This window comes from uncultured Lutibacter sp. (assembly GCF_947495725.1).
In the GTDB taxonomy this organism is placed as follows: domain Bacteria; phylum Bacteroidota; class Bacteroidia; order Flavobacteriales; family Flavobacteriaceae; genus Lutibacter.
Genome location: NZ_CANLZZ010000001.1, coordinates 807,403 through 865,073 on the forward strand (window position 1 = coordinate 807,403; position 57,671 = coordinate 865,073).

Consider the following 57,671-nt stretch of genomic DNA (forward strand, 5'->3'; position numbering starts at 1 on the left):
ACCTTCAAAATTTAGGTTATCGGATACCGAATTTTCCGATTTGTTAAATTATTTAAGTAATAATCATAAAGATTTTCAAACGGTTACCGAAGCAAAATTTGAGCAAGCTTTGAAGCAAGCAAGTTCTGAAGGCTTGGATAAAAATGTAGAAAAAAAATATGCCGATTTACTAAAAGCTGTTCAACTCGAAAAAATAAATGAACTAACTAAAAATAAAGAGGAAATTTTAGAAAAATTAACTGAAGAAATTGTAAAACGATATTATTATACTGAAGGAGTTTTTATACAAAAAACGGTTTTTGATAAAACTATTATAAAAGCGACTTCAATTTTAAATAACAACAAAGAGTATACAAAATTATTGGAATAGTAAAAGAAGTAGATATCTAAAATTCGTTTTAAATAACTTATCCAATAATTGTATATTTGTAACTCAAAAAATTTTATGGGACTATCAAAAAATCATGAAAGAACCAGAGCTCAAGAATCGTCCAATGCAATAGAGCGACTGTACATTACAATGCGCCACTTATTTAGTAGAGGTTTTTACAAACCAATGGGGATCTCGGGTGATGCTTTGCGCGATTCCTTATTACTTTTAAGACCCGAAATTTATGGTTCAATTGCAGAAGAAAAAGTTGAACTAAACGGACTAATTTACGTAATTGAACGTCTTCCAATGGGAATTGAAGAATGTAGGTTTGTTAATTTAACATCAGATGAAGGTTATTCTAAATCGCATTTTAAAACTATAGTTCCACCAAAAAGAAGAAGAAATTGCTATAGAATAGATAAGGATCAAATGAATATTGAGGTTACTAGAGGAAGATCTGAAATTTATGATATTTTAACCCATTTAACATTTTTATTTGTTGAATCTCATAAAATAGCATCAAAGGTTTTAATTGATGATGAAACCGATACTATTAGAGAATGGAAAAAATTGGAGGAAGTTGTATTACATAACAAAAAAATCTCTAGAGACGAAAGAGACATTATGTTGGCACATGTTGCTAGTATTTTAGGTAGAACTTTTGAAGAAACGCTGCATGTGCACGAAATTTTATCCGAAAAAAGCAATTCCGATAGATTTTTCCAAATTATTTATTGGTTAGGGTTATTAGCTATTAATGAAAAAGTTCATAATTTAAAAAGAGAAATAAGTTTTAGTCCTGTACTTAGAGAGCGCATTGGACATCATATTTACGGAGAAATTTGGGCAACAAATATTAAAGAGATTTTAAAAGAAAATGACTTATTAAATCGTCCAATTCATATAATAAGTGCAAATATGCACAGTGTTATGAACTCAATTTACGCTCCAGTAGTTTTACCTAGACAATATGACGAAAATAATACCATTTCTTTATTTGAACTCTTAAGCAAAGATGAAAATGAAGATTTACGAGCTCAGGTAAAAGAATTTGCCGCCGAAAATGGATTAATTTATGTTAAAGATACATCGGGAACCAATATTAATGTTCAAATAATTGACACAGAAAAAATAGATCTCACCAAAACAAAATATACTTTAAATAATAGTATAAATGATGAAGAAAAGCCAGTATTAGTTGTTATGGACTACGCTTTTGGTGAACAGGCTTATGAAACTATGGATGAGTTATTAAAACCTTACGTAGATTCAGAAAAAAAGAAGCATCATTTAAATGTTGAATCTGTTTCCATAATGGGAAAAGCTGGAATTTTAGAAGGAGGAAAGGGCGATATTATGATTCCATCTTCTCATATTTTTGAAGGAACTGCAGATAATTATCCTTTTAAAAACGAACTTAAGAAAAAAATGTTTGAAGGGTGTGGACTTAATGTTTATTCAGGTTCAATGGTTACTGTTTTAGGAACATCTCTTCAAAATAAAGATATTTTAAAATTCTTTTATAATTCAACCTGGAAAGTAACTGGTTTGGAAATGGAAGGAGCGCATTATCAAAAGGCAATTCAGGCTGCTTCAAAAATTAGAGGAAATATTTCAAGAAAAGTAGAAGTTAGGTATGCATATTACGCATCGGATAATCCTTTAGAAACAGGAAGCACATTGGCCTCTGGAGGGTTGGGTACAACTGGTGTTTTGCCAACCTATTTAATTACTCAAAAAATATTAGAACAAATTTTTTAATTAAAACATAAATAGATAAAAATAAGTTTACAAAATGAATGTATTAATACTAGGATCAGGAGGAAGAGAACATGCAATGGCTTGGAAAATTGCACAAAGTAAATTATTAGATAAACTATTTATTGCACCTGGAAACGCAGGAACAAAGGAAGTAGGAACAAATTTAGATATCAATCAAACCGATTTTGAAGCAGTAAAAAAAGCTGTTTTAGAAAATGACATTAAATTGGTAATTGTAGGCCCCGAAGATCCTTTGGTAAAAGGTGTTCATGATTTCTTTTTAAATGATAATGAATTAAAAGAAATTCCTGTAATTGGACCTCAAAAATATGCAGCCCAATTAGAAGGAAGTAAGGAGTTTGCGAAAGAATTTATGTTTCGCCATAATATTCCTACAGCAGCATATGAAAGTTTTTCTGAAGAGAATTTAGAAGCAGGTTTAAAATTTTTAGAAACAGTTTCACCTCCATATGTTTTAAAAGCCGATGGTTTAGCGGCTGGGAAAGGAGTTGTAATTTTAGAAGATTTACAAGAAGCAAAAGAAGAACTTACCGAAATGTTAGCCAACAAAAAATTTGGTGAAGCAAGTAATAAAGTTGTAATAGAAGAATTTTTGACGGGTATTGAGCTAAGTTGTTTTGTTTTAACCGACGGAAAGAGCTACGTTACATTACCAAGCGCAAAAGATTATAAGAGAATAGGAGAAGGAGATAAAGGTTTAAATACAGGGGGAATGGGTGCTGTTTCGCCAGTTCCTTTTTTAACTGACGAACTAATGGAAAAAATAGAAACTCAGGTTATAAAGCCAACTATTAATGGGTTTCAAAAAGACAACATTCCATATGTTGGATTTGTATTTATTGGATTGATTTATGATAAAGGAGAAATTAAAGTTATTGAATACAACTGTCGTATGGGTGATCCCGAAACAGAAGTTGTAATTCCAAGAATTGAAAGTGATTTTTTAGAGCTTTTAATTGCTGCAGGAAATAAAGAATTACATACCAAAACTATTGAATTAAAAAAAGATAGTGCTTGTACTGTTATGTTAGTTTCTGGAGGTTACCCTGAAGCTTATGAAAAAGGAAAAGAAATTCTAGGTGTTGATAGTGTTGAAAAATCAATTCCTTTTCACGCAGGAACTAAAATAGAAGATGGAAAACTGGTAACTAATGGAGGTAGAGTAATTGCTATCACTTCTTATGGAAGTGACTTTAAAGATGCTTTAAAAACATCGTACAAAAGCATTGAAAAAATATGTTTTAACGGAATGAATTTTAGAACAGATATTGGTTTTGATCTCTAAAAAAAAATTCTTGTTGCGCCATTAAATTGGGGATTGGGACACGCTACACGTTGTGTCCCAATTATTAATGAATTAATTAAGGCTAATTTTGAGCCTATTATTGCTAGTGATGGAAACGCTTTATTACTACTTCAAAAAGAATTTCCAAACTTAAAAAGCTTTGAATTACCTTCTTATAATATTAGGTATTCAAAAAAAGGGAAGTACCTAAAAATAAAGTTGTTTTTTCAAATTCCTACTATAATTTCGGCTGTAAAAAGTGAGCGTAAATTAATTGCGCAACTTATTGAAAAAGAACAGGTAGAAGGTGTTATTTCGGATAATAGATTTGGAGTATACAGTTCTAAAATACCATCGGTTTATGTAACACACCAGCTAAATGTAATGTCGGGTAATACTACATTTTTAACCAGTTATTTTCATCAAAAAATTATAGAAAAATTTGATGAATGCTGGATTCCAGATTTTGATTTTGGTTGCAATATTTCAGGTGAGTTAGGGCATATAAAAAATGCGAAGTTAAAATTAAAATATATAGGTTTACTTAGTAGATTTAAATTTTCTAAAAGAGAAATTAAACGGGATATACTGGTATTATTATCGGGCTCCGAGCCACAGAGAACTCTTTTAGAAAAAAAACTGTTAAAAACGTTTAAAAATTACAAAGGAACCGTACTTTTTGTACGAGGAGTATTATCTAAGGAAGATAAAGTTGAGGTTTCAAATAATATTAAAGTCGAAAATTACTTGTTAACTAAGGATCTTGAAAAAGCAATTGTTGAAAGTGAAATTGTGATATCACGTTCGGGCTATTCTACTATAATGGATTTGGCAGTTTTACAAAAAAAAGCATATTTTATTCCAACTCCTGGTCAGTTTGAACAAGAATATTTGGCAAAATTAATGAGCCGTAATAAAATTGCTCCATTTTCTTCACAAAATGAGTTTAGCCTGGATAAGCTAAAAGAAGTGGACAATTTTAATGGATTTGAAAAGATTAGTTCAAATAAAATTTTAGAAATGTTCAGCCTTTTCAATGGTAAATGAAAATTCAGAACCTTTACCAAGCTCACTTTTTACATAAATTTTCTCATCGTGTGCTTCAATAATATGTTTCACTATTGATAATCCTAATCCCGATCCTCCTTGATCTCTAGACCTGCTTTGGTCTACTCTATAAAAACGTTCAAAAAGTCTGGAATGGTATTTTTTATCAATTCCTTCACCATTATCAACTACCTTAATAAGCATTTTATCATTATTCTTTTTTTCTATGCTAACAACGGTTGTACCATCTTTTTTACCGTATTTAATAGAATTTACAATTAAGTTGGTAAGTACTTGTTCAATTTTTTCAACATCACCAATTACCATAATTGGATATGTATAATGCTTATTAAAATAAAGTGAAATACCTCTTCTTTTAGCTTTCATTTCTAAAAGATCAAAAACATCCTGAATTAATTCTAAAATATTAAAAGGCTGTTTATTTAGTTTTAAATCGGTAGCTTCTAATTTAGAAATTAAATCTAGGTCCTTTACAATAGAAATTAATCGTTCAACCCCTTTTTCGGCTCTTTTTAAGTATTTTTTTCCAATATTTTTATCGTCAATTGCACCATCTAATAATGTAAGCAAATATCCTTGTACTGTAAATAAAGGTGTTTTTAATTCGTGAGAAACATTTCCTAAAAACTCTCGTCTATAGGTTTCTCTCATATTTAGATTTGAAATTTGCTGTTGTTTTACTCTTGCAAATTTCTGCACTTCTCTTGAAAGATTATCAATATCAGGTGAAATATCGGTTTTATTAAAGTCAGAATTATCTAAAATTGAAACGCTATCGTAAATTTTCTTTATTTGTTTGTAAATAAATTTTTCTAAATAATATTGAATTAGAAAAAAACTAAAAGCAAATAGAACAACCCCAGTTAAAAAAATAAATTTGATGTTAATTGCTTCATTTAAATAGAAGTATGAAAAAACTGATAATGTTAAATGTGTAAATAAAGTAATTGCAATTGAAGTCCAAAAAGCAAAGGAATATGTTTTTTTAATCTTCATCAATTACAAATTTATACCCAACACCTTTTACCGTCTTAAAGTATTGATCACCAATTTTTTCTCTTAATTTACGGATATGAACATCTATAGTTCTGCCACCAACAACAACTTCATTTCCCCAAACTTTATCTAAAATAGCATCACGTTTAAAAACTTTATCGGGTTTTGAAGCTAACAACGAAAATAATTCAAATTCTTTACGAGGTAAAGATAGTTTATTACCATCTTTAATTATTACGTACTCTTCTCTATCAATAATAATTTCTCCAACCTGCACAACTCCTTCAGAATCAGAAGAAGAGCTTGATTTTACATCTTTTATACGTCGTAATAACCCTTTTATTTTACTAACAAGTACCTTTGGTTTAATAGGTTTTGTAATGTAATCATCTGCTCCAACATCAAAACCAGCCATTTGAGAATAATCTTCCCCACGTGCGGTAAAAAATGTAATAAGTACATTTTCTAAGCCTGCTGTAGCTCTTATTTTTTCACAAGCTTCAATACCATCCATATGAGGCATCATTATATCTAAAATAATTAAATGCGGACTGTGTTTTTTTGCAGATTCTACAGCTTGAAGACCATTTTTTGCGGTAAAAACTTTATAACCTTCATTTTTTAAATTATAGCTAACAATTTCTAAAATATCTGGTTCATCATCAACTAAAAGAATTTTTACATCTGCATTTTTCATAATAATAACAGTTTTTAAAACTTAAAACGTTCAAAAGTAAGCATTATTTACATTTTTGAAACAGCCTTTTACAAGTTGTTTAAATTATAACATTATAGTAACATAAACCTTACATAGGGTTAATTTTAAGGGAAAAATTTATCAAAACATTAATTTAATTGCAAAAAATGGATTTTTTTAGATTTTTTTATAATTTTGATAGAAAAAATTGAGCGATGAAAAAATTATATTTTTTATTTTTAATGGTATTTATGACAATTGTTTCTTTTGGGCAAACAATTATTATTAATGAGATTTTTGCTGATCCGGCCGGTGATCTTTCTGGTGATGCAAATGGTGATGGTATAAGAAATGCTAGTGAAGACGAATTTATTGAAATTTATAACTCAGGCATTACGAGTATTGATTTGGAGAATTATACTCTCTCTGATTTGGTTGGTTTAAAACATGTTTTTCCTTCGGGAACAATACTACCTGCTAATAGTTTTATTACAGTTTTTGGAGGAGGTACACCAACAGGGATTAACGGTTTATTTCAAATAGCAAGTACTGGAACTTTGGGTTTAAATAATGGAGGTGACGCTGTAACTTTAAAAGATGCTTCAGATACAACAATTTCATCTATAGCTTTTGGTACTGAAGTAGGTGATGACCAATCAATTGGCCGTAGCCCTGATTTCACGGGTAGTTTTGTTAAGCATAGTACAATTCCAGGAAACGGAGGAGTATTATTCTCACCTGGAGACAAAAATGATGGTTCTACGCTCTCAGTAGTTAAAAACGAAATAGAAAACTTTGTTATGTATCCAAATCCGGTTTCTAAGGGTAGTTTGTTTTTCTCTTCGGATAGCAGAGAACAAAAACAAGTAGAGATTTATGCCCAAACCGGACAACGTGTTTATAGTACAATAGTAAAAACGGAACAAGTTGTGGATATCTCTAATTTAAATAATGGACTTTATTTTGTTAAAATTATAGAAGAAGGAAAAATTGCTACACGTAAATTGGTTGTAAATTAGGTGAAATTTTTGCCCTAAAAGTATTAAAATCCATTACAATTAAGTTACAAAAACTTACTTAAGTAAGGGAAAACCATATCCGTTTATTAGCATAAACGTACCGTTTGCAAAGTTTTTTTCACATAACTTGTTTGTTAATAGGGAATTATTCATTTTCGCACTCGAATTTTGAATTTCCCCACAAATGCAAAAGATTTTTACACTAATAGTTATGTTGTCCATTACGGTTTTAAGTTTTGGACAGAATGTTTTTATATCTGAAATTAATTATACTGGTTCTGATAAAGGTATAGAATTATCAGTAGATGGTACAATGGATTTATCTGGTTGGAGCCTAGTTTTTTACAAAGGAACAAATAGAAAAGTTTACCATACCATAGATTTATCGCAAAATTTAAGTGATGGAGCATTATGGATTGAGTACTCTAATATTTCTGATGGTCATCCAAAAGGAGCGGGAGTTGCTTTAATTAGTGATGATGGTGATGTGCAAGAGTTTTTAAGTTATAATGGTTCTTTTGCAGCAAAAGATGGTCCTGCTGCTAATTATAAAAAAGAATCTATAAATATAGGTACAATAACTGATAATAGTGGTTCTGAAGGTAAATCATTACAAAAAGTAGGTGATGCTTGGGTTTCTTTAAATAAAACACCTGGAACATTGAATAGTAATAGAACAGCTTCTGTAACCAAAAATCAGATTGATGGATTTAACGTATATCCAAATCCGGTAAGAGAAGGTTTATTTTCAATTTCAACAAAAAATTCATTTGAAAAACACGTAATAATTTATTCTATTTTAGGAAGTGTTGTTTACGAAAAAACGGTTGGAGCAAATGAATTGGTAAATGTGAAAAATTTAAGTGTTGGAATGTATTTGGTTCAAGTTGAAGAAGATGAAAAGGTTTCCATTAAAAAGTTGTTAATTAATTAAACAGTCATACATTAAAATATATTTAAAAAGCATTCTCCAAAACGAGAATGCTTTTTTTATTATATTTATCCTAAAAAAAGCTAATGAATGTTAAAATTAATTTCGAAAATATACTGTTTTTAGATATTGAAACTGTTCCTGAAGAAGCGTCTTTTGATAATTTGTCTAAAGAAAAACAAGAATTATATAGCCAAAAAACGCAATACCAACGAAAAGATGAAATTTCTGCTGAAGCATTTTATGACCGAGCTGGAATTTGGGCCGAATTTGGAAAAATAGTCTGTATTTCGGTTGGTTATTTTATAAACTTTAATTCTAATGAACGAAAATTTAGAGTCACTTCTTTATATGGAGAAGAGGTTAAAATATTGAATGATTTTAAAGAGTTATTAGATAATCATTTTAATCGACCACATCATGTATTATGTGCGCACAATGGTAAGGAATTTGATTTTCCATATATAGCTAGACGGATGATTGTTCATCAGATTTCATTACCAGAAAAATTGAATTTATTTGGTAAAAAACCTTGGGAAATTCCTCATTTGGATACTATGGAATTATGGAAATTTGGAGATTATAAACATTATACATCATTAAAGCTGCTTACTTCAATACTTGGAATTCCATCTCCAAAAGACGATATTTCTGGAAGTGAAGTAGGAGATGTTTATTACAAAGAAAATAATATTGAACGAATTGTAACCTATTGCGAGAAAGATACCGTTGCCATTGCTCAATTATTATTAAGATTTAATAACGAGCCTTTAATTGAAGAATTAAATATTGTACATGTTTAAAAAATTTTGTTATTCTGAATATAGCGAGAGCGTAATATAGAATCTATTATTTTTGAGATTTTTCACATAGATTAAGAATTACAATAGTTCTCAATATTTACTCCTCCAGCTTAGAGGAAAGTTCAAACCAACGTTCTTCTTTTGCGTCAATTAAATTAGAAATTTCTTGAAGTTTAATAGATAGTTCATTAATTTCTTCACCAGAAAGTGAGCCATCTAAAAATTTTGTTTCAATACTGCTTTTTTCGGTATTTAATTTTTCAATTTCATCTTCAATACCATCAAATTCTTTTTTTTCTTTATAAGAAAGTTTTGCCTTTGTAGGGGTTTCTATTACCTTGGTTTCAGCCTTTTTTAAAGTGGTAGTTTCTTCCTTTGGTTTAGAATCTTCATAGGCTCTAAAATCTGAATAATTGCCCGGAAAATCTTCAACAACACCATCGCCTCTAAATACAAATAGATGATCCACAATTTTATCCATAAAATACCTGTCGTGAGAAACTACTAGCAAACATCCAGGAAAATCTAGTAAAAAGTTTTCGAGTACATTTAATGTAATAATATCTAAATCGTTTGTGGGTTCATCTAAAATTAAAAAGTTAGGATTTTGGATTAAAACCGTACATAAAAATAAACGTTTACGTTCTCCACCACTTAATTTCTCAACAAAATCATATTGACGTTTTCTACTGAATAAAAAACGCTCTAATAACTGTCCTGCTGAAATTTTTCGACCTTTAGTTAATGGAATATATTCACCAAATTCTTTAATAACTTCAATAACTTTTTGGCCGGGTTTTATTTCAATTCCATCCTGTGTGTAATAACCAAATTTTATGGTTTCTCCAACAACAACTTTACCAGAATCAATAGGAATATTTTGAGTAATAATTTTTAAAAAACTTGATTTTCCAGTTCCATTTTTACCAATAATTCCAATGCGTTCACCCCTTAAAAAATTATAATTAAATTTTTCTAAGATTTTTAAATCGCCAAATGATTTTGATATATTATGAAGTTCCAAAATTTTCGTTCCCAAGCGTTCCATATCAATCTCAAGCTGCACTTTATGGTCGTTTCTTCGCTGAGAAGCAAGCTCTTTAATTTCATAAAAATCATCTATTCTACTTTTGCTTTTAGTTGTTCTGGCTTTTGGTTGCCTGCGCATCCAATCTAATTCTTTTTTAAATAAATTTTTAGCCTTTGCTATTGTAACTTTTTCAATTTCAATACGTTCTTGTTTTTTTTGTAAGTAGTTAGAATAATTTCCTTTGTAGGTGTAAAATCCGCCGTTATCTAATTCTACTATTTCGTTACAAACACGCTCTAAGAAAAAGCGGTCGTGGGTTACCATAAACAAGGTAATTTTTTCTTTTTCAAAATAACTCTCAAGCCATTCTATCATTTCTAAATCTAAATGGTTTGTTGGCTCATCAAGAATTAACAAATCGGGCTTGTGAATTAAAATTAAGGCCAATGATAAACGTTTACGCTGTCCGCCAGATAAATCGCCCACGCTTTGAGATAAATCGTCTAATTTAAGCTTAAAAAGAATTTGTTTGTATTGCGTTTCAAAATCCCAAGCATTTAAACGCTCCATTTTTTCAAATGCTTTTTGATATGCTTTTTCATCTTCAGGATTTTTTAATGCATGTTCATATTCTTCAATTACTTTTAAGGTTTCGTTGTCCGAATCAAAAATAGTTTGCTCTACTGTTAACGCATCATTTAAGTTATCTTCTTGCGATAAATATTCAATTTTTAAACCTTTTCGACTCACAATTTGACCAGTATCCGAACTATCAAGTCCCGCAATAATATTCAACATTGATGTTTTACCAGTACCATTTTTGGCTATAAAGGCAATTTTTTGATATTGATTTATTCCAAAGGAAATATTGCTAAAAAGCTCTAATTCACCAAAAGCTTTTGATATGTTCTCAACTGATAAATAATTCATTAAAGTTATATTTTACCGCAAAACTACATAAAATAAATGCTTTAATTACAATTTAAATTTTTAGCAAGTTTTCTGTACGTTCGGGCTATTATTATTCAGTTTTTCTAAAGTTTATAAAATGCTAAAAAACTACTTTATTAGTAAGTTTGTGCTTAGCGGAGCGAAAGTATTTATTCCCTAATGCAATCAAAAGCAAAAAATGTATATTTAAAAACGTATTTTTATCCAACAAAATTTATAAATGTTAAGCGTTCAAAATTTATCCATTTCTTTTCAATCAAACAATGAAATAAATACCGTTGTTCATAATATTTCGTTCAATTTATTACCACAGCAAATTTTGGGTATTGTTGGTGAATCAGGAAGTGGGAAATCTGTTACTTCATTAGCAATTTTAGGTTTACTTTCTAATAATGCAAAGGTTGATGGGGCTGTACTTTTTAATGATATTGATTTAACAAAAATTTCTGAAAAAGATTTTCAAAAAATACGAGGAAATCAAATTTCAATGATTTTTCAAGAACCAATGAGTTCATTAAACCCAACTTTAACATGTGGTTTTCAAGTATTGGAAATTTTAAAGCAACACAAAAAAATAAGTAATTCTGATGCTAAAAAAGAGGTTATTGAGCTTTTTAACAAGGTAAAATTACCCAGAGCAGCAGAAATTTATAATCAATATCCACATCAAATTTCAGGAGGACAAAAACAACGTGTCATGATTGCGATGGCAATTGCATGTAAACCACAAATTTTAATTGCAGATGAACCAACTACGGCTTTGGATGTAACGGTTCAAAAAGAAATTATTGAACTTTTAAAGGAATTACAACAAGAAACAGGAATGAGTATTATTTTTATTACGCACGATTTGTCGTTGGTTTCTGAAATTGCAAATACTGTTTTAGTTATGTATCAAGGAAATGTTGTAGAACAAGGAGAGGTAAAGCAGGTTTTTAAAAGTCCCAAACACAATTATACAAAGGCGTTAATTAATTCTAAACCAAATTTAAATGAACGATTGAAAAAGCTTCCAACAGTTCAAAATTTTATGGAAGAAGAAATTAACAATGAAGTATACACAACAAAGCAACGAGCTGAATTTCATAAGAAAATATATGACAAATTACCGTTGTTGGAAGTGCGAAATTTGGCAACTTATTTTAATTCAGAAGGTAGTTTTTTCTTTGGAAAAAAAAGTACGGTTAAAGCGGTGGATAATGTTTCGTTTAAATTATTTGAAGGTGAAACTTTAGGATTGGTTGGAGAATCGGGTTGTGGTAAAACAACTTTGGGAAGAACAATTTTACATTTAGAAAAAGCAACCAAAGGTGAGATTTTTTACAATCAAAAGGATGTAACCATACTTTCTAAAAAAGAATTAAAAAAGTTTAGAAAAGAAGTTCAAATTATATTTCAAGATCCATTTTCTTCTTTAAATCCAAGAATTCCTGTTGGAAAAGCAATTATGGAACCCATGAAAATTCATGGAATATTAAATTCTTCAAAAGAGCGGAAACAATATGTATTTGATTTGTTAGAAAAAGTTAGTTTAGAACCAGAACATTTTTACCGGTATCCACATGAATTTTCAGGAGGACAAAGACAACGCATTGGTATTGCACGAACGATAGCTTTAAAACCTAAATTAATTATTTGCGATGAATCGGTTTCGGCATTGGATGTTTCAGTACAAGCACAGGTATTGAATTTATTAAATGAGTTAAAGCAAGATTTTGGATTTACCTATATTTTTATTTCGCACGATTTGGCTGTTGTAAAATATATGTCGGATCAATTAGTAGTTATGAATAAAGGAAAAATTGAAGAAATTGGTGATGCGGATTTAATTTATAAAACGCCAAAAACTAACTATACCCAAAAATTAATTGATGCCATTCCAAAAGGCATTTAATTTCAATAAGTTGTATATTGCAACCGATTTATGAAAAATGTAATTTTATCTGTTTTTAGTGTATTAGGAATGCTCCTAATTTCCAATATTTCGGTAGCTCAAAATAAGGAGTTACAGGGTATACTTACTAGGGAAAATGGGCAAAAAGAGGAGATGAATAATTTAAAGTTTCAAGAGTATTTTTTTGAAGCTTTGAAAGATTATGCAACAAATAATTATAAAAAAGCAATTGAAAATTTAGAAGTATGTTACCAAATTGATTCGGTAAATATGGCTGTTGAGTTTGAATTCTCTAAAAATTACTATTTATTAAAAGAGTATTACCTGGCAGAATTATTTGTAGAAAAGGCGCTTAAAAGAGAATTGAATAATAGTCATTTGTTAAAACACAAAATATTAGTTTTAAAAGCCCAGCAAAAATATAAAGATGCTATTGAAACTCAAAAACAATTAATTACAATAAAGCCTAGCGCTTCCGAAGGATTGGTTTTGTTGTACATTCAAAATAAAGAATTTAATAAAGCAGAAGACTTAATTTCTGAAATTGAAGAAAAAGCACTTGGAACTTTAAGGTTAAAAAGATTTAAATTATATATCGAAAACAGAAAAAAAACATCAGAAAAAGTTGCTAACTCAACAAGTAAGTTAACAGAGAATTCGAGTATAGATGTTTTAACAAAAAAGTTTAACGAAACTAAAGATTATAAAATATTATTAGAAATTTTAAGTTATGATGTTAAAAATAGTCTTTTTGATAAATTATATACTCATAGTAAAGAAGGTTTAGAGTTGTATCCGGCGCAACCTATATTGTATCAATTAAATGGATTTGCATTAAATAGACTAAAAAAATACAACGAGGCAATTGATGTTTTAACAACTGGCATTGATTTTGTGATTGATAATAATAAAATGGAGCTAAGTTATTATAACGAACTAATTATTAGCTACCAAGGAATAAATAATAAACAGCTTGCTTTAAAATATAAACTAAAAGCTGATAAGTTAAAAGAAGCTAATTAAATGAAATTTTTTACAAAAATATTAATTATTACTTTGTTGGTTTTTACTTCGTGTAAATCCAATAAAAATGTTGTTGGAGCCACCAATATTAACTCAATTTCAACAAAAAAAATTATAAATAATCACTATGGTACGTCATTTAACCAAAAAACAATAAATGCAACACTTAATGCTCGTTATAAATCTAGTAAATCTTCGGTGTCATTCAATATAAAATTGCGTTTAGAAAAAGATAAAACCATTTGGATGAGTGCTACAAAATTGGGTTTTCCTGTAGCTAAAGTAAAAATAACTCCAGATAGGGTTACATATTACGAAAAGTTACAAAGAACGTATTTTGATGGTGATTTTTCTTTGTTGAGCAAGTTTTTAGGAACAGAATTAGATTATGAAAAAGTTCAAAATATTTTGTTAGGCCAAGCAGTTTTAAATTTAAGAAAAGGCAATTATTACTCTAAAATTGATAATAATTTATATCAAATAAGTCCTAAGAAAGACAATGATTTGTTTGGGATTTTATTTTTTATGAATCCAGAAAATTTTAAGTTAAACAAACAAGAAATTAGCAATCAAGAGAAAGAACAATTATTAACTGTTTCTTATCCAAATTATAAAAATATAAAAGGAGAACAATTTCCTGAAAATATTAATATTAGAGCAATTGATCATAAAAAATTAACAACCATAAATATTGAATACCGTTCTGTTGAATTTAATCAGGATTTAACATTCCCGTTTTCTATTCCAAATGGTTATAAAGAAATTAGTTTAAAATAATGCAGTTTAAATTAAAGTTTGTTTTTCTATTTTTTGCCATCTTAATAGGGGTTAACGTTACGGCTCAAAATTCTTCAAAACGTAAAGTATTAGAGGCTCGTAGGGTGCAGCTTCAAAAAGATCAGGTTTATATAAATGCCTTACTATCAAATACAATTCGAAAAGAAAAGAATGTTTTAAGTGAATTAAAAGATTTAGATGCTAAAATTACTTCAAGAGAAAAATTAATTGATGCAATTGAAAGTGAGTCGAAAGAATTAGGAAACGAGATTTATTTAAACCAGCTAGAAATTAATCAGAATAAAAGAGATTTAGAAGCATTAAAAAAAGATTATGCAGATATGATTTACAAATCATACAAAAGCAAATCTCAAAATAGTAGAATTATGTTTTTGCTATCTTCAGAGAATTTTTTTCAAGGTTATAAGCGTTTTCAGTATATGAAACAATATACTGCTTTTAGGAAAAAGCAAGGAGAAGATATTCAGTTAAAAACAAATGAGTTACAAGCATTAACAGATTCATTACAAGTTAAGAAAAATCAAAAAAATGAATTGTTATCAATAAAGAAAAACGAACAATCTGTAATTGAAAAAGAGAAAAAAGATCAAGAAAACTTATTAAGTCAGGTTAAACAAAAAGAAACTAAGTACAAGAAACAAATAAAACAATTTCAAAGAGAAGAAAGTAGAATAGAAGCTCAAATAGATAAACTAATTAGTGAAGCTATTGCTGCATCTAATAAAAAAGCAGGGACTAAAAAGTCTTCAACAGCATCTTCAACATTTGCTTTAACGGCCGAAGCAAAAATTTTAGCTTCTAATTTTGCCGCAAATAGAGGTAAATTACCTTGGCCAGTAGAGCGTGGTTATGTTTCAACGTATTACGGAAAACAGCCACATCCGGTAGTAAAATCGTTAACAATACAAAGTAATGGTGTTCGAATTACGACTAATAAAGGCAGTAAAGCTCGAGCAGTTTTTGAAGGTACTGTTATTGCCATTCAAATGATGCCTGGAAATAAAAAGGCAGTTTTAGTACAGCACGGAAATTATATATCAGTATATAATAATTTAGAACATGTAATAGTTTCAAATGGAGATAAAGTAAAAGAGAAACAAGAAATTGGAACTATTTTTACCGATAAAATTACGGGTAAAACTATTTTGAACTTTATGCTGAAAAATAACTCAAAAACTGAAAATCCAGCTAGTTGGATTTATAAAATGTAAAACGATTAAACAAATAATGCTTTTAATTCAGTTGCTTCAGAAGCTTTCATTTTACCAGATAAAATTAGACTAAGTTGTTTTCTTCTTAAGGCGCCATCAAAACGTTCCTTTTCCAAAGCAGTTTCGGGTTTAATGGCGGGTACTTTTATAGGCATTCCGGTATGATCTACTGCTACAAAAGTATAAATACCTTCATTAACTTTAGTTCGCTCTTGAGATTCTCTATCTTCTATCCAAACATCTACGTAAACTTCCATAGATGAGTTGAAAGCACGAGAAACCTTAGCTTCAATAGATACAACACTTCCTACTGGTACGGCTTTGTTAAATGCAACGTGGTTAACAGATGCTGTAACTACAATCCTGTGAGAGTGACGTTGAGCCGCTATGCTACAAGCTCTATCCATTCTTGCCAATAATTCTCCGCCAAATAAATTCCCTAAAGGATTGGTTTCTCCAGGTAATACTATATCAGTTAAAACGGTTAAAGATTCTTTTGGCGTTTTTATCATATCTTTTTATTTTAAGCAAAGATATGGCTATTTTAATAAATTGAAATAATGGTATTTAAGTAGAAATTAGTATTCTTTTACCAATAACCAAGCGTCCTTAGATTCGGTTTTTTTAATAAGATTTAAAGTGTTTATAGCTTCATTTCTCGAGTTAAAACTTCCATAAGAAACCTGAGTTAAATTCCATTTGTTAAGTCCTAAAATTTTGGCCTTGTATCCTTTATTTTTTAACTCTAACAATTTTTTATGAGCATTTTCAGGTTCTCTAAAAGCACCGGCAATAACATGGTAATTAAATGTTTCTTTTGTAATATTTAATGTAATAGTAGGCAATGGATTGTTAATAACAAATGTAGCTTCCTGAATTGATTTTTCAACTTTTTGTTGTTGATTTTCAGCCTGAAGGACTAAATTGTTATACTGCGTTTTTTGATATTCTTTCCATCCAAACGCTCCAATAGCAAAAATTATGGCAACAGAAGCAGCATATTTAATAAACCTAGGTGTTTTGCTTTTATTTTCTTCGGTAGGTAAAACTGGGGCAATTGTTTCTAATTGTTTTACTTTTTCTTTGTAAGTAATACGTTTAATTCCAGGTGAAACATAAGTATTTAGTCCAAAAGACGATGTTAAATAATTAATAGAATTTGCAGGTTCAAAAATATAGTTTCCTTCGTTGTTTTTATTTAAAGTACCAATATTTTCAATTTCTAATTCTTCATTATTAAGCAACGACTTCCATTTTTCAACTTCTACTAAAATATATTCAACAGCTTTGTTGTATGAAATATTTTCTGCGGATGCAATATAGTTAGCCAACAACCCATCATTATTTTGCAAATGCGCATTAAAAGTTAGTTGTTTTGATGGTGCATAAAAGGTATGTGTATAACGGTTTACTTTTGCCGAAATTTCGTTGGTAACAAAACCTCCAAAGTTAGGAACAATTACACATTCATATCTGTAAAGTAAGTCACTTATGTATTTTGCTATAGTCATTAAAACAAATATAGTTTAAAACCAACCTAAATTTAAAGAGTTGTTGTATTTTTTATTAACAATAATTTTATATATTGAATTTCAAATTGTTATTGTATGAAAGAAGAGGAATTGCACTATATTTTGGCCTTGCAACGCGCAAAAGGTATAGGAGATATTAATGCAAAAAAGTTAATTGCCCACTGCGGAAGCGCAAAAAATGTACTAAACGAGAAACGTTTTATTCTAGAAAAAATTAATGGAATTGGAACTTTTACTATAAAACATTTATTTGATAAAGAAAATTTAATTGACGCAGAAAAGGAGCTTGAATATCTTAAAAAAAACAATATAGAATCTTATTATTTTAAAAGTGATAATTATCCAGAGAAACTAAAACATTGTATTGATGCTCCAATTTTATTGTTTAAAGACGGGGATTTTGATTTTTTAAACAAACCAATAATAAGTGTTGTTGGTACACGAAAAATTACTAGTTATGGCCGCGATTTTTGTGAAAAATTAATTGAAGATTTAAAAGTTTACAACCCTATTATTGTTAGCGGTTTTGCTTATGGAGTTGATATTTGTGCACATAAAGCGGCTTTAAAAAATAATTTACAAACTATTGGAGTATTGGCTCATGGTTTTGAAGAAATTTACCCCAAATCACATAAAAAATATGTGTCAGAAATAAATAAAAACGGTGGTTTTTTAACCGACTTTTGGCACAATGATAAATTGGTAAGAGAGAATTTTTTAAAACGAAATAGAATAGTTGCAGGTATTTCCGAAGCAACTGTAATTATAGAATCTGCCGAAAAAGGTGGTTCTTTAGTTACGGCAGATATAGCAAATTCATATAACAGAGATGTGTTTGCTGTACCTGGAAGAAGTACCGACAATATGAGTAAAGGATGCAATGCTTTGATTAAAAGAAATCAGGCAGCTATTTTAACTTCGGCAAACGATTTAATTGAAATGTTAAATTGGAATTTAGAAATAAAACAAGAAAAAGTAATTCAAAAACAACTGTTTATAGAGTTAGATACTACAGAACAATTGGTGTATGATTTTCTTTTAGAAAGTGGAAAAGAGATATTAGATACCATTGCCATAAATTGTAAGTTACCAATTCATAAAATTTCTACGGTATTGTTTAATTTAGAGATGAAAGGAGTTGTAAAACCTTTACCAGGTAAACTTTTTGAGATTATTTAAAATAAAAAGAGGCTGTCTAAAAAGTATACGTTTTAGACAGCCTCTTTTTATTATATAGAATGAAGTTTTATTTCAATTCAACTTCTTTAATTTCTCCTTCTTGTTTACCTCTAATTGCAGTATATCCAGCAATCATTTCAGCTAATTTTTCAGGATTAGATTGTGCTAGGTTATTTTGTTGAGATCTGTCTTCTTTAATATTGTATAATTGGTAGTCGCTAGAATTTCCAATTTCAATATTAACCTCTTTTAAAACAGCACTTCCTTTATATGGAGGGATTAAAGCCCAATCTCCATTACGATAAGCCGTTTTTCTGTTAGCTTCTAGTACTAAATCTTTTCTGGCGGTAGTACTTTTACCCATAAATGCATCTAGTACTTCTTGGCTATCTTCTGTAGTAATATCACTATCAACTAATTTAGAAAGAGAAGACAATAAATCTAACTGACAAATTAAAGCATCAGAAACTGTTGGTTGAATTTTTCCTTTCCAGTAAGTAAAAAATGGAACTTTAGTCCCAGCCTCAAATAAGCTGTATTTTCCACCTCTTAGACCTCCTCCAGGAGTGTGTTTTCCTAATTTTTCAACAGCATCATCATAATAGCCATCATTTAAAACAGGTCCATTATCGCTAGAGAAAACAATTAAAGTATTTTCTAATAAACCTTCTTCTTCTAAAGTTTTAACAAACTCACCAATACACCAGTCAGCTTCAACAATTACATCTCCACGAGGTCCCATTCCAGATTTCCCAACAAATCTTGGATGTGGTGTACGTGGTACGTGTGGTTGTTGCATTGCGTAGTATAAAAAGAAAGGCTCGTTTTTATGTTGTTTTACATAGTTTTGAGCACCTTTTAAGAAATGGTCTGCCATATCTTCATCTACCCATTTTGCAGATTCTCCACCTTTCATATAACCAATTCTTGGAATTCCGTTTACAATAGAACTATTGTGACCATGGTGCCATTTCATTTTTAAAAGTTCAGGATTGTCTTTACCGGTTGGTTGACCTTCAAAGTTATCTTTATAATTAATTTCAATTGGGTCGTTTTTATCTAAATTAACAACATCCCCATTTTCAATGTATACAGTTGGTACACGATCTTGTGTTGCAGCCATAATGTACGCGTAGTCAAAACCAACTTCATTTGGACCAGGAGAAACTCTCTCGTTCCAATTAACCATCCCGCTTCCTAAACCTAAGTGCCATTTTCCAACAATACCTGTGTGGTAACCTTTAGTTTTTAACATTTTTGGAATAGTAGTTTGCTCTGTAGTTATAATTAATGGTGCAGTTCCTGGTAAAATTTTAGCTTGTTTATTTCTCCAAGGGTAAACACCAGTTAATAATCCATATCTACTTGGAGTACATGTTGCAGATGTTGCATAACCATTTGTAAAACGAACACCTCCATTGGCTAATTTATCAATGTTTGGCGTGTTTATTTCAGTAGCACCATTAGCGCTAATATCACCATAACCTAAATCATCGGTATAAATTACTACAATGTTAGGAAGTTTTTTTACCTCAGCTGGTTCAGCTTCTTTGGCGACTTTTTTGTCTTTACAGCCAATTGTAAAAACTAAAGTTAAAAATAATAATGTTTTTAAAAATTTCATAAGATGAAAATATTAAGTGTAAATAATACGTTTATTTTGGTTTTGTAAATGTAATAATTTTAATTCAAAATAAAGACTTGTGATTTTATCCAAAAATAACCTTTAATTATCAAAATCAAAAACCAATAAATAAATGTATAAACAGATTTAATACTTATTTTAGCAACTTAAATTTTTTATATGATTGAAATTCCTTCAAACGCTAAAGCTTTAATTTTTGATTTAGATGGAACATTAGCCAATACAATGCAAAACCATTTTCAAGCTTGGAGGAAATCGGTATCACCTTACGGAATTGATTTTACAGTTGAATTGTTTTTAAGTTTAACAGGAATGTCGCGATGGGCCACTATTGAAAAGTTGAATGAATTATTTAATACTAATATGGATGTGCAAGAAGTTGGAAAATTAAAAGGTGAGTATTTTCATAAAGTTTCTCATTTAACCAAAGAAATTGAAGTTGTTGGTAATGTTGTTAGAAAGTATCACGGAATTTTACCCATGGCAATTGGAACGGGAAGTACAAAAGGTGGCGCTAAACAATCTCTTGAAATTACCAATTTACAGCAATATTTTGAAATTGTCATTACTTCTGATGATATTACTAGACCTAAACCCGATCCTGAAACATTTTTAAAATGCGCTCAATTAATGAATGTTGCGCCAAAAGATTGTGTAGTTTTTGAAGATGGCATATTAGGAATACAAGCAGCTGAAAAAGTTGGAATGACAGTTATTGATGTAAACGATTATTATAAAATTAAGTTTACCATATAATAATAACTTTTTATAGCTATTTTTCTTCTCAAAACCAAAGTATTTAAAACTTCTTTTAGAAACATTTTACCTTTAAAATGCACCTAATTATAGAATAACTTCAAATATTTATAAAATATTAGTGACTTTATAACTTAGTAGGTGTCTTATAGATGAAAATCTAAATAAAATGTATACTGATTATTGTATTTTATTAACCGTTTGATATTTGAAATAAGCAATCTGTTAACAAGTTGTTAATAAATTTAAAAAAAATCAAAAAATCAACGTTCTTTGTAAGAAGCTTTACTAACCCATAGGAAGCAAGATGTCGTCCTGAAAATCAAAAAAAATATTGAAGAAGATATATTAGTAATTTAAAAAACAAGGTATTAAATAAATTATTAGTTATATAAAGGAAGCGTTCTAAGTTAATTGTAACATTAGGAGGCTTGTTATTTATAAGTAGTATCAAACAAATAGGTTTTAAAATTAATAGTTCACATATTTTAAATGGCCTTTAATAAAGAATAAATAAGTTTTATATGGAAAAAAATTACATTCTAAAGAAAAATTCCGGTTTAAATTTTAAAAAATTACTTCTAACATTTGCACTGTTTTTAGGTGTAATTGTTGCAAATAATAGTTTATATGCTCAAACTTGTACTGTAAACGCCAACGATTTAAATTTACAATATTGTACAAATCAAACGATGCTTTTAGGAGTTGGTGGTGGTACAGGTGGTGCTGTAGATGGTGTTTTATGGGATCAACTTTCTGGACCTTCAGTAAGTATTGTTGATCCAACTGTTATTCCTGCACAATTTATAGGAGCAGTTCCAGGCACCTATACATTTAGTTTAATTGCAGATTGTACAGCAGGTGATCAGTCTTTAGCTCAAATTGTTACAGTAACAGTTTTTGAAATTACCACATCTAATGCTGGTAGTAGTATTGCTGCTTGTCCTGGTACTTATGCTTTAAATGCAAACACACCTGGTCCAAATGAAACAGGTTTGTGGGAATTTATTGGTGGTAATCCAGCAGGTGCGGTAATTTCGGGTTATAATAATCCAAATGCTACCGTTACGTTTCCTGAAACTGCATCGGGTGTTACCACATTGCAATGGACTATTTCCACCAATCCAGGTGTAAATACAAATCCTGCTCCAGATACGGGTGAAACAATTTGTACTTCTTCGGATACGATTACTTTAACCAATTATGGAGGTCAAACAGCAGTTACTGCAAGTGGTGCTAACCCTAGTAATTGTTATACATCTACTACAGGGACAACATTAGTTGGTTCTAATGGTGGATCAGGTCTTGGAGGACAAACAAGACAATGGGATTTTGTTTCTGGTCCAAATTACCCATTTGCTTATCCATCTGGATTCCCTGCATATAGTCAAAGTGTAAATGTTGGAGGTTTAAAAGAAGGTACGTACACATTTAGATATACAGTAACTGGGCCTTGTGCTTCAGGAGAAGATACGGTTACAATTATAGTACCTCCAGCAACACAAGATATTTCTGATGCTGGTCCAAGTACAAATCAAGTTTATTGTCAAGGTACTGTCGATGCAGCAGTTTTAACGGGTAATGCGCCAATATATGCTGGTGAAATAGTTACCTGGGAGCAGATAGCAGGTCCGTTAGTTAATGAAGCTTCAAATTTAAATGATCCATTCGCAACATCGCCAACAGCTTCTGTAACAGGACTTAATGGTGTAGATACATACACATTCTTATATACCATTAGTGGAGATCCTCTTTTAAACCCAGACTGTTCAGACACAAAAACGGTTACCATACGTTACTATAATGATACTCCGGTAATTGAATTAAATAGCGGTGATGATGTTTTTATATTACCTGTGGATGATACAAGTGGGTCTGTGGCCATTACAAATGTTCAAGGAGGTAATGCATATTCTATACAGCAATTAGCAGGCCCTATTACGGTACCAACTTCAAGTTTACAAATTGTTGGTAGTAATTTTAACTTTCAAGATTTAACCTTAAATGGTACCTATACTTTTGAGGTAACAAGATTCTCTCAAGGAGAAGTTGCTACTGGCTGTAATACCGCTTCTGATATTATAAACATAGTTGTATCATTATCACCTGATGCAGCAAATGCAGGAACCGATACGTTTTTTCCTTGTGGAACAACCTTTGGACCAATAACAGGAAATATTCCAACACCAGGTGTTGGGGGAGCAGGTTTATGGACACAAATAAGTGGGCCTTCAACTGGAACTATTGCAGATCCGACAATGAATAATACAACTGTAAGTGGATTAGTTAATCCAGGACCATATGTTTTTAGATGGTCTATTACAGGTGGTCCAGCCGGAACAGACACTTTTGACGATGTAATTATTTACATTACGTTAGATAATTCAAGTCAAGCAGGTACTGATCGATTAAGACCAACGAATGATATTTGCCCAACAAATTATATTACAGATGCCGAACCTTTATTACCAGGCCAAATGGGTACTTGGACAGTGGAAACGGCACAAACATTTCCTGGAGGAACTACTTTACCAGACCCGGTTTTTGCAGATTATAATAACCCAGTAACTGTAGTTACTGGGCTAGAGCCAAATGCAGATTATGTTTTTAGATGGACTGTAGAAGCTTCTACAACGGTACCTATAAATCCAAATCCTTGTTTGCCTGAATTTGATGACGTTACAGTGCAAACAAATGCTAATTTAGCTCCTTCCATTGCAAATGCAGGTACAGATCAATGTATACCAAGTGGAACTACAACTGCAACTTTAGGAGCTTTATGGACTCCAGTCGCATCAACGGAAATTGGAACATGGACTGAAATAACTAGTATAGGAGGTTGGACAGCCACTTCTGCTGACCCTGTAACCTATCCAATTCCTTTAAATGATCCAAACGTTACTATTTCTGGATTAGCTGCAGGAACGTATGAATTTTTATGGACAACTACTAACCTAGCTTGTCAAGAATATACAGATTCAGTAATAATTACAGTTTTAGGAAGCCCTTCTGTTGCAAATGCTTCAGTAGGTAATATAGATCGTTCTAACTTGTGTTTCGTTGATATGGCGGCTACATCCGTTACCATGGATGCTAACACACCACCTGTAGGAATAGGAACTTGGGTACAGATAACAGGTAATGGAGGTTGGATAGCTACTTCTGCTGCTCCTGCAACCTATCCAAACCCTTTAAATGATCCTCAAGTAACATTTTCAAACCTTTCAGAAGGCGCTTACCAATTTGAATGGCAAGTTGCACAAGGTACATGTGATTCTGATTCAGATATTGTTGATTTTAGTGTTTATTATGAACCCGCTCAACCAGAAGCAGGTCCAGCTCAAGGTATTTGTTATGACCCTTCAATTCCTACAGTAGTTAACTTAAATGCTAATCCTTTACCTGCAGGTTCAAATGGTACTTGGAGTGTTGTTTCAGGACCAAATTCACCAACAGTAGATTCACCTACAAGTCCAACTTCTTCAATTAGTGGATTTGTAACAGGTGTATATACGTTCAGATGGACAAGTTCAGGTTCTGGAGTGTGCCCACCTAAATTTGATGATGTAGTTATTACAATTACGGTTCCAGCTGAAGCTGGACCAGATCAGAGTTTTTGTAATACAGATACTTTCTTGTTGCAAGGAAATGAAGGTACACAAGGTACTTGGACTTTGACAGCAGGTGCTGGCGCTACAATTTCAAATGGACCAAATAATACTGCTACTGTTACAATTAATCCAGCAGCTACAGCTTCTTATACATTTCAATATACAATAACAAACCCACCAGCTATAGGTGGTTGTACAACAACAGATACTGTTACAATTACAAACGATGCATTGCCAACTACACCAAATGCTGGGCCAGACCAAGTTTTATGTACTGGAGATACCACCTCTGTTACAATGGCTGCAAATACAATTGCATCAGGTAGTGGAGTTTGGGCATTAAATAGTGGACCGACTACACCTCCAGAAATAGGTTCAACTGATCCAAATGTAACCTTTACAGGTTTAGTTCAAGGATTGTATGTTTTTGAATGGGTAGCTTCAAATGGAGCTTGTACAAATTTAAGAGATTTGGTTAGGGTAGAAGCATACGACCCACCTAGTACAGCAATTATTTTAACACCAGATGGAAGTACTTTATGTCAGTTGTTTTCCGTATTGGAAGCAGATGTTAGTCCTCAGCCACCATCAACTGATTTTAATGGTATTGGTACTTGGACATTAGTAGGGAATCCAGGAACATATAATCCTGGAGATTTGGTAATTAATAATCCAAATAACCCAACAACGTCTCTAACTGCTTTAAACCCAAACACATTACCTTTAGGGACTTATACATTTGAGTGGACAGTTTCAATTGGAGGAACTAATTTCCCAATAGGATCTGGTTCAAATTGTAGTCCAAGTGTTGCACAAGTAAGTATTAATTACGACGGTCTTCCTCCAGCACCAGCTGTAGCAGGAAATGATCAAAGTATTTGTAATTTAAACCCTTCTACACCAGAAACAATAACATTAAGTGCAAATGCTATAAATGCAAATGACACTGGTGTTTGGACTTTAGAGTCTTCAACCGGAGCAGTTCAACCTCAAGTTGCTATTTCACAAGCAGGAAATGAAACAACTATTGTAAGTGGTTTAACTGAAGGTGTTTACGAGTTTAAATGGAGTGTTTCAAATTTTGGTGGAGGTTGTACTTTAGAAGATATTGTTACAATTACAATAACCGATGCAAAAGCGAATGCAGATGCTGGAAATGATCAAACATTGCCACAGTTTAGCACTGTTACTATGGGAGCAAATAATCCAGTACCTGGATCTGGTTTTTGGACTTTTAATTCTGGACCAACTACACCTTCAATTATTGATATTTACGATCCAAATACGTTAATTACTGGTACAGCTCCAGGAGTTTATCAATTCACTTGGACAGTTCAAAATAGTCCTTGTGCAGCTACTAGTGACTCAGTTGAAATAACAATTTTACCAATAGTTGATTTAGGTTTAGATAAAAATGTAAGTGATTTAACACCAGGTGTTGGAGAAACTTTAACTTATACAATTACAATTTCAAATAATGGAATTAATGATGGAACTGGAATAGGCGTGTTAGATGAGTTGCCAACTGGTATAACTTTAGTGCCTGGTACAATAAGTAATGGTGGAGTTTATAATGCCGGAGGAAATGAAATTATTTGGACTGGATTAAATGTTGCTGATGGTACTACTTTAGATTTGACCTATCAAGCAGTAGTTTTAGCTTCAGGAACGTATTTAAATTCGGCTGAAATTACAACTTTTGATCAATTTGATCCAAACTCAACACCAGGTAATAAGAATACAACACCAGGTGAAGATGATGATGATGAAGTAACACTTGCACCGACTCCAATTGTAGATATTTCATTACAAAAAACAATTAATAACATGACTCCTAATGTAGGTACTGATGTTATATTTACATTAACAGTAACTAATGACGGACCTAGTAATGCTACAGGAGTAGAAGTAACAGATTATTTACCAACAGGATATACTTTGGTAAGTACTTCTCCATCCTCAGGTTCGGTGTCTGGAGATCCTACCATTGTTTGGAGTGTTGGAAATTTGGCAAACGGGGCAAATGAGACCTTAGAAATTACGGCAACTGTTAATGCAACAGGAGATTATACTAATACAGCAGAAGTAACAGCTACTACCGAAGCTGAACCACCAGGAGATTCTACTCCTAATAATGGTACAGGAAGTAATGAAGATGATGACGATAGTATTACACCAGTGCCAGTGCCAGTGTCAGATTTAGAATTAACAAAAACAGTAAATGATGCTGCACCAAATGTTGGTGAAATAGTAACGTTCACAATAATAGTAACCAATATAGGCCCAAATACAGCAACAAATGTTAATGTAGAAGACTATTTACCAACAGGTTTTAGTTACGATTCACACACTGTAACTGCAGGTGTATATACTTCAACAACAGGTAGCTGGGTAATTCCAACCATATTAGTTGGCACTCCAGTAACTTTAACAATCGATGCGCTTGTATTGCCTACAGGACAATATACTAATTTTGCTCAGGTTGTTGGAGCTGATCAAGTCGATCCAGATTCACCACATGGTAATGATGATATTACCGAAGATGATCAAGATGCGGCAAATATTAATCCAATAAATGAGGCAGATCTTGTTACAACTAAAGTTGTTAATAATGCAAACCCAGTTGAGGGAGAAACAATTACGTATACTATAGAAGTACTTAATGATGGTGGTCCAACAGCGGCAACCGGAGTGAGTTTAACAGATATTCTTCCAACAGGAGTAACTTATGTAAGTCATACAGCTCAAGCGGGAACAGCATATAATCAAGCTTCTGGAGTTTGGACAATTGGAAACATTGCTGTTGATGCAACAGTAACTCTTGATATTTTAGTAACAGTTGATGCCGGTACACAAGGTACCAGTATTGTAAATACCACAACTGCAGCCACAGGAGATCAAACAGATCCAACAACAGTAGGAGATGATTTAGATGAAACCATAACTGTAAATGCATTTCCAATAGCCGTTAATGATGAAAGTTTAAACAATGCAGCAGGACCAGTAACAATTACAGATATTACTGCTGCGAATCCAACCACAGCAGATTCAGACTCAGATGGAACTATTGAGGTAACAACAATTAATTTAATAGCACCAGTAGGAGCTGTAAACCCTATAACTGATGGAGATGGAGACCTTGTAGGTTTTGATGTTATAGGTGAAGGAACATGGGCAATAGACGCAGCAGGAGCTGTTACGTTTACTCCTTGTTCAGCAGTTGGGCCAAATTGTCCAGCTGTATTCACAGCAAATCCAACACCAATATTCTATACAATAGAAGATGAGGATGGAGATGTTTCAAATGAAGCAAGTATTACAATAACCTATGTAATTGTACCACCAGTTCCAGAAGATGATGAAAGTTTAGGAAATACCGCAGGTCCAGTTACATTAGATGTTGTGGGAGGCACCACAACAGGTGCTGTACAAGATAATGATGCAGATGGTATAGTAGACCCAACACAAGTAAGTTTGGTACCAACAAGTACTGCAACAAGTGTTGTAACAAATACCGAAGGAAATGTAACAAGTTTTACAGAGCCAGGAGAAGGAACGTGGGAAGTGAACACCTCAACAGGAGCAATTACATTTACTCCAGTAGCAGGATTTACTTTAGACCCAACACCAATAGCTTATAATATAGAAGATAACGACGGAAATGAGTCATTAACAAATGCTACAGTAACTATAGATTATGTTCCAGTAGCGGTAGACGATTCAAGTTTAGGAAATACAGTTGGAAGTGATGTAACTTTAGATATTACTTCTAATGATACTGATGGAGATACAGTAGTTGATAACACTTTTGTATTTGGTAGTACAACCAATCCATTACCAGTAACGGCTGTTGTAACAGGTACACCAGGAGCATCAGATTATCAAGTGGTAATTGATGGAGAAGGAGTATGGATGTATGATGGATCAGGAAGTTTAACATTCAATCCAGATCCAGGCTTTACAATTGATCCAACACCAATAGGTTATACTATTGAAGATGCAGAAGGGAATTCAACTTCAGCGTTAGTAACTGTAGGTTATTCAGAAATACCACCAGTTGCAAATGATAATGGAATCACAGGAGTTACAACAGGAGATGACGCTATAATAGTTAACATTTCAGTTGACGATACCTTAAGTGATGGAAGTCCAGTAATTATAGATGGACCAGGAACAAATGCTACAATTACTTTGGATGCTACAAGTGTACCGGGAGGTATTCAAGATAGTCCGACTCAGGTTACAGTTCCAGGAGAAGGAGTTTGGTCTTATGATCCAGCAACGGATGAAATGACTTTTAGTCCAGGCACTTATACTTTTCAAGGCAATGTAATTAACTTTACAGCAGATCCAACGCCTATTACGTATATTCTAACAGAAACAGCTACAGGTTTATGGGATCCTGCAATTGTAACAGCAACATATGTTGCTGACCCACCAGTTCCAGTAGATGATTTAAGTTCTTCGAATGTTGCAGGACCTGTTACAGTAGATCCATTTGCTAATAATGGAAGTGGTCTAGATGCAGATCCAGATGGAGCAATAGATATAACACAAGTAAGTTTAGTTCCAACAACAACGGCAACTGCTGTTGTTACTAATGGAGAAGGAAACGTAACAAGTTTTACAGAGCCAGGAGAAGGAACATGGGAAGTGAACACCTCAACAGGAGCAATTACATTTACTCCAGCAGCAGGATTTACTTTAGACCCAACACCAATAGCTTATAATATAGAAGATAACGACGGAAATGAGTCATTAACAAATGCTACAGTAACTATAGATTATGTCCCAGTAGCGGTAGACGATTCAAGTTTAGGAAATACAGTTGGAAGTGATGTAACTTTAGATATTACTTCTAATGATACTGATGGAGATACAGTAGTTGATAACACTTTTGTATTTGGTAGTACAACCAATCCATTACCAGTAACGGCTGTTGTAACAGGTACACCAGGAGCATCAGATTATCAAGTAGTAATTGATGGAGAAGGAGTATGGATGTATGATGGATCAGGAAGTTTAACATTCAATCCAGATCCAGGCTTTACAATTGATCCAACACCAATAGGTTATACTATTGAAGATGCAGAAGGGAATTCAACTTCAGCGTTAGTAACTGTAGGTTATTCAGAAATACCACCAGTTGCAAATAATGATGGTATAACAGGTGTTACAACAGGAACAAATGCTATAATAGTTGACGTTACTAATAACGATACATTAAGTGATGGAAGTCCTGTGATTACTAACGGTGTAGGAACAAATGCTACAATTACATTGGATGCTACAAGTGTACCAGGAGGTATTCAAGATAGTCCGACTCAGGTTACGGTAACAGGAGAAGGGGTATGGACTTATGATCCAGTATTGGATGTAATGACTTTTGATCCAGATTTTGGTTTCACAGCAGATCCAACACCAATTACATATATTTTAACAGAAATTTCAACAGGATTAAGCGATACAGCTATTGTTACTGCAGATTATATTGCAGTACCACCAATACCACAAGATGATTTAAGTGATAATGGAGGAATAGGACATGTTCCAGGTTCAGCTGTTACAGTAGATCCATTTATTGATAATGGAAGCGGAATAGATGAAGATGGCGATTCAGGTCTTCCGGCAGGTGGAATAGTAGATATTACTTCTGTTAGTTTAGTAACTCCATCGGGAGCCTTGAATGAGGTAATAGATGCTGATGGTGATGTTACAAGCTTTGATGTTCCAGGTGAAGGAAATTGGAGTGTTGATGGAAGTACAGGAGCAGTTACTTTTACACCAATTGCAACTTTTAATGATGACCCAACACCAGTTGATTATTCAATAAGAGATAATGATGGAAATCAAAATACTTTAGCAAATAATGCTACAATTACTATAGATTACGCACCAATTGCTACAGATGACATTAATGCTGTTGTTGGTACAATTGGAAGTCCAGTTAGTATAGATGTTACTTTAAATGATTTAGATGGAGATATAATAGACCCTGCAACAGTAGTTCTAGATGAAACAAGTGTAGTAGGAGGTATAATAGTTCCAGGTGGAGTTTCTGTACCACTTGTTGGTACTTGGATTGTAGATGCTTTAGGAAATGTTGAATTCACACCGGATGGTGCTTATACTTTAGATCCACCAGTTATTGAGTATACAATTCAGGATGATGAAGGAAATGTTTCAAATGAAGCAACTATTACATTTGACTATGAGCCAATTGCTACTGATGATTTAAGTGATAATGGAGGTATTGGACATCCGGCTAATACATCTGTAACAGTTGACGTATTAAATAATGATACAACAGGAGATACATATGACCCTACAACTGTTAGCTTGGTAGATCCAGGTACAGCAATAAATATTGTAAGCGATGCGAATGGAGATATTACGAGCTATGAAATTCCTGGAGAAGGAACTTGGAATGTTGATTTAGCAACAGGAGAAATAACTTTTGAACCTATTTCAACTTTTAACGATGATCCAACACCAATAGACTATAATATTGAAGATAACCAAGGAAATCAATCTAACGATGCTACTGTAACTATAGATTACGCACCAATTGCCACAGATGACATAAATGCTGTTGTTGGAACAATTGGAAGTCCAGTTAGTATAGATGTTACTTTAAATGATTTAGATGGAGATATTGTTGACCCAGCAACTGTAGTATTAGATGCTACAAGTGTTGGAGGAGTGCAAGATAGCCCAACTCAAGTTACATTGGCAAATGTTGGTGTATGGACGGTTGATGGATCTGGAAATGTAACATTCACACCAGATTTAATTTCACCATTTACATTAGATCCACCAGTTATTGAGTATACAATTCAGGATGATGAAGGAAATGTTTCAAATGAAGCAACTATTACATTTGACTATGAGCCAATTGCTACAGATGATGTTAGCGATAATGGAGGTTTAGGTCACCCAATAAATACTGCTGTTTCTGTTGATGTTGTTGGTAATGATATTACAGGAGATACAATTGATCCAACAACTGTTAGTTTAGTAGATCCAGGTACAGCAATAAACATTGTAACTGATGCCAATGGAGATATTACTAGTTATGAAATTCCTGGAGAAGGAACTTGGAATGTTGATTTGGCAACAGGTGAAATAACATTTGATCCTGAAGATGGATTTATTTTAAGTCCAACTCCAATTACATATAATGTTGAGGATGATGAAGGAAATCAATCAAATGATGCTTCAGTAACAATCATATACATTGCACAAGCAGATATTCAGGTTGTAAAAACTGATAATTCAGATACTTATACTCCTGGTTTACCTCTTGTTTATACTATTACAGTTACAAACAAGGGACCAGCAAATGCAGCAGACGTTATTGTAAATGATGATATTATTGATCCAACTTTAGAAGCTGTAACAACATGGACAGGAAATGGTTCGACAGATGTTGCAGGTGATATAAGCGATGATATTATAGCAACACTAAATGTTGGAGATATTGTTATTTATACGGTAACAATTGATGTTCCTAGTGGTTATGTTGGTGATATAGAAAATACAGCAATTGTTGCTTTACCTCCGTCAACGGACTATACAATGCCAGTGGATCCAGATCCAAGCAACAATAGTTCAACAGATGTTGATGAGATGGATGCTCAATCGGCATTAGTAGTTGTTAAAACAGTTGATAATCCAACACCAGCTGTAGGGTCGGAAGTTATATTTACAATTACTGTAACTAATGAAGGACCAAGTGATGCAACAAATATTGATGTATTAGATGTCTTGCCAACTGGTTATACATTATCTCCAGGTGCAGATCCAATAACAGTAAGTCAAGGAATTTATTATCCAGGAGGTCCTGATACAGGTCTTTGGGATTTAGGTAATTTAGTTGATTATGGTGATGGTATTGCACCTCCAATTGATGGTAGTGTTGCAACTTTAACAATTAGAGCTGTTGTTAATGAGAGTGGAATTTATACAAATACTGCAGAAGTAGTTTATGCGGATCAAGAAGATCCAAATTCGATACACGGAAATAATGACCCTGCAGAAGATGATCAAGATGAAGCGACTACAACACCAGTTGCAATTACAGATTTAGTAACAACTAAAACAGTTGATAATAGTAATCCAAATGAAGGAGATATTATTAAATACACTATATCAGTTGTAAATAATGGTCCAAGTGTTGCTACAGGAGTAAGTTTAATTGATAATTTACCTTCAGGAATAGAATATATAACACATTTAGCAACAGGGGGAGATGTTAATACATACGAGGATGTGTTAGGAGATATGACTTGGACTATAGGTACAATTGATATTGGAGAGTCAGCTACTTTAACAATAGATGCTTTAGTTACAGCTCAAGGTACATTTGATCAAACACCAATTACAAATACTGCAACTGCAGCCTCTGGAAACGAAGTTGATTTAATAACAGATACTGATGATTTAGAAGAGGATATTACAATTACTAGTGCAGATTTAGTAACTACTAAAACTGTAAATGATAATACTCCATTTGAAGAGGGAATTATCAGATATACTATTACAGTTGAGAATTTTGGACCAAGTAATGCAACAGGAGTAAGTTTAGTTGATTTATTGCCTAATGGAGTTACTTATGTTAGTGATAATCAAAATGGAGCATATAATGCGGGAGATGGTAATTGGATTATTGGAGATATTGCTATAGGCGAAACAGCTACTTTAAATATTATTGCATCTGTTGATCCAGGAACTGCAGGAACTGCAATTACAAATTCAACAACTGCTGCTTCAGGAGATCAAACCGACCCTAATACGGTTGGGCCACTTCCTGGGTATCCAGACGGATTACCATTAGATGATCTGACTGAAATAATAGTAGTTGAAAATTATTCAGATATTGTATTAACAAAAGTGGTTGATAATTCAACTCCAAATGTTGGAGATACAATTAAATATACAATTACTGTTACGAATGCAGGTCCGGCGATTGTTACAAATTTAGTTGTTACCGATGCATTACCAACAGGACTGGAATATGGCTTGGCAATTCCTAGTAATGGGGTTTGGACACAGCCTAATTGGGAAATTGGAAACTTAGCGGTTGGAGTTACAGAAACTTTAACAATTGAAGTAGTTGTAGGTATGGATCAAGGAGGTGAAACATTAACTAATATGGTTAGTAATACTCAAGATCAAGATGATATTAATATTCTTGAAGATGATGATTCAGAAACAATTGTTGTTACAAGTTCAGATTTAGTGACTGTTAAAACAGTGAGTAATGACAGTCCAGAGGAAGGAGAATCAATAGTCTATTCTATTGAAGTTACTAACAATGGACCAAGTGATGCTACAGGAGTAAGTTTAACAGATTTATTACCAGCAGGAGTTACTTATGTAAAGGATGACCAAGGAGATTCATTTAATAGCGGATCTGGAATTTGGACAATTGGTGATATTTTAACAGGAGCATCAGCTACGTTAAATATTACGGCAACGGTTAACCAAGGAACAGCAGGAGAAACAATTATAAATGCAACAACAGCTGCTGAAGGAGATCAATCAGATCCAACAACTGATGGAGATGTATTGGAAGCAGAAATAAATGTTGAGAATTTTGCAGATATTGCTCTAACTAAAGTTGTAGATAATGCTACTCCAAATGCAGGAGATATAGTAACCTATACTATTACCGTTGTAAACAATGGAAATGCAGAAGTTACAGGCTTAGTTGTAACAGATGCCTTACCTTCAGGTTTAACTTATGAAACAGTTACTCCAAGTGATGGAATTTGGACAGCACCAAACTGGAATATTGGAACTCTTGCTCAAGGAGAGGAAGAAACAATAGTTATAAAAGTTCTTGTTGGAATGGATCAAGGAGGTGAAACATTAACTAATATGGTTACTAATTCGCAAGATCAAGTAGATAGTAATTTAACAGATGATGATGACTCAGAAACAATTGTTGTTACAAGTTCAGATTTAGAAACTATAAAAACAGTAAGTAATGCAACTCCAAATGAAGGAGATACTATTACTTATAATATTGAAGTTACTAATAATGGACCAAGCGATGCTACAAATGTTAGCTTAATTGATAATTTACCAGTAGGAGTTACTTTTGTTAGTCACTCCACTTTAAACGGAACATATAATTATGGGTCAGGAGAATGGACAATTGGAGATTTAACCAATGGAACAACAGCAACCTTAACTATTGAGGCAACAGTTGATGATGGTACCTTAGGGCAAACAATTATAAATACAACAAGTGCTGTAATTGCAGATCAGTCAGACTCTGACACAACAAATAATATTGGAAGTGTTTCTATTGTGCCAACAGCATTTATTGATTTAAGTTTAACTAAGTGGGTTGTAGATGATGTAGTAGCTCCAGAAGTTGGAGATATAATTACATTTGAAATTAGAGTTGAGAATGAAGGACCAACTGAAGCGACAGGAGTTCAGGTAACTGATTTAATTCCTTCTGGATATGACTTTATAAATTATAGTTCATCAATTGGAACATATAATCCAATAACAGGATTATGGGACATAGGGTTTATTGAGATAGGAAATACAGCAGTATTGCTTGTTGATGTAATTGTTATGGATAGTGGAGACTATATTAATTGTGCTGAAATTACTGCAGCTAATGAATTAGACGTGGATTCCATTCCTAATAATGGAAATACATCAGAAGATGATTATGACTGTGCTTCAGCACCACCAATTCAAGAACTTGATTTAAGAGTTGAAAAAACAGTGATAGCTGATAATTTAACTCCAGAAGTAGGATCAGAAGTTTCATTCGAAATAAGATTGATTAACGATGGAATAATTGAAGGAACTGAAGTTGTTGTAACTGATTTATTACCTTCAGGATATACTTACTTAAATTATAGTTCAACAAGAGGAACCTATGATGATGATAGTGGAAAATGGATTGTTGGAACGATAGTAGATGGGGAAACAGAAGTACTTGTTATTGATGCAATTGTAAATGCAGATGGAGATTATTTAAACTGTGCCGAAATTACTGAAATGCATCAAGTTGACCCTGATTTATCAAACAATATAAGTTGTATTGCAACATCACCAATAAAGATTATTGATTTAGAATTAACTAAAGAAGTTGCTTTAGAAGATGCAAGTGAAGGACCAGTTAGTACAACAGGTATTTTACAACCATATGCAGAGACTAATGTAAACTTTACAATTACGTTATCAAATAATGGACCAAGTGACGCTACGGGAGTGCAAGTAACAGATGTTTTACCTAATGGTTATAATTTTGTGAGTGCTACTGTAACAACAGGATCTTATGATGATGGTTCTGGTATTTGGAACGTTGGTACTGTAGTTAATCAATCTGTAGAAACATTAGTTATAACGGCTTATGTGAATCCGCTGGGAGATTGGGTTAATGTTGCTGAAGTTACAGCAGCAAACGAGCTTGATTTAGATTCTGACCCGAATAATGGAGACATATTTGAAGATGATATGGATCAAGTTGCAACACAGCCTATAGTACCATTAACAATTCCTGAAGGATTTACACCTAATGGTGATGGAATAAATGATGTATTTGAGATAGAATTCTTAGAAGTATTGTATCCAAACTTTGGAATGGAGATTATTAATAGATATGGAAATAAAGTTTATGAGTATAAGCATTCAGGAAATCCATACCAAACACCAGAATGGTGGGATGGATATTCTACAGGACGTTGGAATTTCTCTAGCGATATGTTGCCTGCAGGAACGTATTTCTATACAATCTACTTTAATAATGACGAAAGAAAACCACAAACGGGTTGGATATATTTAAGAAAATAAAACACTAATTTTAGGAAAGAGGGTTTTTAAAACCACTCTTTCCTTTAAAAAATTTATAAGCGAAGTTTATGAAAAAAATAAAATTACTTTTAGGATTTGTAATCTTAATGTCCATAACAACAGTTTTTGGTCAACAAGATCCTCAGTATACGCAGTATATGTATAATATGAATATTTTAAATCCGGCATACGCAGGTTCAAAAGGTATTCCAAGTATTGGTTTATTGGGAAGAACACAGTGGGTTGGAGTAGAAGGAGCACCAAAAACGGTAACACTTTCGGCACATGCACCTGTTGGAAATGCAGTAGGTTTAGGTTTGTCCGTTATTCATGACGAAATAGGACCTGTAAAAGAAGACAATGTTTATGCTGATTTTTCATATACCATTTTTACTTCAGAAGAAGGTAGGTTGGCATTTGGTTTAAAAGCCGGGGTTACTTTTATGGATGTACGAGAATTAATAACTGTTGATCCAGATCCATTAAATATTCCTATTCACCAAACCTCACCAAATTTTGGAGCTGGTATTTATTATTATACCAATAAATGGTATTTGGGATTATCAGCACCTAATTTTTTAGAAACAAAGCATCTTGAAAAAGAGGGAGGAATTGTAAGTACAGCTTCTGAAAAAATGCATTATTTCTTAACCTCTGGTTATGTGTTTGATATAGCGGATAATTTAAAGTTAAAACCATCTACAATGATTAAAGCGACAGCTGGAGCACCATTATCTGTTGATTTATCATTAAATTTATTGGTTGATGAAAGGGTGGAATTAGGTTTATCACATCGATTTGATGATTCTATTAGTGGAATGATTGGATTTCAGGTAAATGATGACTTTAGAGTTGGTTATGCCTATGATTATACAACTTCTAAATTTGGAGATTTTAATTCAGGATCTCACGAAATTATGTTGTTATTTGATTTTAATATTAAAAAAATAAAGAGTCCAAGATTCTTTTAATTAAAAAACAGAAATATGAAAAAAATTACACTAATTATACTATTGTTTTGTGCAGGTTTTATAAATGCACAAGATGTTAATTATAAAATAAAAAACATTTCTGAAAACACAAAATTATCCGATTTTGGAGTTACTTACTATGGAGAAAATGAGGCCGTGTTTGCTTCATCCAGAAAAGATAAATCTATTAGAAATAGAAAGTGGTATTTAAATAAGCAGCCATACTTAGAGTTACTTAAGGGGACTTTAGGTCCTGACGGTGAAATTAATGACGTTGAAAGATTTTCGAAAACTATAAATACAAAGTATCATGAATCGAATGCTGCATTTACAAAAGATTTAAAAACAGTTTATTTTTCAAGAGATAATTATATCAATAAAAAAACCTCAAAGGATGAGGAAGGTTGGGTACTAATACAGATATATAAAGCAACTATTGGTGACGATGGAGAATGGACAAATATTAAGCCTATGCCATTTAATAGTGACAATTATCAAACGGGGCACCCTGTTTTAAATAAAAAAGAAAACAAGTTGTATTTTACTTCTGATATGCCTGGTTCATTGGGTTCAACAGATATTTTTGTTGTAGACATTAATTCAGATGGTACGTATGGAAAGCCAGTTAATTTAGGTCCAAATGTAAATACTAGAAGAAGTGAAAGATTTCCATTTATTAGTGATGATAATGTACTATATTTTTCATCAGATGGGTATATAGATGGGTACGGACAATTAGATGTATACGCTACAAAAATAGTTGCTGGAGAAGCAATTGAACCTGCTAAGAATTTGGGAACACCTATTAATAGTAGAAAGGATGATTTTTGTTTTGTATATAAATCAGGTGAAAAATGGGGGCATTTTTCTTCAAACAGAGAATTTGGTAAAGGAGATGATGATATTTATTATTTTGAAGAACTAGCACCAGAAGAACTTGATTGTAATCAATTGGTTGAAGGTGTAGTTAGAGAAAAAGTAACAGGAGCATTATTACCAGGTGCTTTAGTTGTGTTGTATGATAAAGACGGTAAGAAAATTGAAAGCGTAATTGCGGATAAATATGCTTCGTTTAGCTTTAAACTAGATTGTAAAACACCTTATAAAGTAGTTGGAACTAAGGAAAACTACGATAAAGATAGTGAAGAGTTTGAAACATCAGATGTGAGAGATCTTGAGTTAGGTATAGGCTTAACATTAAGTCCAAGTGAATTTATTGTTGTTAGAGGTAAGCTTATGGTAAATATAGATCCAATTTATTTTGATTTAGATAAGTCATTTATTCGTCCAGATGCTGCAATAGAGTTAGGAAAAGTGTTAAGAGTAATGACAAAGTATCCAAAAATAAAGATTGCGCTTGGTTCACATACCGATAGTAGAGCTTCTGATAAATACAATTGGGATTTATCAAACCGAAGAGCAAAATCATCGTTAGAATGGTTAATTGAAAATGGAATTGATTCATCTAGAATAACTGCAGAAGGTTATGGTGAAACAAAATTAGTTAATAAATGTTCAAATGGTGTTAGATGTTCAGAAGAAGAACATCAATTAAACAGAAGAACGGAATTTGTGATTTTGAACCCAGAAGTGGTTAATGAAAATTAAATAACTAATTATCAAGATTAAAAAAAGCAGCTGTTTAATTGAGCTGCTTTTTTTGTATATTCTAGTTTTATTGCGAATCAAAACCTATTTAAAACTTCTCATAAATTTGGAGAAATTTAATTAATAAGGCGTTAAACGAAACTATTTTAAAAATTTCTATTCAATCCTTCTTCCCATTCTTTAATAAAATCGTCTAGTTCTTCAATAAATTCTTGAGGTTTTTGTATTCTATTTATCGTTACATGTAATATAATTGCTTCTTTATTTGGAGGATAACCGGTTGTTATGGTCCAAGCTAATGCATTTGGACAATCTAACAAAGTAAAACGAACACCACCTTTAATTTTAGCATAGCTTATTTGAAACTCTCCCCAAAGTGTTAGCCCATTAAATTCTGTTGAATTCCCTTCTAAAAATAACATAGATTCAGTAAAAAGGTCGAGAGTTTGAGGATTAATTTTTTCTTGAAGAATATTTTCACAAGTGGTTTTTTCGATAACTTTAAAGTATTCCATTTTTATTTTCTTGAAGCAAAACTTTCAATTACAACCGTAGCAATAATAAGAACTCCGCCTATTACTGTTTTTAAACCAGGTATTTCACTTAAAAATAACATTCCAAATAGTATACCATAAATTGGTTGAATACTGCTCATAATGCTTATTGTACCGATAGAAAAGTTTTTCATACTTAATACAAAAAGAGTATGCCCAACTGCCGTAGTTAATAAAGCCAAAGCGCCTAAGCCTAGCCAATCATTTGTCGATGGATTTCCTTCAAAAACAAAAAATACTGGCCATAAAACTATTGTAATTATTATCATTTGATAAAACATTAACATGGAACCATGGTAGCTTGCAGTTTTCTTTTTCATTAATATATTTCTAATTGCGTAGAAAACTGCAGAAATAATTCCGGATAAAATTCCAAGGGTAACATTGTTTCCTAAATCAAATTCGGGGGTTAAAAAATAAATTCCGACAAGCACCAAAATCCCTAGGAATACATGGTTTAAATTAAGTCGTGTTTTAAAAAATAAAGGTTCTAAGAAAACGGTTATAATTGGATAGGTAAACATTGCAAGCATTCCAATGGCAACTCCTGATAATTTAAGTGCATAAAAGTAGGTAATCCAATGTGTCCCCATTAAAAAACCACTTATAATAATGGTTCTTAAATCTCTTTTTGAACCAATTTTTAGGTTAATTTTTTTATACCAAATAAAAATAGCTAAACATAATACTGCGAAAGCGCTTCGCCACCAAATAGTAATTGGTGGAGGCATAGAAATATAACGTCCTAATACTCCCGAAGTACTAATTAACATCATTGCAAAATTTAATTCTGTAAGATGTTTTATATGGCTAGTTTTCAATATTTTGTAATGTATTTAAGGCTTTTATAACCGAGTTAATTTTAATAAATGTTAATAATAATCGTAATCCCGACTTTGTTTCTTTTTCTTTCATTACACAGGTTGTTGGGTTTTTTTGAACATAATTAACTACTTTAACAAATGTTGGGGAATTATAAAAAGAACTTTGTTGATCTGAAATAAAATAACAAAGCATTCTATTTTTCTTTAAAATTAAACGTTCCATACCTAAATGTTTGGCAATCCATTTAATTCTAACACTATTTAACAAATCTACCACCTGAGTTGGTAATTCTCCAAACCGGTCAACTAATTCATTTTCGAAATTTTGTAATTCTTCTTCATTTTTAAGATCGCTTAATTTATTGTATAAACTTAATCTTTCAGAAATTACATTTATATAATCATCTGGAAATAAAATTTCAAAGTCAGTATCAATTTGGATTTCTTTTACATATTCTTTAGGTTTATTAGATTCATCTTTATATAAATCTTTAAACTCATTTTCTTTAAGTTCTTCAATAGTTTCATTTAATATTTTTTGATACGTATCAAAACCAATATCATTAATAAAACCGCTTTGTTCACCACCTAATAAATCTCCTGCACCACGAATTTCTAAATCTTTCATAGCGATATTTATTCCGCTTCCTAGATCTGTATAAAGTGAAATAGCTTCAATTCTTTTTCGTGCATCATCTGTCATCATATGGTATGGAGGTGTAATAAAATAACAGAACGCCTTTTTGTTAGATCTTCCAACTCTTCCTCGCATTTGATGTAAATCTGACAAGCCAAAGTTATTTGCATTATTTATAAAAATAGTATTGGCATTTGGAACATCTAATCCACTTTCAATTATGGTGGTAGATACTAAAACATCAAATTCGTTATTTATAAAAGAAAGCATTAAACTTTCTAACTTTTTACCTTCCATTTGTCCGTGACCAATTCCAATTTTAGCATCTGGTAATAAACGTTGTAATAAACCAGCAACTTCCTTTATATTTTCAATTCTGTTGTGAATAAAAAATACTTGACCTCCACGTTGTATTTCATAGCGAATGGCATCTCTTATGGTTTCTTCAGAAAAGCGAATTACATGGCTTTCTATAGGTACTCGGTTTGGCGGTGGTGTGCTAATAATGGATAAATCACGAGCTGCCATTAATGAAAATTGGAGTGTTCTTGGTATTGGTGTGGCGGTTAATGTTAAGGTATCAACGTTTTCTTTAAGTGTTTTTAGTTTATCTTTTACTGCAACTCCAAATTTTTGTTCCTCATCTACAATTAAAAGTCCAAGATCTTTGTATTTTATTGTAGAGTTGGTTAATTGATGTGTTCCAATTACAATATCAATAGAACCATCTTCAAGTCCTTTTAAAACTCCTTTTCGTTGGCTAGCTGTCCTAAATCGATTTAAATAATCGACAGAAACAGGAAAATCTTTTAAACGTTCACTAAATGTTTTAAAATGTTGAAAAGCTAATATTGTTGTTGGTACCAAAATGGCAACTTGTTTTCCATTGTCAACAGCTTTAAAAGCGGCTCTTATTGCAACTTCAGTTTTACCAAATCCAACATCGCCACATACCAATCTATCCATTGGTTGTTCACTTTCCATATCGTTTTTTACATCTTGTGTAGAACTGGATTGATCTGGAGTATCTTCATATAAAAAGCTTGCTTCGAGCTCATGTTGCAAATAACTGTCGGGTTGGTACTGAAAACCTTTTTTCATTTTTCGCTTTGCATACAATTCAATTAAATTAAATGCAATATGACGAATTCGAGTTTTTGTTTTTTGCGTTAGTTTTTTCCAAGCTCCAGATCCTAATTTATGAAGTTTAGGAGCTTTACCATCTTTACCGTTGTATTTTGAAATTTTATGAAGTGAGTGAATACTTATATATAAAATATCTCGTTCTCCATACATAAGTTTAATGGCTTCTTGTTTTTTTCCTTCAACATCAATTTTTTGAAGTCCACCAAATTTTCCAATACCGTGATCTATATGAGTAACAAAATCTCCAATTTCAAGGTTTGTAAGTTCCTTTAATGAAATTGATTGCTTTTTGGCATATCCATTTTTTAATCGGAATTTATGATAACGTTCAAAAATTTGATGATCGGTATAGCAAACAAATTGATTTTCAATATCAATAAAACCTTGATATAATGGAAAAACTATAGTTTTATATTCAATTTTTTCATCAACATCTTCAAAAATATCATGAAAGCGATCAGCTTGTTTTTGAGAATCGCAAAACAAGTAATTTGTAAATCCGTTTGCTGAGTTTTTTTGGAAATCTTCAATAAGTAAATCGAATTGCTTATTAAAAGAAGGTTGTGGTTTTGTATTAAAAATTAGAACATCCTTTGTTTCGTTTTGTAAAACTTTTTTTTGAGTTTTTACATCTAAATTGGTGTTCTGTGCATTTAATATTTCGGCAAATGTAAAATCTTTTAGTTGGTTTTTAATAAGTTCTCCATTGCAAAAAAGCTCTTTGGGTTCTGCATGGTTTATAGCGGATGATAATTTTTTAAACTCTTCTTCTGCTTTAATAAATAACTTATCTAATCTTTTGGTAAATAAGTCTGTGTTTTTAGCAAAAATTACAGTTTTAGAAGAAATGTATTTTAAAAAACTCTCACGTTTTTCATCCAATGTTTTGTTTTCAACATTGGGCATAATGCTAATTTTTGTTAGTTTTTCTGTTGATAACTGCGTTTCAACATCAAAAGTTCTAATGCTATCAACATCATCACCAAAAAATTCTATTCGATAAGGTTCATCATGCGAAAATGAAAAAACATCAATAATTCCACCTCTTACTGAAAATTCACCGGGTTCGGAAACAAAGTCAACTCTGTTAAAATTGTATTCAAATAGAATTTCATTAACAAAATCTAAGGTAAGGTTATCATTTACACTAATTTTTAATGTATTTCTATTAAGTTCGGCTTTAGTTACAACTTGTTCAAAAAGAGCGTCCGGATAGGTTACAATAATTGCGGGTTTTTTTCTAGAATTTAGTCTATTTAAAACTTCCGATCTTAGTAAAACATTTGCGTTGTCTACTTCTTCAATTTGATAAGGTCTTCTGTATGATCCTGGATAAAACAGTACATCTTTGTCGTTTAATAATTGTTCTAAATCGTTTAAATAATAAGCAGCTTCCTCCTTGTCTGTAAATATTAAAAGGAATTGTTTGTTTACTTCTTTAAAACATTCGGAAATAACAAAAGACAATGACGATCCCACCAAATTCGCAATTTGAATTTGGTTATTATCTTTCGAAAGTAATGGAACTAATTGCTTTTTCTCAACAATTTGTTCGTATGATTTAATAATGTTTTGCTTACTCAAAAAATGCAAATTTTGCCAAAGATACCATTTTATGTAAAAATCAAAAAAAATCCGTAAATTTATAAGAGAACCAGTAAAAAGTATTTATTATGTCAATTTCAGATTTATACCCAACAGGATTACACGAACAGAATATTGGGCATTTTGCGGCAATAGTAAAATTAGCATTACGAGATAATAAGATTGATAAAAAGGAGCGCATATTATTAGATCGTTTAACTAGAAGATTAGATATTTCTAAAAAAGAATTTGAATCTATACTCAAAGATCCAGACAAGTATCCGGTAAATTCACCAGTTAGTTATAGTGATAGGCTTGAAAGGTTGTATGATTTAACCAAAATGCTATTTTTAGATAGAAATCCAACCATTGACAAAACTTCCTTAATGGATAGAATTGCAATAGGACTTGGTTTTCCAGCTGAAAATGCTAGATTAGTTGTAAAAGAGGCAATTAAATTTTTTATGAAAGAGCCCGAATTAGAAGATTTTAAAGCTGCAATTAAAAAAGTTAACTTAATAAAACATTAAATTTATTTTAATAATTGCTAATATTTTATTGGTTTATTTATATTTGCGATTATAAAAATAAAATAATGGGAGTTTCAGATTTTAATTTAAGTGGAGAGCAAAGTAAGAATATTGCTCATTTTGCTAGCATTGTTCAATTAGCTTTGGCTGACGATGTTATTACTGAAGGTGAAGAAAAATTATTAAAAAGAGTTGCGAATAGATTTCATATTTTAGACGATAAATATAAAAAAATTCTTGAATCTCCTGAAAATTATTCAATTAAAGGATTGCATAGTTATGATGAGCGAATAGAGCATTTATATGATTTGGCTAAAATGATTTATGCAGATGATGAAGTAACCCATAAAGAAATGGGAGTTTTAAGAAAAATATGTATTGGTTTAGGTTTTCCAATCGATAATGTTGAAAAATTATCCGATGAAGCAATTCATTTGGTTTTGAATAACACTGATTTAGAAGATTTTACCAAAGCAATAAAACAAGTAAATAGATTTTAATATAATTTTTATTCAACGTAATAAATTACCCCAGTAAGTATAATTTATTTACTTTTTTTACGTTGTTATCACTAAGAATTAACAAGCCCCTTTAACTATGAAATTAGGATTGTTTAAAAAAGTAACGCTGCTTTTGCTGTTTAATATGTTGTTGATGAGTGCTTTAAGTGCTCAGGATGCAAACAGTAAATGGGTAGTAGGTGTAGGTGTAAATGCAGTAGATTATTTTCCATTTATGACTCCCAAAAATTTCAAAGAAAACTTCCCTAAACTTGATGTTTCTCAAGGAAATCCTGATGGATTCTTTAACGAAATTTCAAATGCAGAAGATCATTGGAATGTTGGAGGTCCTAGTATTAATGTTACTCGTTATTGGAAAAATAGAATTTCTCTTGATGTTCAATTTTCTATGAATAAAATTAAAAAGTTAGGAGATAATGTTGTAGAAGAAACAGATTATTTGGGTTTTGATGGAAATGTACAATATTGTTTTGTAAATCCTGAAAACTATTTTATTCCTTATGTTTATGCAGGAGGAGGATACACTTTTGCAGATAAGAGTGGTGGAACAGTAAATGCTGGTGTTGGAGGTAAATACTGGTTTAATGATGCAATAGGATTTTGTGCTCAAGGAGGCGTTAAATATAACTCTCCCGATTTTTCACTTATACCACATGTTTTTTATACTTTTAGTGTAGTAATGAAACTTGATCCTCATAGAAGGTTTATGTGGAATGCAAGGAAAAGATTTAATTGGAGAAACGGGAAGTAACAAAGCTTTTTTACAAACCATTTTATTAGTAACTTGCATTATAATTTATGTAAATGCAAGAGCACAAACCTTTCAAGTTATTTAATGCTTCAGCAGGAAGTGGAAAAACATTCACTTTAGTAAAAGAGTACTTAAAATTAATTTTGTTAAGTAAAAATCCTTATAAATTTCAACAAATTTTAGCCATTACCTTTACCAATAAGGCAGCTGGAGAAATGAAGGAGCGGGTAATTGAAAATTTAAAAAAGTTTTCAAATTCCGAAACTAATAGCATGTTATTAGCAATTTGCAATGAAACAAACTTAGCTAAAGAGGAAATTTTTCGAAATTCTGAAGAAGTTTTAAGTGCTATTTTACAAAATTATTCTGGATTTAATATTACAACAATAGATAGTTTTACCCATAAAATTATTAGAACATTTGCTTACGATTTAAAACTTCCAATGAATTTTGATGTTGAAATGGACGCTCAAAGTTTATTGAACGAAGCCGTTGATGTTGTAATTTCAAAAATTGGAGACGATAAAGATCTTACAAAGTTGCTTGTTAACTATGCCATTCAAAAGTTAGACGATGATAAATCCTGGGATATTTCACTCGAACTCAAAGAATTTGCATCAATTATATTGAATGAAAATGACATTACTTATTTAAAATCTTTAGGTAAAATTTCTATTGATGAATTTGATACATTAAAAAAGCAACTTCAAAAAGAAAATAAAAATATAATAGAACAATATAAAATTATTGGCGAAAAAGGTCTTTCTCTTATTAATGCAATTGGAGTTGATTTTAAAGATTTTTATTATTCCTTAATTCCCAAGCATTTTCAAAATTTGGCATCAGATTATAAAAAAGCTAAGTTTTTTGATCAAAGTAAATTAAAACTCCGATTAGAGGAAGAGGTATATTATTCAAAATCAAAATCCGACACTATTAAATCCTCTATCAATAGCATTATTAAAGAGTTAATTGATTTATATGAATTGTCCGAACAGTTTTTTCAGCAAAAAACACGTAATGATTTATTGTTAGAAAGTTTAATTCCACTAGCAGTTTTAAATTACATAAATAAAGCACTTCAAGAATTAAAAAGCGATAATAATATTTTGTTAAATGCAGAGTTTAACCAATTAATTAGCGATAGTATTAAAGACGAGCCGGCTCCATTTATTTATGAACGACTTGGTGAAAAATTTAGGTATTATTTTCTTGATGAAATGCAAGATACTTCACAATTACAGTGGAAAAATTTAATTCCATTAATTGAAAATTCAATTACATCAGAAAATGAACTAGGCCAAACTGGGCAATTGTTGTTGGTAGGTGATGCCAAACAATCCATATACCGTTGGAGAGGAGGAGATCCAGAGCAATTTATTGCACTTTCTTTAAATGAAAAAAGTAAACGTAGCAACCCTTTTTATATTGCTAAGGAGTTGTCTAATTTAGATACTAATTACAGAAGTTTTTCCGAAGTAATTGAATTTAATAATTCATTTTTTAAATACATTTCTCAATTTTTAAACAATAAAGAACATAGTAATTTATATTTTGAAGGGAATTCTCAAAAAATAAATGAAAACCTTGGAGGATTTGTACAATTATCATTTGTTGAAAAAGAAAAAGATGATGAAGAAAAAGAGCTGGTTTACCCAAAGAAAGTTTTAGAAACAATACAAAACTTAGATAGTGCTTTTGAAAAAAACGAAATTTGTGTTTTGGTTAGAACAAAAAAGCAAGGAGTTGCTATTGCCAATTATTTATCGGAGAATGAGATTGATATAATTTCGTCCGAAACATTATTAATTAAAAACAATAATAAAGTTGATTTTGTAATTAATCTATTAAGTTTTTTAACCAATCCTTTAAACAAAGAACTAAAAGTTAAACTTCTATATTTTTTATACGATCTTTTAAACTTAACCATTGAAAAACATACTTTTTTAGCAAGTTTAGTAAACTTATCAGTCTCAGATTTTTTTACAGAGTTAAAGAATTACAATCTCCATTTTAATTACAACGAATTTATTAGAACTCCTTTTTATGAAAGCTTTGAATACATTATTAGAAGTTTTAATTTGGCAATAAAATCAGATTCGGAAATACAATTCTTTTTAGATTTTGTTTTTGAATTTCAACAAAAAAAACAAGCTACAATTACAAACTTTTTAGAAATTTGGGAATCAAAAAAAGACAAACTAAGCATAGTTGCACCCGAAGCAAAAAATGCGGTGCGAATAATGACTATACATAAAGCAAAAGGCTTAGAATTTCCTGTTGTAATATTTCCTTTCGACATTGAAATTTACCAGCAAATAAAGCCGAAAATTTGGTATAATTACCAATCGACTGGTACCATTGAATCTGTACTTGTTAATTATAGTTCTAAATTAAATTATATAGGACAAGAAGGAGAACAATTGCATAGCAAACGCAGACAAGAGCTTGAATTAGATAATTTTAACATTTTATATGTTGCATTAACAAGAGCTGTAGAACAGCTTTATATTATTTCAGAAAAAAAAGAAGCATCAAAAAATGATGATGGATTTAAAAGAGTTTCGGAACTGTTTATAAATTATTTAAAAAAAGGTGGATATTGGAATCCAGAGCAGGTTGATTATTGTTTTGGAAAAAAAGAACGTTTAGTAATTCCAAATGAAAAAGAAAGTTTAACCACTACTCAAAAAATGTTCATTTCTAATTCTTGGAAAAATCATAACATTACTATTGTTGCAAACTCTTCTTTATTGTGGGAAACAGAACAAGGGAAGGCAATTGATTATGGAAATTTGATTCATGAAATTCTAGCGCAAGTAAAGACTGAAAATGATATTCAATTTATTTTAAAGCAATATTTGTACAAAGGAGTTATTAGTGTTGTTGAATTCGAAAAATTGAACCTAATTATTTGTAAAATTGTAAATCATGAATTATTGCAACAGTATTTTAATCAAAATAATGAAATATTTACAGAACAAGAGATAGTAACCAAAACCAAAAACATTATTATTCCGGATAGGTTGGTAATAAATAATAAAGAAGTTTCAATACTAGATTATAAAACGGGAGTGCCAAATAAAAAATATCACGATCAAATAAATAATTATGCAAATGTTTTACAAGAATTGGGATATACGGTCGATAAAAAAATATTAGTATATATAAATGATAAAATTGCTATCGAGGAAGTTTAAAAAGTTATAACTTTAATTCACTTAAAAATTAAAAGTATGTATGGTTCAATAAAACAAAATTTACAACAAGAGCTTTTAAATATTAAAAATGCTGGTTTGTATAAAACCGAGCGAATTATAACTTCATCTCAAAGTGCCGTTATAAAAATAAGCTCAGGTGAAGAGGTAATTAATTTTTGTGCAAATAACTATTTGGGACTTTCAAATAATTTAGATGTAATACAAGCCGCAAAGGATACAATGGATACTCATGGGTATGGAATGTCTTCAGTACGTTTTATTTGTGGAACACAAGATATCCATAAACAATTAGAAGCGAAAATTGCTGAGTTTTTCCAAACTGAAGATACCATTTTATATGCTGCCGCATTTGATGCAAATGGAGGTGTATTCGAACCTTTATTTTCTGCTGAAGATGCAATTATTTCAGATTCATTAAATCATGCATCTATTATAGATGGAGTTCGTTTATGCAAAGCTGCTCGTTATCGTTATGAAAATAACAATATGGAAGATTTGGAAAAACAACTAATTGAGGCAAAAGAAAAAAAACATCGTTTTAAAATTATTGTTACGGACGGAGTTTTTTCAATGGATGGTGTTGTAGCTAGTTTAGATAAAATTTGTGATTTAGCAGATAAATACGACGCACTAGTTATGGTTGATGAATGTCATGCTGCAGGATTTATAGGAGATACGGGCCGTGGAACTATAGAGCTAAAAAATGTTATGGGAAGAGTTGATATTATTACTGGGACTTTAGGAAAGGCTTTAGGAGGAGCAATGGGTGGATATACTACTGGTAAAAAAGAAATTATAGAAATACTAAGGCAGCGTTCGCGACCTTATTTATTTTCAAATTCATTAGCTCCAGCAATTGTAGGCGCTTCATTAAAAGTTTTTGAAATAATTTCAAATGATTCTTCATTAAGAGATAAATTAGAATGGAACACTAATTATTTCAAAAAAGGAATGATTGCCGCAGGTTTTGACATTGTACCAGGAGACTCGGCAATAGTGCCAGTAATGTTATATGATGCTAAATTATCTCAAACTATGGCAACTATGCTATTGGATGAAGGAATTTATGTAATAGGTTTCTTTTTTCCAGTTGTGCCAAAAGGAAAAGCAAGAATAAGAGTTCAATTGTCGGCAGCACACGATAAAACACATTTAGATAAAGCATTACAAGCCTTTAAAAATGTGGGTAAAAAATTGAAAATTATTTAGATTTGTTATAATATTGTCTTCTATTTCAGAATATTTTGTAAATTTGCTACATTAGTTATGTAAAGATAGCTTATTTTACTTTAAAAATAAAAAGAACATTTAATTTAATTTATTGAAAATGAAACATTTAAAAATTGCCATTTTGGCTTTGTTATTAATTGCATCCTATAGCAACGCAAGCGCTCAAGACAAAGAAAATCCGTGGATGTTAACGTTTGGAACGAACGCCATTGATATTAGTACACCTTCAGATGGTACTTCTGGGTATTTTGGATCTTATGATTCTAAAGGAAATGATGTAAATATGATTCCATGGTTAAGTAGAATTAGTTTAGGAAGATATATTGGAAAAGGATTTAGCTTAGAGTTAGCTGGTGCTGCAAATAAAGTTGACAGACCTTGGGGAGCTGGAACTGACGTTACATTTTTCGGTTTAGATTTAAATGTAAAATATGATTTAAATAATATTGTTGGTCAAACTGGATGGTTTGATCCTTTTATTTATGTTGGTGGAGGTGAAAACTGGGTTGGTTCTAAAAATGGTTTAGGATTAAATTATGGTGCAGGATTTAACGCTTGGATTAGCGATAATGTTGGAATCAATTTTACTTCTGGATATAAAGACGTAAGAACTCCTGTAGATTTTCAAATGTATCAACATTCTCTTGGTTTAACTTGGAAAATAGGTAATAAAGACAGAGATGGTGACGGTGTAAACAACAAAGAAGATAAATGTCCAGATGTGGCTGGTTTAGCTGAGTTAAACGGATGTCCTGATACAGATTCTGATAAAGACGGTGTAATGGATTGTTGTGATAAATGTCCAGATGTTGCTGGTTTAGCTGCTTTTGCAGGATGCCCTGACACTGATGGAGATGGAATCGAAGATTCAAAAGACAAATGTCCTGAAGTTGCTGGTTCAAAATTAACTCACGGATGTCCTGATAAAGATAAAGATGGAACAGCTGATAAAGATGATGCTTGTCCAGATGTATTTGGTCCTAAAACAAACGCTGGTTGTCCTTTCAAAGATACTGATGAAGATGGTGTTATTGATTTAATTGACAGATGTGTTGAAGTTCCTGGTCCTGCTAAAAATGAAGGTTGTCCTGAAGTTTTTGCTGATCAATTATCATTAGATGCTGCTATTAGAGGTGTAAACTTTGATACTGCAAAATGGAATATCAGACCTGATGCTGCAGCAATTTTAGATAAAGTAGCTGCTATATTAAGTCAAAACCAAAACTTACAGTTTAGATTCTCTGTTGATGGTCATACTGATAATACTGGAAATGCTGATAGTAACATGACTTTATCTAATAATAGAGCTAATGCAGTAAAAGATTACCTTGTAGGTAAAGGAATTTCTGCTAACAGATTAAGAGCTCAAGGATATGGAGAAACTGCTCCTATCGACTCTAATTCAACAAAAGAAGGTAGAGCTAATAATAGAAGAGTTGAAATAAATGAAATGAAATAATTTCATTTGTTTAAACAATATAAAGAAAAGCCACTTTTTAATTAAAGTGGCTTTTTTATATTTAAAACTATTCATAAAAATTTTAGAAAAAGAGAATACTATTTAAAAAGCCTTTTTTAATTTTATAACTTTAAATTAACCTATGAACTCTTTCATTTCAAAAGTTGTAAAAGACATTCTCGAAAAAAGTACAGATATTAGTAAATTGATTTTTGTACTTCCAAGTCAAAGATCATGTGTTTTTTTTAAAAAAGAACTTATTGATTGTACATCATCAAATTTTTTCTTGCCAAAAATTGTTAGCATTGAAAATTATATTCAAGAATTAGCTGATATTAAATTAATTGACAATATTCAATTACTTTTTGAATTTTATTCAGTTTATAAAGAAATCATCCCAAAAGATGAACAAGAATCTTTCGAAAGTTTTTCTCAATGGGCAACAATGGCTCTTAAAGATTTTAACGAAATTGATAGTTATTTAGTTAATAGCAAAGATTTCTTTTCAAATTTAAGTGATATAAAAAAGATTGATGTTTGGTTTCAGGATAAATCTCCAAGTAAGTTAGCGGTAAATTACCTCAAATTTTTCGAATATTTGGGGAATTTATACAAGGCTCTTTATGAAAAATTAAAATCAAATAATTTTGGGTATCAAGGTTTAATATATAAAGAAGCCACCGAAAATTTGGAGTTTTATATTGAAAACAATAAGAATAAACAAGTTGTATTTATTGGTTTTAATGCTTTAAATAAGGCAGAAGAATATATTTTTCAAGAATTTTTAAATTCAAATATAGCAACAGTTTATTGGGATGCCAACATTGAATATTTTAATAAGAATAATGAAGCGGGTGTTTTCCTAAGGAAATACAAAAAAGATTGGGTTTATTATAAATCTAATACTTTTTTATGGATTGATTCTGATTTGAATGAGACCAAACAGATAGAGCTTATTGGAGCACCAAAAAATATATCTCAAATTAAATATGCTGGTGAGTTATTAGAAAGTATTGAAAGTTATGAAAAAACCGCGTTAATACTTGCAGATGAAAACTTATTAACTTTAACTTTAAATTCACTGCCAAACAGTGTTAAGAATATAAATATTACAATGGGTTATCCTTTAAAGGATATGCCTTTATCTAGCTTGTTCGATAAGGTATTTAAGGCGCTTATAAATCAGCAAAAGTTTAATAAGGTATTACTTAGGGAATTTTATTATATAGACGTTTTAAACCTCTTAAACGACCCATTTTTAAATAAATTACAAGGGGATATATGTCAAAAAATTGCTGCAAGTTTAAAAAAGGAAAATAAATTATTTATTTCAGCAAAGGATATAAAGAGTTTTATTTTAGAAGAAGAATTAAATAAAATAGACTTCTTTATTTCTATGTTAAACCCATTAAATTCGTTAGATGAAATAATTCAACAATGTGTTCAATTAATTGATTATTTAAAAGAAGTAGTAGATGGTGTTGACAAAGAGTATTTGTTTAGATTTTACAAAATATTTCAACAAATAAGGTCCTTAAATAATTCGTATAACCATATATCAGATTTAAAAACGCTTTACTCATTTTATAGTCAAATTTTATTAAATGAAAAACTTTCCTTTCAAGGTGAACCATTAAAAGGTTTACAATTAATGGGAATGCTTGAGACTAGGGTATTGGATTTTGAAACAATAATTGTTACCTCAGTAAACGAGGGTATATTACCAGGAAGTAAAAATGAGGCTTCGTTTATTCCATTTGATGTTAAAAAATATTTTGGTTTACCAACATATCAAGAAAAAGACGCTATTTTTTCATATCATTTTCAACGATTATTACAACGAGCAAAAAAGGTTTATTTATTATATAATACGGAAACGGATGGATATGGAGCTGGAGAAAAAAGTCGTTTTTTAACTCAGTTAGAAATTAAAAACCCATCTATAAAAAGTACAATAATAAGTCCTCAACTTGAAAAAACAACTAATAGCTTAATTGAAATTAATAAAACAAATGATGTACTTGAAAAACTAAAAGAAGTTTTTACAAAAGGAATATCTCCTTCAGCTTTAGCTACCTATATTTATAATCCTATTAAATTTTACGAGCAAAAAATATTAGGAATATATGATGTTGATGAGGTTGAAGAAACCATTGCAGCCAATACAATGGGTACAGTAATACACGATGTTTTAGAAAATTTGTATAAACCTTTTGAAGGTAAATATTTAACAAAGGATTCTTTTATTGAAATGCAACAAAGATCAAATAAATTGTTGCTTAAATATTTTGAAAAGCATTATTTAAAAGGCAATATAGAATCTGGTAAAAATAAATTAATTTTCGAAGTTTGTAAAAATCATATCAATAGGTTTTTAAATCAAGAATTAAACTTGATAAAAAATAATAAAGAATTGAAAGTTATAGCGCTTGAACAATTTTTAAATGTAAACATTAACATTGAGGGAATTGATTTTCCTATAAAAATTAGAGGTATTGTTGATAGAATTGATGAATTAGATGGAGTTACAAGAATTATTGATTATAAAACTGGAAAAGTTATATCTAGTGAGTTAAAATTATCCGATTTTAGCCTTATCAGTCAAAATTATAAGTATACAAAGGCAATGCAAGTTATGCTTTACTCTTATATGTACTTAGAAAATAATAAAAAACCATTAATTAAGTTTGAAAGTGGAGTGATATCATTCAAAAATTTAAATTCGGGCTTTTTAAAAATGAATTTTTCAGAAAAAAGAGGAGGTGTTGATACTCAAGTTTCCGAAGAAAGAATTAGTGATTTTATGCAAGAAATTAAAATTTTAATAAAAGAAATATTAAACCCAGAAGTTCCATTTATTCAAAACGAAAATTTACCATTTTAAAAAAATGAAAAAACTATTAAATATACCAGTAAAAAGTAAAATACATAGTAAACCAATTGTTACAGACGTGTTTTTTAATAAAAATAACCTTAAAAAACCCATAGTAATATTTTGCCATGGTTATAAAGGTTATAAAGATTGGGGAGCTTGGAATTTAATGGTGAATGAATTTTTGAAAAATGAAAGTTTTTTTGTGAAGTTTAACTTTTCACATAACGGAGGAACACTCGAAAACCCGATTGATTTTCCCGATTTGAAAGCATTTGGAGAAAATAATTTTATTCTAGAATTAGAAGATTTGGAAACAATAATAAATTGGGTTATTTCTAATTCAGAATTTATCAACGAAATTGATCCAGAAAATATAACCTTAATTGGTCATTCGCGAGGTGGAGGAATTGTAACCTTAAAAGCTTCAGAAAACAAAAAAGTTAAAAAAGTAGTTTCATGGAGTGGTGTTTCCGATTTTGGAGTTCGTTTTCCAGTTGGTGAACCCTTAAAAATGTGGCAAAAGGCAGGCGTTTCTTATATTGAGAATGCTAGAACCAAACAACAGATGCCACATTATTTTCAATTTTATACAAATTTTAAGGAAAATGAAGATCGCTTAACAATTAAAAATGCTGCGGAGAATTTAAAAATTCCTCATTTAATAGTTCATGGGGAAAATGATGAAGTAGTAAAACTAGTTGAAGCGAAAAATTTACATAAATGGAATTCAAAAAGTGAGTTAATTATTATAGAAAACATGAATCATCCTTTGGGGTGCACTCAACCTTGGAGTGAACCAGAAATGCCTATTCATTTGGCTGAAGTTGTGGATCGTACAATTCAATTTATACTAAAAAAGTAATGATAATTGAAAAAGCTGTTTTATCAGATGTTGAGGAACTTTTCTCTTTAACCAAAAGTTGTGCGAAACATTTGGAAGGTAAAGGGATTTTTCAGTGGAATAACAATTACCCGTCAAAAAAGGTTTTGCAACAAGATATAGAGTTAAATCAGCTTTGGAAATTAGTTGTAAATAAAGTTAATATAGGAATAATAGTACTCACTCAAATTGAAGATGTCGAATATAAAAAAGTTAAATGGCTTTCTAATAATGGAATACACTTATATATCCACAGGTTAGCTGTTTTACCTTCGTTTCAAGGAAAAGGGTATGCTCAAAAACTAATGGACTTTGCTGAAAATTATGCAGCAAAAAAAAACTTTACATCAATAAGGTTAGATACCTTTAGTAAAAATGAAAGAAATAATCGATTTTATAAGAAAAGAAATTATGTGCAATTAGAAAGTATATATTTTCCTAATCAAAGTGAATTTCCATTTTATTGTTTTGAAAAAGTTTTAAATGTATAAATCATCCAACATTACTTTTAAAGGAATTAATAAACTTGCAATACCAGCTATAATATCAGGAATTGCAGAGCCATTATTGTCTATAACGGATACTGCAATTGTTGGTAATATACAAATAAATCCAACAGAAGCTTTGGCCGCGGTTGGTATAGCAGGGTCTTTTATATCGGCGTTAGTTTGGATTTTGGCGCAAACACGGTCGGCTATTTCAGCAATTATTGGAAAATATTTAGGAGCTCGCAAACTTCACGAAATTGATTCCTTACCAGCCCAAATAATTGCAATTAATTTAGCGTTGAGTATTGTAATATATGTTGTTACCTTATTTTTTGTTAATCAAATTTTTAAGCTTTACAATGCCGAAGGATTGATTTTAAATTACGCGGTCTCATATTACAAAATAAGGGCAATAGGTTTTCCTTTAACTTTATTTGTGTTTTCGGCTTTTGGTGTATTTAGAGGGTTGCAAAACACCTATTGGCCAATGGTTATTAGTATTACAGGTGCATTTTTAAATGTTGCGCTAGATTTTGTTTTGGTTTATGGAATTGAAGGATTTATAAATCCAATGAATGTTGAAGGGGCCGCTTGGGCAAGTGTTATTTCACAAGCTGTTATGGCCTTATTGGCAATAATTCTTTTATATAAAAAAACACCTTTCAGTTATAAGTTAAGATTTCCGTTTAATAAGGAAATTAAAAATTTGCTTTCAATTAGTTTTAATTTAATTATTAGAGCATTATCTTTAAATATTGCATTGTATTTGGCCAATTCATTTGCTACTAAATACGGTAATAATTACATTGCAGCACAAACCATAGCTTTCCAAATATGGTTGTTTTTTGCTTTTTTTATTGATGGTTATGCAAGTGTTGGAAATATTGTCTCTGGAAAATTACTTGGAGAAAAAAACTATGAAATGCTTTGGAAACTAAGTATTAAACTTAGTAGGTACTCAATAATTATTGCATTAATATTAGCCGTTTTTTGTAGCTTGTTCTATGATGAAATAGGTCAATTATTTTCAAAAGATAAATTGGTATTAGAATCTTTTTATGGTATTTTTTGGATTGTAATAATTATGCAGCCAATTAACGCAGTTGCCTTTGTTTTTGATGGAATTTTTAAAGGACTAGCAGAAGCTGTTACATTAAGAAATCTATTAATTGTAACTACTTTTTTAGGTTTTATTCCAACATTGTTAATTGGTGATTATTTCAATTTAAAATTATATGCCATTTGGATTGCTTTTACAGTTTGGATGTTATTGCGATCTGGAATTTTGGTTGTTAAATTTAGAAATAAGTATTTACATAAAAACATGTAACTTTGACCATTATGAGTAACGGAAGTTTATATACACATATTCAAAATAGCGTAGCTACTATTGAATTTTATCATCCAGCAAGTAATTCTATGCCAAAAGAATTATTAGATAGGTTGGCAAAGGCTTTTAATGAATTGAGTGATAATGCCAAGGTATCAGTTATTATTCTTAAAAGTGAAAAAGAGAAAGCATTTTGTGCGGGAGCTTCATTTGATGAACTATTAGCAATTGATAATCTTAATAAAGGAAAAGAGTTTTTTCTTGGTTTTGCAAATGTGCTAAATGCAATGCGAAGCTGTTCAAAACTAATTATTGGACGTATTCAAGGAAAAACTGTTGGAGGTGGAGTTGGGTTAGCGGCGGCTTGTGACTATTGCTTTGCAACAGTTGCCGCGTCTATAAAATTATCAGAATTTACAATTGGCATTGGCCCATTTGTAATAGCACCCGCAGTAGAGCGAAAAATGGGTATTGCAGCTTTGAGTGAATTAACTTTGGATGCCACAAGTTGGCAAAATGCTTATTGGGCAAAGGAAAAAGGACTATATGCTAAAGTATTAGAAACTATAAAAGAATTAGATTTTGAGGTTGATGTGTTGGCTAATAAACTATCTAAATACAATCCTGAGGCATTAGTAGAGATGAAAAAAGCTTT

The 57,671-nt window shown here is 31.2% G+C and carries 36 protein-coding genes (2 of these 36 only partly in view); 27 read left to right on the forward strand and 9 right to left on the reverse strand.

Features of this window, described 5'->3' with window-relative positions:
• The 4 genes from Q0776_RS03285 to Q0776_RS03300 form a co-directional block, all read left to right on the forward strand.
• Window positions 1-370: the final stretch of a S41 family peptidase gene (locus Q0776_RS03285; protein ID WP_298365001.1), read on the forward strand. Its footprint begins 1,271 nt before the window's first position; the window shows 370 of its 1,641 coding nt (coding positions 1,272-1,641); its start codon lies beyond the left edge, outside the window; it ends in the stop codon at window positions 368-370.
• 75 nt (window positions 371-445) lie between these two features.
• Window positions 446-2,134: a hypothetical protein gene (locus Q0776_RS03290; protein ID WP_298365003.1), complete on the forward strand. Its 1,689-nt coding sequence runs from the start codon at window positions 446-448 to the stop codon at window positions 2,132-2,134.
• 34 nt (window positions 2,135-2,168) lie between these two features.
• Window positions 2,169-3,440, forward strand: a complete 1,272-nt coding sequence (gene purD, locus Q0776_RS03295) for a phosphoribosylamine--glycine ligase (RefSeq protein WP_298365006.1) — start codon at window positions 2,169-2,171, stop codon at window positions 3,438-3,440.
• 33 nt (window positions 3,441-3,473) lie between these two features.
• Window positions 3,474-4,487 (forward strand): glycosyltransferase, encoded by a 1,014-nt coding sequence (locus Q0776_RS03300; protein WP_298365008.1) that lies wholly within the window; start codon window positions 3,474-3,476, stop codon window positions 4,485-4,487.
• Here Q0776_RS03300 and Q0776_RS03305 read toward each other — a convergent pair.
• Together Q0776_RS03305 and Q0776_RS03310 are read right to left on the reverse strand one after the other, a co-directional pair.
• A complete protein-coding gene (locus Q0776_RS03305; protein ID WP_298365010.1) occupies window positions 4,455-5,504 on the reverse strand; it encodes an ATP-binding protein in 1,050 nt (349 codons plus the stop codon). The two genes, Q0776_RS03300 and Q0776_RS03305, sit on opposite strands and share 33 nt — an antisense overlap.
• Entirely contained in the window at window positions 5,494-6,201 is a 708-nt protein-coding gene (locus tag Q0776_RS03310) for a response regulator transcription factor (protein WP_298365011.1), read from the reverse strand. Before Q0776_RS03310 ends, Q0776_RS03305 begins: the two co-directional genes overlap by 11 nt.
• A 215-nt stretch (window positions 6,202-6,416) precedes the next feature.
• On the opposite strand from Q0776_RS03310, the gene Q0776_RS03315 reads away from it, so the two are divergent.
• The 3 genes from Q0776_RS03315 (at window position 6,417) to Q0776_RS03325 (ending at window position 8,954) form a co-directional block, all read left to right on the forward strand.
• Window positions 6,417-7,220, forward strand: coding sequence for a lamin tail domain-containing protein (locus Q0776_RS03315; protein WP_298365012.1), 804 nt, complete (start codon window positions 6,417-6,419; stop codon window positions 7,218-7,220).
• Between the two features lie 184 nt (window positions 7,221-7,404).
• On the forward strand, window positions 7,405-8,154 hold the full coding sequence (locus Q0776_RS03320) for a T9SS type A sorting domain-containing protein (RefSeq protein ID WP_298365013.1): 750 nt from the start codon (window positions 7,405-7,407) through the stop codon (window positions 8,152-8,154).
• Window positions 8,155-8,237: 83 nt separating this feature from the next.
• Window positions 8,238-8,954: a 3'-5' exonuclease gene (locus Q0776_RS03325; protein WP_298365014.1), complete on the forward strand. Its 717-nt coding sequence runs from the start codon at window positions 8,238-8,240 to the stop codon at window positions 8,952-8,954.
• A 97-nt stretch (window positions 8,955-9,051) separates the two neighbouring features.
• On the opposite strand, the gene Q0776_RS03330 is transcribed toward Q0776_RS03325, so the two are convergent.
• Entirely contained in the window at window positions 9,052-10,914 is a 1,863-nt protein-coding gene (locus tag Q0776_RS03330; protein WP_298365015.1) for an ABC-F family ATP-binding cassette domain-containing protein, read from the reverse strand.
• Between the two features lie 241 nt (window positions 10,915-11,155).
• Between Q0776_RS03330 and Q0776_RS03335 the strand changes: the two genes are divergently transcribed.
• The 4 genes from Q0776_RS03335 to Q0776_RS03350 are packed head-to-tail and all read left to right on the forward strand — an operon-like array spanning window position 11,156 to window position 15,861.
• Complete coding sequence (locus Q0776_RS03335) at window positions 11,156-12,829, forward strand: ABC transporter ATP-binding protein (protein ID WP_298365016.1); 1,674 nt, start codon at window positions 11,156-11,158, stop codon at window positions 12,827-12,829.
• Between the two features lie 30 nt (window positions 12,830-12,859).
• Entirely contained in the window at window positions 12,860-13,852 is a 993-nt protein-coding gene (locus Q0776_RS03340; RefSeq protein WP_298365017.1) for a hypothetical protein, read from the forward strand.
• Window positions 13,853-14,629 carry a DUF4292 domain-containing protein gene (locus tag Q0776_RS03345; protein WP_298365018.1) on the forward strand — a complete coding sequence of 259 codons (777 nt, stop codon included), beginning with the start codon at window positions 13,853-13,855 and terminating at the stop codon, window positions 14,627-14,629.
• Window positions 14,629-15,861, forward strand: a complete 1,233-nt coding sequence (locus Q0776_RS03350) for a peptidoglycan DD-metalloendopeptidase family protein (protein WP_298365019.1) — start codon at window positions 14,629-14,631, stop codon at window positions 15,859-15,861. The genes Q0776_RS03345 and Q0776_RS03350 overlap by 1 nt, the downstream gene beginning before the upstream one ends.
• 5 nt (window positions 15,862-15,866) lie before the next feature.
• Here the strand turns inward: Q0776_RS03350 and Q0776_RS03355 are convergent, their stop codons facing one another.
• Both Q0776_RS03355 and Q0776_RS03360 read right to left on the reverse strand, forming a co-directional pair.
• Window positions 15,867-16,373 carry an acyl-CoA thioesterase gene (locus Q0776_RS03355; protein WP_298365021.1) on the reverse strand — a complete coding sequence of 169 codons (507 nt, stop codon included), beginning with the start codon at window positions 16,371-16,373 and terminating at the stop codon, window positions 15,867-15,869.
• A 66-nt stretch (window positions 16,374-16,439) separates the two neighbouring features.
• On the reverse strand, window positions 16,440-17,372 hold the full coding sequence (locus tag Q0776_RS03360) for an SPOR domain-containing protein (protein WP_298365023.1): 933 nt from the start codon (window positions 17,370-17,372) through the stop codon (window positions 16,440-16,442).
• A 96-nt stretch (window positions 17,373-17,468) separates the two neighbouring features.
• Here Q0776_RS03360 and dprA point away from each other — a divergent pair, with 96 nt between their 5' ends.
• Window positions 17,469-18,572, forward strand: a complete 1,104-nt coding sequence (dprA, locus tag Q0776_RS03365; protein ID WP_298365024.1) for a DNA-processing protein DprA — start codon at window positions 17,469-17,471, stop codon at window positions 18,570-18,572.
• Window positions 18,573-18,639: 67 nt separating this feature from the next.
• Here the strand turns inward: dprA and Q0776_RS03370 are convergent, their stop codons facing one another.
• On the reverse strand, window positions 18,640-20,196 hold the full coding sequence (locus Q0776_RS03370) for a sulfatase-like hydrolase/transferase (RefSeq protein WP_298365025.1): 1,557 nt from the start codon (window positions 20,194-20,196) through the stop codon (window positions 18,640-18,642).
• Window positions 20,197-20,376: 180 nt separating this feature from the next.
• Here Q0776_RS03370 and Q0776_RS03375 point away from each other — a divergent pair, with 180 nt between their 5' ends.
• The 4 genes from Q0776_RS03375 to Q0776_RS03390 all read left to right on the forward strand — a co-directional run bounded on the left by Q0776_RS03375 (window position 20,377) and on the right by Q0776_RS03390 (window position 38,986).
• Window positions 20,377-20,973, forward strand: coding sequence for a beta-phosphoglucomutase family hydrolase (locus tag Q0776_RS03375; RefSeq protein WP_298365026.1), 597 nt, complete (start codon window positions 20,377-20,379; stop codon window positions 20,971-20,973).
• 524 nt (window positions 20,974-21,497) lie between these two features.
• Complete coding sequence (locus tag Q0776_RS03380) at window positions 21,498-36,407, forward strand: gliding motility-associated C-terminal domain-containing protein (RefSeq protein ID WP_298365027.1); 14,910 nt, start codon at window positions 21,498-21,500, stop codon at window positions 36,405-36,407.
• A 68-nt stretch (window positions 36,408-36,475) separates the two neighbouring features.
• A complete protein-coding gene (locus Q0776_RS03385; protein WP_298365028.1) occupies window positions 36,476-37,378 on the forward strand; it encodes a type IX secretion system membrane protein PorP/SprF in 903 nt (300 codons plus the stop codon).
• Between the two features lie 15 nt (window positions 37,379-37,393).
• Window positions 37,394-38,986, forward strand: a complete 1,593-nt coding sequence (locus Q0776_RS03390; RefSeq protein ID WP_298365031.1) for an OmpA family protein — start codon at window positions 37,394-37,396, stop codon at window positions 38,984-38,986.
• A gap of 146 nt (window positions 38,987-39,132) precedes the next feature.
• Here the strand turns inward: Q0776_RS03390 and Q0776_RS03395 are convergent, their stop codons facing one another.
• Genes Q0776_RS03395 through mfd form a run of 3 tightly spaced genes read right to left on the reverse strand, consistent with a single transcriptional unit; the run spans window position 39,133 to window position 43,731 of the window.
• Complete coding sequence (locus Q0776_RS03395; RefSeq protein ID WP_298365032.1) at window positions 39,133-39,501, reverse strand: hypothetical protein; 369 nt, start codon at window positions 39,499-39,501, stop codon at window positions 39,133-39,135.
• A gap of 2 nt (window positions 39,502-39,503) precedes the next feature.
• Complete coding sequence (locus tag Q0776_RS03400) at window positions 39,504-40,361, reverse strand: DMT family transporter (protein ID WP_298365033.1); 858 nt, start codon at window positions 40,359-40,361, stop codon at window positions 39,504-39,506.
• Window positions 40,351-43,731: a transcription-repair coupling factor gene (gene mfd / locus Q0776_RS03405; RefSeq protein ID WP_298365034.1), complete on the reverse strand. Its 3,381-nt coding sequence runs from the start codon at window positions 43,729-43,731 to the stop codon at window positions 40,351-40,353. Before mfd ends, Q0776_RS03400 begins: the two co-directional genes overlap by 11 nt.
• An 89-nt stretch (window positions 43,732-43,820) precedes the next feature.
• Here mfd and Q0776_RS03410 point away from each other — a divergent pair, with 89 nt between their 5' ends.
• The 11 genes from Q0776_RS03410 to Q0776_RS03460 all read left to right on the forward strand — a co-directional run.
• Window positions 43,821-44,261 (forward strand): TerB family tellurite resistance protein, encoded by a 441-nt coding sequence (locus Q0776_RS03410; RefSeq protein WP_298365035.1) that lies wholly within the window; start codon window positions 43,821-43,823, stop codon window positions 44,259-44,261.
• Between the two features lie 65 nt (window positions 44,262-44,326).
• A complete protein-coding gene (locus tag Q0776_RS03415; RefSeq protein ID WP_298365036.1) occupies window positions 44,327-44,761 on the forward strand; it encodes a TerB family tellurite resistance protein in 435 nt (144 codons plus the stop codon).
• Between the two features lie 97 nt (window positions 44,762-44,858).
• Window positions 44,859-45,533 (forward strand): hypothetical protein, encoded by a 675-nt coding sequence (locus Q0776_RS03420; protein ID WP_298365038.1) that lies wholly within the window; start codon window positions 44,859-44,861, stop codon window positions 45,531-45,533.
• A 53-nt stretch (window positions 45,534-45,586) separates the two neighbouring features.
• Window positions 45,587-48,733 (forward strand): UvrD-helicase domain-containing protein, encoded by a 3,147-nt coding sequence (locus Q0776_RS03425; protein ID WP_298365039.1) that lies wholly within the window; start codon window positions 45,587-45,589, stop codon window positions 48,731-48,733.
• Window positions 48,734-48,769: 36 nt separating this feature from the next.
• Window positions 48,770-49,963 carry a glycine C-acetyltransferase gene (gene kbl / locus Q0776_RS03430; RefSeq protein WP_298365041.1) on the forward strand — a complete coding sequence of 398 codons (1,194 nt, stop codon included), beginning with the start codon at window positions 48,770-48,772 and terminating at the stop codon, window positions 49,961-49,963.
• Between the two features lie 118 nt (window positions 49,964-50,081).
• Window positions 50,082-51,443, forward strand: a complete 1,362-nt coding sequence (locus Q0776_RS03435) for an OmpA family protein (RefSeq protein WP_298365042.1) — start codon at window positions 50,082-50,084, stop codon at window positions 51,441-51,443.
• A 142-nt stretch (window positions 51,444-51,585) separates the two neighbouring features.
• Window positions 51,586-54,327: a PD-(D/E)XK nuclease family protein gene (locus Q0776_RS03440; RefSeq protein ID WP_298365043.1), complete on the forward strand. Its 2,742-nt coding sequence runs from the start codon at window positions 51,586-51,588 to the stop codon at window positions 54,325-54,327.
• 4 nt (window positions 54,328-54,331) lie between these two features.
• Window positions 54,332-55,180, forward strand: coding sequence for an alpha/beta fold hydrolase (locus tag Q0776_RS03445; RefSeq protein ID WP_298365044.1), 849 nt, complete (start codon window positions 54,332-54,334; stop codon window positions 55,178-55,180).
• Window positions 55,180-55,689 (forward strand): GNAT family N-acetyltransferase, encoded by a 510-nt coding sequence (locus tag Q0776_RS03450; protein ID WP_366138706.1) that lies wholly within the window; start codon window positions 55,180-55,182, stop codon window positions 55,687-55,689. Before Q0776_RS03445 ends, Q0776_RS03450 begins: the two co-directional genes overlap by 1 nt.
• A complete protein-coding gene (locus tag Q0776_RS03455; protein WP_298365045.1) occupies window positions 55,682-57,016 on the forward strand; it encodes an MATE family efflux transporter in 1,335 nt (444 codons plus the stop codon). Before Q0776_RS03450 ends, Q0776_RS03455 begins: the two co-directional genes overlap by 8 nt.
• Before the next feature lie 11 nt (window positions 57,017-57,027).
• Window positions 57,028-57,671 carry the 5' portion of an enoyl-CoA hydratase/isomerase family protein gene (locus tag Q0776_RS03460; protein ID WP_298365046.1) on the forward strand. 112 nt of this gene lie beyond the right edge of the window, so only the first 644 of its 756 coding nucleotides appear in the window; the start codon lies at window positions 57,028-57,030; its stop codon lies beyond the right edge, outside the window.

Coding starts and splice junctions, on each gene's coding strand:
- Q0776_RS03290 (WP_298365003.1), top strand. CDS start 446: ATGGGACTATCAAAAAATCATGAAAGAACCAGAGCTCAAGAATCGTCC.
- purD (WP_298365006.1), top strand. CDS start 2,169: ATGAATGTATTAATACTAGGATCAGGAGGAAGAGAACATGCAATGGCT.
- Q0776_RS03370 (WP_298365025.1), bottom strand. CDS start 20,196: ATGAAATTTTTAAAAACATTATTATTTTTAACTTTAGTTTTTACAATT.
- Q0776_RS03345 (WP_298365018.1), top strand. CDS start 13,853: ATGAAATTTTTTACAAAAATATTAATTATTACTTTGTTGGTTTTTACT.
- Q0776_RS03410 (WP_298365035.1), top strand. CDS start 43,821: ATGTCAATTTCAGATTTATACCCAACAGGATTACACGAACAGAATATT.
- Q0776_RS03355 (WP_298365021.1), bottom strand. CDS start 16,373: ATGATAAAAACGCCAAAAGAATCTTTAACCGTTTTAACTGATATAGTA.
- Q0776_RS03380 (WP_298365027.1), top strand. CDS start 21,498: ATGGAAAAAAATTACATTCTAAAGAAAAATTCCGGTTTAAATTTTAAA.
- dprA (WP_298365024.1), top strand. CDS start 17,469: ATGAAAGAAGAGGAATTGCACTATATTTTGGCCTTGCAACGCGCAAAA.
- Q0776_RS03305 (WP_298365010.1), bottom strand. CDS start 5,504: ATGAAGATTAAAAAAACATATTCCTTTGCTTTTTGGACTTCAATTGCA.
- Q0776_RS03325 (WP_298365014.1), top strand. CDS start 8,238: ATGAATGTTAAAATTAATTTCGAAAATATACTGTTTTTAGATATTGAA.
- Q0776_RS03435 (WP_298365042.1), top strand. CDS start 50,082: ATGAAACATTTAAAAATTGCCATTTTGGCTTTGTTATTAATTGCATCC.
- Q0776_RS03310 (WP_298365011.1), bottom strand. CDS start 6,201: ATGAAAAATGCAGATGTAAAAATTCTTTTAGTTGATGATGAACCAGAT.
- Q0776_RS03420 (WP_298365038.1), top strand. CDS start 44,859: ATGAAATTAGGATTGTTTAAAAAAGTAACGCTGCTTTTGCTGTTTAAT.
- Q0776_RS03450 (WP_366138706.1), top strand. CDS start 55,180: ATGATAATTGAAAAAGCTGTTTTATCAGATGTTGAGGAACTTTTCTCT.
- Q0776_RS03440 (WP_298365043.1), top strand. CDS start 51,586: ATGAACTCTTTCATTTCAAAAGTTGTAAAAGACATTCTCGAAAAAAGT.
- Q0776_RS03395 (WP_298365032.1), bottom strand. CDS start 39,501: ATGGAATACTTTAAAGTTATCGAAAAAACCACTTGTGAAAATATTCTT.
- Q0776_RS03320 (WP_298365013.1), top strand. CDS start 7,405: ATGCAAAAGATTTTTACACTAATAGTTATGTTGTCCATTACGGTTTTA.
- Q0776_RS03335 (WP_298365016.1), top strand. CDS start 11,156: ATGTTAAGCGTTCAAAATTTATCCATTTCTTTTCAATCAAACAATGAA.
- Q0776_RS03315 (WP_298365012.1), top strand. CDS start 6,417: ATGAAAAAATTATATTTTTTATTTTTAATGGTATTTATGACAATTGTT.
- Q0776_RS03330 (WP_298365015.1), bottom strand. CDS start 10,914: ATGAATTATTTATCAGTTGAGAACATATCAAAAGCTTTTGGTGAATTA.
- Q0776_RS03360 (WP_298365023.1), bottom strand. CDS start 17,372: ATGACTATAGCAAAATACATAAGTGACTTACTTTACAGATATGAATGT.
- Q0776_RS03415 (WP_298365036.1), top strand. CDS start 44,327: ATGGGAGTTTCAGATTTTAATTTAAGTGGAGAGCAAAGTAAGAATATT.
- Q0776_RS03455 (WP_298365045.1), top strand. CDS start 55,682: ATGTATAAATCATCCAACATTACTTTTAAAGGAATTAATAAACTTGCA.
- kbl (WP_298365041.1), top strand. CDS start 48,770: ATGTATGGTTCAATAAAACAAAATTTACAACAAGAGCTTTTAAATATT.
- Q0776_RS03375 (WP_298365026.1), top strand. CDS start 20,377: ATGATTGAAATTCCTTCAAACGCTAAAGCTTTAATTTTTGATTTAGAT.
- Q0776_RS03445 (WP_298365044.1), top strand. CDS start 54,332: ATGAAAAAACTATTAAATATACCAGTAAAAAGTAAAATACATAGTAAA.
- Q0776_RS03390 (WP_298365031.1), top strand. CDS start 37,394: ATGAAAAAAATTACACTAATTATACTATTGTTTTGTGCAGGTTTTATA.
- Q0776_RS03340 (WP_298365017.1), top strand. CDS start 12,860: ATGAAAAATGTAATTTTATCTGTTTTTAGTGTATTAGGAATGCTCCTA.
- Q0776_RS03385 (WP_298365028.1), top strand. CDS start 36,476: ATGAAAAAAATAAAATTACTTTTAGGATTTGTAATCTTAATGTCCATA.
- Q0776_RS03425 (WP_298365039.1), top strand. CDS start 45,587: ATGCAAGAGCACAAACCTTTCAAGTTATTTAATGCTTCAGCAGGAAGT.
- Q0776_RS03350 (WP_298365019.1), top strand. CDS start 14,629: ATGCAGTTTAAATTAAAGTTTGTTTTTCTATTTTTTGCCATCTTAATA.